The 57069-nt window shown below is 70.2% G+C and carries 50 protein-coding genes (2 of these 50 cut by a window edge); 24 read left to right on the forward strand and 26 right to left on the reverse strand.

The window, feature by feature from the left end:
• From V2J18_RS19895 to gstA, 6 genes are all read right to left on the reverse strand, one after another.
• Positions 1-864, reverse strand: the 5' portion of a protein-coding gene (locus V2J18_RS19895) for an XVIPCD domain-containing protein (protein WP_336132677.1). The gene continues 240 nt to the left of window position 1, outside the view; 864 of the gene's 1104 nt are visible here — the first part of the coding sequence; it begins with the start codon at positions 862-864; the stop codon falls past the left edge of the window.
• A 50-nt stretch (positions 865-914) separates the two neighbouring features.
• Entirely contained in the window at positions 915-1277 is a 363-nt protein-coding gene (locus tag V2J18_RS19900) for a hypothetical protein (RefSeq protein ID WP_336132678.1), read from the reverse strand.
• Between the two features lie 127 nt (positions 1278-1404).
• The gene (gene aceE, locus V2J18_RS19905) at positions 1405-4110 is read right to left on the reverse strand and encodes a pyruvate dehydrogenase (acetyl-transferring), homodimeric type (RefSeq protein WP_336132679.1); all 2706 of its coding nucleotides are present in this window, start codon (positions 4108-4110) and stop codon (positions 1405-1407) included.
• Between the two features lie 1210 nt (positions 4111-5320).
• Positions 5321-5863, reverse strand: a complete 543-nt coding sequence (locus V2J18_RS19910; protein WP_336132680.1) for an REP-associated tyrosine transposase — start codon at positions 5861-5863, stop codon at positions 5321-5323.
• Between the two features lie 263 nt (positions 5864-6126).
• Positions 6127-6465, reverse strand: coding sequence for a DMT family transporter (locus V2J18_RS19915; RefSeq protein ID WP_064746637.1), 339 nt, complete (start codon positions 6463-6465; stop codon positions 6127-6129).
• Positions 6462-7076 (reverse strand): glutathione transferase GstA, encoded by a 615-nt coding sequence (gstA, locus tag V2J18_RS19920; protein ID WP_064746638.1) that lies wholly within the window; start codon positions 7074-7076, stop codon positions 6462-6464. The genes V2J18_RS19915 and gstA overlap by 4 nt, the downstream gene beginning before the upstream one ends.
• 83 nt (positions 7077-7159) lie before the next feature.
• On the opposite strand from gstA, the gene V2J18_RS19925 reads away from it, so the two are divergent.
• Positions 7160-8053: a LysR family transcriptional regulator gene (locus tag V2J18_RS19925; RefSeq protein ID WP_064746639.1), complete on the forward strand. Its 894-nt coding sequence runs from the start codon at positions 7160-7162 to the stop codon at positions 8051-8053.
• Positions 8054-8416: 363 nt separating this feature from the next.
• Here the strand turns inward: V2J18_RS19925 and V2J18_RS19930 are convergent, their stop codons facing one another.
• Complete coding sequence (locus V2J18_RS19930; protein ID WP_336132681.1) at positions 8417-9307, reverse strand: LysR substrate-binding domain-containing protein; 891 nt, start codon at positions 9305-9307, stop codon at positions 8417-8419.
• A 125-nt stretch (positions 9308-9432) separates the two neighbouring features.
• On the opposite strand from V2J18_RS19930, the gene V2J18_RS19935 reads away from it, so the two are divergent.
• Positions 9433-10059: a flavodoxin family protein gene (locus V2J18_RS19935; RefSeq protein WP_336132682.1), complete on the forward strand. Its 627-nt coding sequence runs from the start codon at positions 9433-9435 to the stop codon at positions 10057-10059.
• Positions 10060-10272: 213 nt separating this feature from the next.
• On the opposite strand, the gene V2J18_RS19940 is transcribed toward V2J18_RS19935, so the two are convergent.
• The 4 genes from V2J18_RS19940 to V2J18_RS19955 form a co-directional block, all read right to left on the reverse strand.
• The gene (locus V2J18_RS19940) at positions 10273-12564 is read right to left on the reverse strand and encodes an NADP-dependent malic enzyme (protein ID WP_336132683.1); all 2292 of its coding nucleotides are present in this window, start codon (positions 12562-12564) and stop codon (positions 10273-10275) included.
• Between the two features lie 195 nt (positions 12565-12759).
• Positions 12760-13839: an ABC transporter substrate-binding protein gene (locus V2J18_RS19945; protein WP_425606123.1), complete on the reverse strand. Its 1080-nt coding sequence runs from the start codon at positions 13837-13839 to the stop codon at positions 12760-12762.
• A 146-nt stretch (positions 13840-13985) separates the two neighbouring features.
• On the reverse strand, positions 13986-15395 hold the full coding sequence (locus V2J18_RS19950; protein ID WP_336132685.1) for a sensor histidine kinase N-terminal domain-containing protein: 1410 nt from the start codon (positions 15393-15395) through the stop codon (positions 13986-13988).
• Positions 15388-16077: a response regulator gene (locus tag V2J18_RS19955; protein WP_336132686.1), complete on the reverse strand. Its 690-nt coding sequence runs from the start codon at positions 16075-16077 to the stop codon at positions 15388-15390. Before V2J18_RS19955 ends, V2J18_RS19950 begins: the two co-directional genes overlap by 8 nt.
• 236 nt (positions 16078-16313) lie before the next feature.
• Here V2J18_RS19955 and V2J18_RS19960 point away from each other — a divergent pair, with 236 nt between their 5' ends.
• From V2J18_RS19960 to phbB, 3 genes are all read left to right on the forward strand, one after another.
• A complete protein-coding gene (locus V2J18_RS19960) occupies positions 16314-17498 on the forward strand; it encodes an OprO/OprP family phosphate-selective porin (RefSeq protein WP_336132687.1) in 1185 nt (394 codons plus the stop codon).
• A 165-nt stretch (positions 17499-17663) separates the two neighbouring features.
• Positions 17664-18992 carry a CitMHS family transporter gene (locus tag V2J18_RS19965; RefSeq protein ID WP_064746647.1) on the forward strand — a complete coding sequence of 443 codons (1329 nt, stop codon included), beginning with the start codon at positions 17664-17666 and terminating at the stop codon, positions 18990-18992.
• 210 nt (positions 18993-19202) lie between these two features.
• Positions 19203-19943 (forward strand): acetoacetyl-CoA reductase, encoded by a 741-nt coding sequence (gene phbB, locus V2J18_RS19970; RefSeq protein WP_064746648.1) that lies wholly within the window; start codon positions 19203-19205, stop codon positions 19941-19943.
• Positions 19944-20117: 174 nt separating this feature from the next.
• Here the strand turns inward: phbB and V2J18_RS19975 are convergent, their stop codons facing one another.
• Together V2J18_RS19975 and rsgA are read right to left on the reverse strand one after the other, a co-directional pair.
• On the reverse strand, positions 20118-21392 hold the full coding sequence (locus tag V2J18_RS19975; RefSeq protein WP_064746649.1) for a flavohemoglobin expression-modulating QEGLA motif protein: 1275 nt from the start codon (positions 21390-21392) through the stop codon (positions 20118-20120).
• A 105-nt stretch (positions 21393-21497) separates the two neighbouring features.
• Positions 21498-22613, reverse strand: a complete 1116-nt coding sequence (rsgA, locus tag V2J18_RS19980) for a ribosome small subunit-dependent GTPase A (RefSeq protein WP_064746650.1) — start codon at positions 22611-22613, stop codon at positions 21498-21500.
• A gap of 244 nt (positions 22614-22857) precedes the next feature.
• Between rsgA and V2J18_RS19985 the strand changes: the two genes are divergently transcribed.
• From V2J18_RS19985 to V2J18_RS19995, 3 genes are all read left to right on the forward strand, one after another.
• On the forward strand, positions 22858-24111 hold the full coding sequence (locus V2J18_RS19985; RefSeq protein ID WP_064746651.1) for an aminotransferase class I/II-fold pyridoxal phosphate-dependent enzyme: 1254 nt from the start codon (positions 22858-22860) through the stop codon (positions 24109-24111).
• A 21-nt stretch (positions 24112-24132) separates the two neighbouring features.
• A complete protein-coding gene (locus V2J18_RS19990; protein ID WP_336132688.1) occupies positions 24133-24750 on the forward strand; it encodes an SGNH/GDSL hydrolase family protein in 618 nt (205 codons plus the stop codon).
• A 102-nt stretch (positions 24751-24852) separates the two neighbouring features.
• Positions 24853-25527, forward strand: coding sequence for a methyltransferase domain-containing protein (locus tag V2J18_RS19995; protein ID WP_336133147.1), 675 nt, complete (start codon positions 24853-24855; stop codon positions 25525-25527).
• A gap of 35 nt (positions 25528-25562) precedes the next feature.
• On the opposite strand, the gene V2J18_RS20000 is transcribed toward V2J18_RS19995, so the two are convergent.
• Positions 25563-26360 (reverse strand): polysaccharide deacetylase family protein, encoded by a 798-nt coding sequence (locus tag V2J18_RS20000; RefSeq protein WP_336132689.1) that lies wholly within the window; start codon positions 26358-26360, stop codon positions 25563-25565.
• 119 nt (positions 26361-26479) lie between these two features.
• Between V2J18_RS20000 and grxD the strand changes: the two genes are divergently transcribed.
• Both grxD and V2J18_RS20010 read left to right on the forward strand, forming a co-directional pair.
• The gene (gene grxD, locus V2J18_RS20005; RefSeq protein ID WP_336132690.1) at positions 26480-27406 is read left to right on the forward strand and encodes a Grx4 family monothiol glutaredoxin; all 927 of its coding nucleotides are present in this window, start codon (positions 26480-26482) and stop codon (positions 27404-27406) included.
• Positions 27407-27684: 278 nt separating this feature from the next.
• Complete coding sequence (locus V2J18_RS20010; protein WP_261370007.1) at positions 27685-28122, forward strand: NIPSNAP family protein; 438 nt, start codon at positions 27685-27687, stop codon at positions 28120-28122.
• Positions 28123-28335: 213 nt separating this feature from the next.
• On the opposite strand, the gene V2J18_RS20015 is transcribed toward V2J18_RS20010, so the two are convergent.
• The 3 genes from V2J18_RS20015 to V2J18_RS20025 all read right to left on the reverse strand — a co-directional run bounded on the left by V2J18_RS20015 (position 28336) and on the right by V2J18_RS20025 (position 30768).
• Entirely contained in the window at positions 28336-28893 is a 558-nt protein-coding gene (locus V2J18_RS20015; protein ID WP_064746654.1) for a DUF924 family protein, read from the reverse strand.
• 304 nt (positions 28894-29197) lie between these two features.
• Positions 29198-29785 carry a lysozyme inhibitor LprI family protein gene (locus tag V2J18_RS20020; RefSeq protein ID WP_336132691.1) on the reverse strand — a complete coding sequence of 196 codons (588 nt, stop codon included), beginning with the start codon at positions 29783-29785 and terminating at the stop codon, positions 29198-29200.
• 206 nt (positions 29786-29991) lie between these two features.
• Positions 29992-30768 carry an AMP nucleosidase gene (locus V2J18_RS20025; RefSeq protein WP_064746684.1) on the reverse strand — a complete coding sequence of 259 codons (777 nt, stop codon included), beginning with the start codon at positions 30766-30768 and terminating at the stop codon, positions 29992-29994.
• Positions 30769-30908: 140 nt separating this feature from the next.
• On the opposite strand from V2J18_RS20025, the gene V2J18_RS20030 reads away from it, so the two are divergent.
• The 5 genes from V2J18_RS20030 to V2J18_RS20050 all read left to right on the forward strand — a co-directional run bounded on the left by V2J18_RS20030 (position 30909) and on the right by V2J18_RS20050 (position 35863).
• Positions 30909-32372, forward strand: a complete 1464-nt coding sequence (locus V2J18_RS20030) for an amidohydrolase (RefSeq protein WP_336132692.1) — start codon at positions 30909-30911, stop codon at positions 32370-32372.
• Positions 32369-33664: an amidohydrolase family protein gene (locus V2J18_RS20035; protein ID WP_336132693.1), complete on the forward strand. Its 1296-nt coding sequence runs from the start codon at positions 32369-32371 to the stop codon at positions 33662-33664. Before V2J18_RS20030 ends, V2J18_RS20035 begins: the two co-directional genes overlap by 4 nt.
• A gap of 114 nt (positions 33665-33778) precedes the next feature.
• Positions 33779-34183 carry a DUF1761 domain-containing protein gene (locus V2J18_RS20040; RefSeq protein ID WP_064746658.1) on the forward strand — a complete coding sequence of 135 codons (405 nt, stop codon included), beginning with the start codon at positions 33779-33781 and terminating at the stop codon, positions 34181-34183.
• Entirely contained in the window at positions 34180-34818 is a 639-nt protein-coding gene (locus V2J18_RS20045; protein WP_064746659.1) for a 2-hydroxychromene-2-carboxylate isomerase, read from the forward strand. The genes V2J18_RS20040 and V2J18_RS20045 overlap by 4 nt, the downstream gene beginning before the upstream one ends.
• Positions 34819-34918: 100 nt before the next feature.
• Positions 34919-35863: a DegV family protein gene (locus tag V2J18_RS20050; protein ID WP_336132694.1), complete on the forward strand. Its 945-nt coding sequence runs from the start codon at positions 34919-34921 to the stop codon at positions 35861-35863.
• 200 nt (positions 35864-36063) lie between these two features.
• On the opposite strand, the gene V2J18_RS20055 is transcribed toward V2J18_RS20050, so the two are convergent.
• Positions 36064-36582 carry a MepB family protein gene (locus V2J18_RS20055; protein ID WP_336132695.1) on the reverse strand — a complete coding sequence of 173 codons (519 nt, stop codon included), beginning with the start codon at positions 36580-36582 and terminating at the stop codon, positions 36064-36066.
• A gap of 386 nt (positions 36583-36968) precedes the next feature.
• Between V2J18_RS20055 and V2J18_RS20060 the strand changes: the two genes are divergently transcribed.
• A complete protein-coding gene (locus V2J18_RS20060) occupies positions 36969-40427 on the forward strand; it encodes an amidohydrolase family protein (RefSeq protein WP_336132696.1) in 3459 nt (1152 codons plus the stop codon).
• A gap of 159 nt (positions 40428-40586) precedes the next feature.
• On the forward strand, positions 40587-40931 hold the full coding sequence (locus V2J18_RS20065) for a hypothetical protein (RefSeq protein WP_336132697.1): 345 nt from the start codon (positions 40587-40589) through the stop codon (positions 40929-40931).
• A 108-nt stretch (positions 40932-41039) separates the two neighbouring features.
• Here the strand turns inward: V2J18_RS20065 and fghA are convergent, their stop codons facing one another.
• The 6 genes from fghA to V2J18_RS20095 all read right to left on the reverse strand — a co-directional run bounded on the left by fghA (position 41040) and on the right by V2J18_RS20095 (position 48052).
• The gene (fghA, locus tag V2J18_RS20070; protein ID WP_336132698.1) at positions 41040-41870 is read right to left on the reverse strand and encodes an S-formylglutathione hydrolase; all 831 of its coding nucleotides are present in this window, start codon (positions 41868-41870) and stop codon (positions 41040-41042) included.
• Between the two features lie 10 nt (positions 41871-41880).
• The gene (locus tag V2J18_RS20075) at positions 41881-42189 is read right to left on the reverse strand and encodes a hypothetical protein (protein WP_064746664.1); all 309 of its coding nucleotides are present in this window, start codon (positions 42187-42189) and stop codon (positions 41881-41883) included.
• Between the two features lie 7 nt (positions 42190-42196).
• Positions 42197-43306, reverse strand: coding sequence for an S-(hydroxymethyl)glutathione dehydrogenase/class III alcohol dehydrogenase (locus V2J18_RS20080; RefSeq protein WP_064746685.1), 1110 nt, complete (start codon positions 43304-43306; stop codon positions 42197-42199).
• 122 nt (positions 43307-43428) lie between these two features.
• Positions 43429-43701 carry a formaldehyde-responsive transcriptional repressor FrmR gene (gene frmR, locus V2J18_RS20085; RefSeq protein ID WP_064746665.1) on the reverse strand — a complete coding sequence of 91 codons (273 nt, stop codon included), beginning with the start codon at positions 43699-43701 and terminating at the stop codon, positions 43429-43431.
• A 380-nt stretch (positions 43702-44081) separates the two neighbouring features.
• A complete protein-coding gene (gene ppc, locus V2J18_RS20090) occupies positions 44082-46829 on the reverse strand; it encodes a phosphoenolpyruvate carboxylase (protein WP_336132699.1) in 2748 nt (915 codons plus the stop codon).
• Between the two features lie 293 nt (positions 46830-47122).
• Positions 47123-48052, reverse strand: coding sequence for a LysR family transcriptional regulator (locus V2J18_RS20095; RefSeq protein WP_064746667.1), 930 nt, complete (start codon positions 48050-48052; stop codon positions 47123-47125).
• Positions 48053-48118: 66 nt separating this feature from the next.
• On the opposite strand from V2J18_RS20095, the gene V2J18_RS20100 reads away from it, so the two are divergent.
• From V2J18_RS20100 to V2J18_RS20110, 3 genes are all read left to right on the forward strand, one after another.
• On the forward strand, positions 48119-49072 hold the full coding sequence (locus V2J18_RS20100) for a DMT family transporter (RefSeq protein ID WP_064746668.1): 954 nt from the start codon (positions 48119-48121) through the stop codon (positions 49070-49072).
• A 108-nt stretch (positions 49073-49180) separates the two neighbouring features.
• On the forward strand, positions 49181-49936 hold the full coding sequence (locus tag V2J18_RS20105; RefSeq protein ID WP_075574986.1) for a tetratricopeptide repeat protein: 756 nt from the start codon (positions 49181-49183) through the stop codon (positions 49934-49936).
• Positions 49937-50031: 95 nt separating this feature from the next.
• Positions 50032-50607 carry a cysteine hydrolase family protein gene (locus V2J18_RS20110; protein WP_064746670.1) on the forward strand — a complete coding sequence of 192 codons (576 nt, stop codon included), beginning with the start codon at positions 50032-50034 and terminating at the stop codon, positions 50605-50607.
• A gap of 38 nt (positions 50608-50645) precedes the next feature.
• On the opposite strand, the gene V2J18_RS20115 is transcribed toward V2J18_RS20110, so the two are convergent.
• The gene (locus V2J18_RS20115) at positions 50646-52025 is read right to left on the reverse strand and encodes a glutamate--cysteine ligase (RefSeq protein ID WP_064746686.1); all 1380 of its coding nucleotides are present in this window, start codon (positions 52023-52025) and stop codon (positions 50646-50648) included.
• 278 nt (positions 52026-52303) lie between these two features.
• Between V2J18_RS20115 and V2J18_RS20120 the strand changes: the two genes are divergently transcribed.
• The 4 genes from V2J18_RS20120 to V2J18_RS20135 all read left to right on the forward strand — a co-directional run bounded on the left by V2J18_RS20120 (position 52304) and on the right by V2J18_RS20135 (position 56662).
• Positions 52304-53887, forward strand: coding sequence for a peptide ABC transporter substrate-binding protein (locus tag V2J18_RS20120; RefSeq protein ID WP_336132700.1), 1584 nt, complete (start codon positions 52304-52306; stop codon positions 53885-53887).
• The gene (locus V2J18_RS20125; RefSeq protein ID WP_336132701.1) at positions 53884-54606 is read left to right on the forward strand and encodes a VIT1/CCC1 transporter family protein; all 723 of its coding nucleotides are present in this window, start codon (positions 53884-53886) and stop codon (positions 54604-54606) included. Before V2J18_RS20120 ends, V2J18_RS20125 begins: the two co-directional genes overlap by 4 nt.
• Complete coding sequence (locus V2J18_RS20130) at positions 54606-55520, forward strand: ABC transporter permease subunit (RefSeq protein WP_064746673.1); 915 nt, start codon at positions 54606-54608, stop codon at positions 55518-55520. The genes V2J18_RS20125 and V2J18_RS20130 overlap by 1 nt, the downstream gene beginning before the upstream one ends.
• Before the next feature lie 110 nt (positions 55521-55630).
• Positions 55631-56662, forward strand: a complete 1032-nt coding sequence (locus V2J18_RS20135) for a LacI family DNA-binding transcriptional regulator (RefSeq protein WP_064746674.1) — start codon at positions 55631-55633, stop codon at positions 56660-56662.
• A gap of 238 nt (positions 56663-56900) precedes the next feature.
• Here V2J18_RS20135 and V2J18_RS20140 read toward each other — a convergent pair whose 3' ends face one another.
• Positions 56901-57069, reverse strand: the end of a protein-coding gene (locus tag V2J18_RS20140; RefSeq protein WP_336132702.1) for an alpha-amylase family glycosyl hydrolase. The gene runs 1520 nt beyond the window's last position; only the last 169 of its 1689 coding nucleotides appear in the window; its start codon lies beyond the right edge, outside the window; the stop codon is at positions 56901-56903.

The raw sequence follows: 57069 nt of genomic DNA on the forward strand, positions 1-57069 counted from the left end.
GATACGGCTCAGGCCGTTCTGGCGGGCCAGGCAGGCCAGGCTGGCGCTCATGCATTCGCTGGCCTGGTCCGGGGTGCGGCCCAGGCTGGCGTCGAGGCGGTGCACGGCGACGCGGGCCTGGGCCAGCATCGGGTGGTCGGGCGCAGCCGGCTGGGCCGGGGAATGCGTTTCGGCGCCGGGGGATCGCGCGGCCAAGGCGGCGTGCTCGGCCTGGGTGTGCAAGCGGCCGTAGCGTTCGTCGAGCACGCTCTCGACGTTTTCGCGCAGGCGATCGAGAAAGTCCTTTTCGGGCTGGCGCGGCGGCACCATGCGGTCCATCGGTTTAACCGGGAGCTCTTCGTCCGTGTACGGCTCGCCGGCGTCGCGGCCGCCGGGGTTGGGGAACGGGCCCTCCGGCCATTGCGGCGGCCAGTTGAGCCGCGGATCGCCGGTAGGCAGGCGTTTGTCGTTCGGGCCCATGGGGTTCATCTGCCAGCGGTCCTCGCCCAGCCATTGCACGCCGCCGGCCTGGCGGGGCGCGGCATCGATCAGCTCGCGCGCGCCGGCGACGACGTCGTGCCAACTGCTCGAGGGTTGCGCGGCCAGGCGCTTGCCCAGGGCGATGCCGAGCTCGTTGTTGTGCTCGTCCATGCGATTGGTATCGGCGGCCTGGCCGGTGCGGTTGCCGTCCCACTCGTGGAAGTCGAGCGCGGCGCGGGCGTAGGACTCGCCGAACTGGCGTGTCAGCTCGGCGGACAGCAGCAGGTGGCGGTAGGCATCGGCCGGGCCGTTGTTGCGCCCGGGCAACTGAGAGTGCACGGATTCCTTGATCGCCTGGGTGGCCACGCCGGAGGTGGCCAGATCACTCATCGAAAAGTCTGCCATGACCTTGCTTCTCCTTGCGTTGCGTGTCGCGCCCACCGGCGCCGATACGACTAGTTTTCCTTGCTCTTGACCCAGCGGCCCTGCTCGAAGCGCCAGGTCGAGTCGAGTTCGCCGCAGTTCGAGTACAGCTTGAACTCGCCGCTGGGCAGGCCGTCGCGGAAACGGCCTTCCCATTCGGCGCATTCGCGCGGGTGCTTGTCGCCGAAGAAGGTGTCGTAGGCGGCGCCGGTGTAGGGACGGCCGTCGCGGGTGCGGGCGGCGCTGGGCAGGATGTCCTGGCCCTTGATGTCGAGCTGCAGTTCGCCGGCGTGCACGAGCGCGGGGTCGGCCGCATTGGTGCAGCCGCTGGCGGCAAGGCCTAGGGCAAGAACGAGGGCGAGACGAAAGCGGATGGCGAGACGAGGTCCGTTCATCGTGTTCACATCCCTGACGGCAGCGGCCGGTGCGCCGCCCAGACGGTTCAAAACTAAAAGTGCCTCCGGCAAAAAACAAGGGCGGCCTTGCGGCCGCCCTTGCTTGTCACATTAACCGGCGACTCGATCAGACGCCGAGCGGATTCGGCTTCTCCACATCGATCTTGTACTGCTTGATCGCCCGAGCCACATCCTTCCCGGTCATCTTGCCTTCCGCCGCCAGCGCCGCGATGGCGGCGTGGGCGATGTAGTACCGATCGACTTCGAAGTGCCTACGCAGGTTCGCGCGCGTATCCGAGCGGCCGAAGCCGTCGGTGCCGAGCACGGTGTAGCGCATCGGCACATAGGCGCGGACCTGTTCCGGGTACATGCGGATGTAGTCGGTCGCGGCGATGGCCGGGCCCTGGCGGCCTTCCAGCAGTTCGGTGATGTAGGGCTTGCGCGGGGTCTTGGCTTCGGGGTTGACGCGGTTCCAGCGCTCGGCGTCGATGGCTTCGCGGGCCAGTTCGTTGAAGCTGGGGCAGGACCAGATGTCGGCGGTGACGCCGAAGTCCTTGTCGAGCAGCTCGGCGGCGGCGATGGCTTCGCGCAGGATGGTGCCGCTGCCCATCAGCTGGACGCGCAGTTCGCCCTTCTTGGGCTTGCCGGCGTCCTTGAGCAGGTACATGCCCTTGATGATCCCGTCCGCGCTGCCTTCCGGCATGTCGGGGTGCGGGTAGTTCTCGTTCATCAGGGTGAGGTACCAGTACTCGTCGCGCTGCTCGGTCAGCATGCGCTGCATGCCGTGCTGGAGCAGGGTCACCACTTCGTAGCTGAAGGTCGGGTCGTAGCTGCGGCAGTTCGGGATCAGGCCGGCCTGGACCATGCTGTGGCCGTCTTCGTGCTGCAGGCCCTCGCCGTTAAGCGTGGTGCGGCCGGCGGTGGCGCCGAGCAGGAAGCCGCGCGCGCGCATGTCCGCCGCCTGCCAGGCGCTGTCGCCGATGCGCTGGAAGCCGAACATCGAGTAGTAGATGTACAGCGGCAGCATCTGCAGGTCGTTGGTGCTGTAGCTGGTGGCGGCCGCCAGCCAGGACGCGAACGCGCCGGCTTCGGTGATGCCTTCTTCCAGCACCTGGCCGGTGACGTCTTCGCGGTAGTACATCAGCTGGTCGCGGTCGACCGGCTTGTACTTCTGGCCGTGCGGGGCGTAGATGCCGAGCTGGCGGAACAGGCCTTCCATGCCGAAGGTGCGGGCTTCGTCGGCCACGATCGGCACCAGGCGCGGGCCGACCTGCTTGTCGCGCAACGCAATGTTCAGCGCCTGCACGAACGACATGGTGGTGCTGATTTCGCGCTCGCCGGTGCTCTTGAGCAGGCGGTCGAAGGCTTCCAGCTTGGGCACTTCCAGCGAGGTGCTGGCCTTGCGCCGGCGCTGCGGCAGGTAGCCGCCGAGAGCCTTGCGGCGCTCGTGCATGTATTCGACTTCCGGCGACTTCTCGCCGGGGTGGTAGAACGGCACCGCGCCGTCCTTGAGCTGGTCGTCGGTGACCGGGATGTTGAAGCGGTCGCGGAACAGGCGGACGGCTTCGTCGTCCATCTTCTTGGTGCCGTGGGTCGGGTTGAGCGACTCGCCCGAGGCGCCCATGCCGTAGCCCTTGACCGTCTTGGCCAGGATCACGGTCGGCATGCCCTTGGTGTTCACCGCATCAAAGTAGGCGGCGTAGACCTTGTGCGGGTCGTGGCCGCCGCGGTTGAGGCGCCAGATGTCGTCGTCGGACAGGTTGGCGACCAGCGCGGCGGTCTCCGGGTACTTGCCGAAGAAATTGTCGCGGGTGTACTTGCCGCCGAAGGCCTTGCAGTTCTGGTATTCGCCGTCGACGGTTTCCATCATCAGCTGGCGCAGCTTGCCGGTGGTGTCGCGGGCCAGCAGCGGGTCCCAGTAGCTGCCCCAGATGGTCTTGATGACGTTCCAGCCGGCGCCGCGGAACTGGCCTTCCAGCTCCTGGATGATCTTGCCGTTGCCGCGCACCGGGCCGTCCAGGCGCTGCAGGTTGCAGTTGATGACGAAGATCAGGTTGTCCAGGCCTTCGCGGCCGGCGACCGAGATCGCGCCGAGGGATTCGGGCTCGTCGGTTTCGCCGTCGCCGAGGAAGGCCCAGACCTTGCGGTCGGACTTGGGCAGCAGGCCGCGGCCTTCCAGGTACTTCCAGTTGCGGGCCTGGTAGATCGCGCTGATCGGGCCCAGGCCCATCGACACGGTCGGGATCTGCCAGTAGTCGGGCATCAGCCAGGGGTGCGGGTAGGAGCTGACGCCGCGGCCGTCGACTTCCATGCGGAAGTTGTCGATCTGCGATTCGCTGATGCGGCCTTCGAGGAAGGAGCGGGCGTAGATGCCGGGCGAGCTGTGGCCCTGGATGCCGATCAGGTCGCCGGGGTGGTCGGCCGAGGGCGCGCGCCAGAAGTGGTTGAAGCCGACGTCGTACAGGGTGGCCGCGGAGGCGAAGCTGGCGATGTGGCCGCCGAGGTCGCCGGGCTTGCGGTTGGCGCGCACGACCATGGCCATGGCGTTCCAGCGGATCAGCGAGCGGATCCGCCATTCCATCGCGGCGTCGCCGGGGCTCTTGGCCTCCAGGTGCGGCGGGATGGTGTTGATGTATTCGGTGGTGGGCTGGAACGGCAGGTGGGCGCCGGCGCGGCGGGTCACCTCGACCATGCCCTCGAGCAGCTGGTGGGCGCGCTCGGCGCCGTCGCGGGCGATGACGGCCTGGACGGATTCGACCCATTCCTGGGTTTCGATCGGATCGGGATCGTTCTGGAGCAGGTCGTGCAAAGAGCTGGCAAGCGGCTGATTCATCGATCTCGCGGCCCCGTGGCCGCGCCTCGGAGGTGGGGGGCGGATTAGAGCCCCGAGTCTAACAAACGGCGACCGGGTTACGGCTTGCGGGGGGTGGCCGGTGGGGTGGACTAGTTCGTTTTGGCTAGGGGCGTAGGTGTGGATACGGGGGCGTGCGGTGAGTGTGCGGCAGTGGCCTTTGCCGCTGCGGGTCGGGTGGTTTTTGTAGGAGCGGCGTGAGCCGCGACAGCCGCAGCGGTGGTCGACAGCGTTTTGGCCGAAGTCGGTCGAATCGGGGTGTTGGAGAGGTTCGTTCCGCTTAGTCGGGCTTCGGATGGGGCGCTTGCGTGCACCGCTGCGGATGTCGCGGCTTATGACCGGAGGAAATCCCCGTGGGACGCCGCTCCTACAGGGGGCGGTACGTCGTGTTAGAGGGGAGCGGCTGCGGTTTGCAGGAGGCGGTGCGGTGGGGCGGCGCGGGTGTAGGGCGGGACGCCGTCGATCGGGACGGTTTTTTGTAGGAGCGGCGTGAGCCGCGACAGCCGCAGCGGTGGTCGACAGCGTTTTGGCCGAAGCCCGTCGAATCTGGGTGTTGGGGATGCTCTCTCGGTTGGACGGGCTTCGGATGGGGCGCTTGCGTGCACCGCTGCGGTTGTCGCGGCTTACGCCGCTCCTACAGGGGGCGGTACGTCGTGTTAGAGGGGAGCGGCTGCGGTTTGCAGGAGGCGGTGCGGTGGGGCGGCGCAGGTGTGGGGCGGGACGCCGTCGATCGGGACGGTTTTTTGTAGGAGCGGCGTGAGCCGCGACGACCGCAGCGGTGTTTGACAGCGTGTTGGCCGAAGCCGGTCCAGTCGGAGTGTTGGGAGGTTCGTTCCGGTTGGCCGGGCTTCGGATGGGACGCTTGCGTGCACCGCTGCGGATGTCGCGGCTTACGCCGCTCCTACAGGGGGCGGTACGTCGTGTTAGACGGGAGCGGCTGCGGTTTGCAGGAGGCGGTGCGGTGGGGCGGCGCGAGTGTGGGGCGGGACGCCGTCGATCGGGACGGTTTTTTGTAGGAGCGGCGTAAGCCGCGACAACCGCAGCGGTGGTCGACAGCGTTTTGGCCGAAGCCGGTCGAATCGGCGCGTTGGGGAGGTTCGTTCCGGTTGGCCGGGCTTCGGATGGGACGCTTGCGTGCACCGCTGCGGTCGTCGCGGCTTACGCCGCTCCTACAGGGGGGCGGTACGTCGTGCTAGAGGGGAGCGGCTGCGGTTTGCAGGAGGCGGTGCGGTGGGGCGGCGCGGGTGTGGGGCGGGACGCCGTCGATCCAGACGGCGCCCCAGTAGGGGTAGTCGCCGATGTTTTGGACCAGGCCGGCGCGTAGTGGATTGGCGACGAGGTAACGGGCTGCGCTCAGCAAGCAATCGTCCTGGCGCAGCGCGCGGTCGTGGTAGGCGGCGGCCCATACCTGGCAGGCCAGCGGCAATGCGAAGCGGATGTGGCGGGCGGTGTTGGATTTCAGCCGGCACATCAGGTCCGGCAAGGTTTCCCAGGCGCCGAGTTCGATCAGTCCGTGCCAGTGGTCGGGCATCAGCACCCAGGCGAGCAGGCGCGAGCGCGGCCAGAGGCGGCGGTCGAGCAAGGCCTCGGCCATGGTGTGGGCGAGGATGGGATCTGCGAACAGCGCGCGGCGGTCGCGGGTGACGCAGGTGACGAAATAGACACGGCCGGATTCGGATGCGCGGCCGCGACGCAACGCGACATGTCCGGGTGGGCGTGGCGGGATCGAGGCCATGCGGGCAGCGTGGTCGCTGCGGCGTTGAAGCGGGATCGGAATAGGCGACGTCGCGCGGTGGGGTTTCGCCGCAGCCGGTGGTCGCGACAATGCCGCTTTCTGTAGGAGCGGCGTGAGCCGCGACAACCGGAGCGGTGGTCGAAAGCGCTGTAGCCGAAGCGGCGATGCGCCGGTTGCGGCGAGTTTCGGATGATGCGCTTGCGTGCGTCGCTTCGGTTGTCGCGGCTTACGCCGCTCCTACAGGGGGCGGCACGCGGGACAGCTCACGCGCTGCGCAGCACCACGATGCCGGCGACGACCAGGCCGACGCCGGCCAGGCGCATCGGGGTCAGGGCTTCGCCGAACAGGACCGAGCCGATCAGCACGGTGCCGGCGGCGCCGATGCCGGTCCACACGGCGTAGGCGCTGCCGACCGGCAGCGCGGTCAACGCGCGGCCGAGCAGCCAGACGAAGGCGATCAGCGAGATCACCGACAGCACGCTCCAGCCCAGGCGGGTGTAGCCCTGGGACAGTTTCATGGTCAGCGCCCAGACCACGTCGATCAGGCCGGCGGCGATCAGCAGGATCCAGGCTGTGCCGGGGCGCAACACGTCGGCGTTCATGGGGTCTTCTCCCGGCGCAGCGCCTCGGCGACGGCCGGGCGGGCGCGCACGCGTTCGAGGTAGGCGGCGATATGGGGGTAGTCGTCGAGCGCGATCTTCAGCGGCCGCACCCAGTCGACGACGGTGAACAGATAGGCGTCGGCGATGCCGAAGCGATCGCCGAGCAAGTACGGGCGGCCGTCGAGTTGGCGTTCGACCACCGCCAGGCGCTTGAACAGCCGCTCGCGCGCGACCTGCGCGGCCTGTTCGCCGTATTCGGGATGGAACAGCCACGGGCTGAAGGTCTTGTGCAGTTCGGTGCCGATGAAGACCAGCCAGCGGTGCAGTTCGTCGCGCTCGGCGCTGCCGGCGGGCGGGGCCAGGCCGCCGTCCGGATGGGCGTCGGCCAGATGCAGCAGCATCGCCGAGCCCTCGGTGAGGATGCGTCCGTCGTCGAGTTCCAGCACCGGCACGTAGCCGAGCGGGTTGATCTGGCGGAAGTCGCGGCCGTCGGCGACCACGACCGGGTCGGCGCCGAGGCGCACCCGGCGCAGTTCGACGTCGAGACCGAGTTCGCGGATCGCCAGGTGCGGGGCGAACGAGCAGGTGCCGGGGGTGAAGTACAGTTTCATGAGGGCGCTCCGTTGGGATGGCGCTACTTTCGGCGTCCGCCGCGGCGGCGCCAACACGGCGAATCGACAAGGATTGCTTGCAGATGCGACACGAACGCTTGGGCCTGGACGACCTGGAACTGGTGCGCGCGATCGGCGCGCACGGCAGCCTGACCGGCGCGGTCAAGGCGCTGGGGCTGGACCATTCCAGCGCGTTCCGGCGCCTGGCGGCGATCGAGGCGCGGGTCGGCGCAGCGCTGTTCCGGCGCAGCCGGCGCGGTTACACGCCCACCGACGCCGGTGAGCTGACCATCGCCGGGGCGCAGCGCATGCTGGCCGAGAGCGAGCGCCTGCAGCGCGAGCTGTCGGGGCGCGATGCGCGCACCGAGGGCCGGATCCGGATCACCCTGCCCGACACGTTGGCGCCGGTGGCGGCGCGGATGTGCGCGGCGTTCCGCGCCGAGCAGCCGGGGCTGCGTTGCGAGCTGGTGATCGCCAATGCGTTCCTGAGCCTGCAGCAGCAGGACGCCGACGTGGCCTTGCGCGCCAGCGCGCTGGCGCCGGAGGGTTTGTCGTCGCGCAAGGTGGCGGCGATTTCGATCGCGGCGTATGCGGCCAAGGCCGCGCTGCCGGCGCGGGCGAAGCTGTTGGACGAGGCGGCGTTGGTGCAGGGCGATTGGGTGGCGCTGGACGAGAGCCTGGCGCACCTGTCCTCGGCGCAGTGGTTGCAGGGACGGGTGGCGGAGGAGCGGATCGCGATGCGGGTCAATACCCTGCCGGCGGCGCTGGCGGCGTGCGAGGCGGGCTTGGGGCGGGCGTTGTTGCCGTGCTATCTGGCCGATGCCTCGCCGTGGGTGCGGCGGATCTCGGCGCCGCTGGCGCCGGTGCAGACGGATCTGTGGTTCGCCACCCATCCGGACCTGCGGCGTTCGGCGAAGGTGAAGTTGTTGCGCGAATTCGCGCTGCGTTGGCTGCCGGGCGAAGTGGCACTGGCGTGACGCGGTTGTAGGAGCGGCGTGAGCCACGACAAGGGACGCGGAGAAAATGCGGGCGACATCGTCGTTGGTCGGGGTTGCGAATGCGACTGCGGCATGGCGCCAAGAGCAAATCCTCCGCCCCCTTTTTCAAAGGGGGGAATCCTTCGGGCAGGGGTGCGGGTGCGGTTAGTACGTGGCTTCTTGTAGGAGCGGCGTGAGCCGCGACAGCCGAAGCGGCGTTCGGAAGCGGGGGTTCCGAAGCGCAGTGTGTAGGTGCGAGGTTTTGGATAAGACGCTGACGTCAACCGCTTCGGTTGTCGCGGCTCACGCCGCTCCTACAGGGGCGATACGCCGCTCCTACAGGGGGCGGTACGCCGCTCGGCATCAAAGCGCGCGCATCTCGGCGTCGAGCCAGCGCAGGAAGGCGCGCACGGGCGGGTGGCGTTCGCGGCCGGGGACGGTCAGGACGTGGTAGGTCTCGCCGGGGACGGTGATGTCGGGGCGCACGGGCGCGAGCAGGCCGCGGGCGACGCTGCCGGCGACGACGATCGAGCTCGCCAGCACCAGGCCCTGGCCGGCGCCGGCGGCGTGCATGGCGTAGTGCTCTTCGTCGTAGTCGCGCACCACCGTGTCCGGCCCCAGCCAGGCGACGCCGGCCCGTTCGCACCAGGCCGCCCAACTGCAGGGGTACAGGGTCGAATCGCCCCAGGCGACGCCGATCAAGGTCGGGGCCGGGTCGGCGGCGAGTCGTTCGATGCGGTCTGACGCGCCGTAGACGCCGAAGCGTTCGCGCAGGCCGCCGTGGCGGACCAGGCCGGACGGCGGCGTACCGCCGTAGCGGATCGCGACATCGACGCCGGCGTCGAGGTTGAGGTCGACCACCTGCGCGCCGGTGTCGATGCGCACGCTCAGTTCGGGATGCTGCTGGTAGAAGCGGCCGATGCGCGGGATCAGCCACAGCGCGGCGAACGAGGCGGTGGTGGTCACGGTCAGGCTGCCGACGCTGCGTTGCGGACGCAGGCTGTCGACGCGGTGGACGATGTCGAGCAAGGCACCGTGCACGGCGTCGAACAGACGCCGGCCTTCGCCGGTCAGGGCGACGCCGCGCGCGCGGCGTTCGAACAAGGGGGTGCCGAGCCAGGCTTCGAGTTGGCGGACCTGGTGCGAGATCGCGGTCGGGGTGACGTGCAGTTCTTCGGCGGCGGCCTTGAAGCTGAGCCGGCGGGCGGCGGACTCGAAGCTGCGCAGGGCGGTCAGGGGCAGGTCGGCGAACACGCGGCGGCTCCGGCTTTGGCTGAACTGATTTCAGCCATAACGAATTTTCGTCCTTTGTGGACGGATTCGGTGGCGATCTAGATTCACCCCTCCGGCCAGCCTAGCGCCGCTACCCGAGTCCCTCAATGTCCACCGCCCCGCCCCGTTTACTGATCCTCGCCGCCAGCCCCCGCCGCGACGGCAACAGCGCCGCCCTGGCCGCCGCCGTGCGCGAGGGCGCGCAAGCCGCCGGCACGCCGGCGGTGGTGCGCTTCCTCGACGATCATCTCGGCGGGTTCCTGCGCGATTGCCGGCAGTGCCGCGACGCGGACGGGCGCTGCCGGATCGACGACGGCTATCGCGAGCTGTTCTTCGACGAGTTCCTGCCGGCGCAAGGCGTGGCGCTGTGCACGCCGGTGTATTGGTACGGAATGTCGGCGCAGGCCAAGGCGTTCTTCGACCGGATGTTCTGCTATTTCGCCCGCAGCTATCCGGATTACGCGCAAACGCGCGCGGGGGTGGCCGGCAAGAAGGTCGCGCTGCTGACGGCGTCGGAGGAGATCTATCCGGGCGTGGCGCTGGGCATCGTCCAGCAGTTGCAGGAGTACGCGCGCTATACGCGTTCGCAGTTGGTCGGCACGGTGCACGCCTACGGCAATCAGCGTGGCGAGATCGTCGATGCGCCGGAGGCGCCGTTGGAGGCGGCGCGGGCTTTGGGCCGCGAGTTCTTTACCCGGCGCTATTGGGATTTGCAGTTCGATAGCGTGCGCTGAAGCGGCCGCGTTCACCTGTAGGAGCGGCGTGAGCCGCGACAAGGGACGCGCAGAAAACGCAGGCGCGGCGTTGTCGATCGGGGCCGCAAACTGCGCCGGAGCATGGCGCCAAGAGCAAAGCCCCCTGCTCCCTTTTTCAAGGAGGAAACAGCTTGGACGCGAGATTCCGCTGCTTCTGCGGCGGCGCGGGCTGGCCGCGCCGCCGGAACCCGATCAGGCCTTGCGCTCGGCTTCGCGGGCGGCGCGGATCTGGGCGTCGACCGCGGCGATCGCGGTCATGTTGACCACCCGGCGCGGGGTCGAGGCCGGGGTCAGGATGTGCGCCGGCTTGTCCAGGCCCATCAGGATCGGGCCGATCGCCACGCCGTCGGTCATCACCCGGACCATGTTGTAGGTGATGTTGGCCGCGTCGAGGTTGGGCAGCACGAACAGGTTGGCGCGGCCGTGCAGGGTCGCGTTGGGGAAGATGCGCTTGCGCAGCAGATCGTCCCAAGCCGTGTCGGCCTGCATCTCGCCGTCGATTTCGAGCTTGGGCTGGCGCTGCTTCACGATCTGCCGGACCTTGCGCATCTTCGCCGCCGACGGGTTGTCGTGGCTGCCGTAGTTGGAGTGCGACAGCAGCGCGACCTTGGGCTCGATGCCGAACAGCTTGAGGCGGTAGGTCGCCTGCAAGGTCGCCTCGGCGATCTGCTCGGCGGTCGGGTCGACCTGCACGTGGGTATCGAGGAAGAACCACGCGCCCTGGTCGTTGATCACGCCGGTCATCGCCGCGGTGCCGGACACGCCCGGGTCGAAGTCGAAGATGCTGCGCATGTAGCCCAGCTTCTTGTGGAAGCGGCCGACCAAGCCGGAGATCATCGCATCGGCCTCTCCTCGTTCGACCATGAGGGCCGCGATGAGGGTCGGGCGCGAACGCAGCAGGTTCTTGGCCGCGGCCGGGGTGACCCCGCGGCGCTCGGTCAGGGCGTGGTACTGCTGCCAGTATTCGTTGAAGCGCGGGTCGTCGTTGATGTTGGTCAACTCGAAGTCGACGCCTTCGCGCATGCGCAGGCCCAGGCGCTGGATGCGGGTTTCGATGACGTCGGGACGGCCGATCAGGATCGGATAGGCCAGCTCTTCGTCGATCACCGTCTGCACCGCGCGCAGCACGGTCTCTTCCTCGCCCTCGGCATAGACCACGCGCTTGCGGTCGGCGCGGGCCTTGTCGTACACCGGCTTCATCAGCAGGCTGGTGCGGTAGATGTACTGGCTGAGCTTTTCCTCGTACGCGTCCATGTCGGCGATCGGACGCGCGGCGACGCCGGAGTCCATCGCCGCCTTGGCCACGGCCGGGGCCAGCATCACCAGCAGGCGCGGGTCGAACGGGCGCGGGATCAGGTACTCGGCGCCGAAGGTCGGCACTTCGCCGCCGTAAGCGCCGCCGAGGTCGGAGGATTCCATCCGCGCCAGCTGAGCGATCGCGCGCACGCAGGCCAGCTTCATCTCCTCGTTGATCACCGTCGCGCCGACGTCGAGCGCGCCGCGGAAGATGTAGGGGAAGCACAGTGCGTTGTTGACCTGGTTCGGGTAGTCCGAACGGCCGGTGGCGATGATGCAGTCCGGACGCACGGCCTTGGCGTCTTCCGGCAGGATTTCCGGGTAGGGATTGGCCAGCGCCAGGATGATCGGCTTGTCGGCCATGGTCGCGACCATCTCGGCCTTGAGCACGCCGCCGGCCGACAGGCCCAGGAACACGTCGGCGCCGGCGACGATGTCGGCCAGGGTGCGCTTGTCGGTGTCGCGTGCGTAGCGCTCCTTGTCCGGGTCCATCTTGCCGCGGCCGGTGTAGAGCACGCCGTCGCGGTCGACCGCGAGGATGTTCTCCGGCTTCATGCCCAGGGCGACCAGCATGTCCAGGCAGGCGATGCCGGCCGCGCCGGCGCCGCTGGTGGCCAGCTTGACGTCCTCGATCTTCTTGCCGACCACTTCCAGCGCATTGAACACCGCGGCGCCGACGATGATCGCGGTGCCGTGCTGGTCGTCGTGGAACACCGGGATCTTCATCCGCTCGCGCAACTTGCGCTCGACGATGAAGCACTCCGGCGCCTTGATGTCTTCCAGGTTGATGCCGCCGAAGGTCGGCTCCAGCGAGGCGATGATGTCGACCAGCTTGTCCGGGTCGCGCTCGTCGATCTCGATGTCGAACACGTCGATGCCGGCGAACTTCTGGAACAGCACGCCCTTGCCTTCCATCACCGGCTTGCCGGCCAGCGGGCCGATGTCGCCCAGGCCGAGCACGGCGGTGCCGTTGCTGATCACCGCGACCAGGTTGCCGCGGGCGGTGAGCTCGCTGGCGGTGTTCGGGTCTTCGACGATCGCCTCGCAGGCGTAGGCCACGCCCGGCGAGTAGGCCAGGGCCAGGTCGCGCTGGGTCACCATCGGCTTGGTCGCGGTGACCTTGATCTTGCCCGGCGGGTTGAGGCGGTGGTAGTCGAGCGCGGCGGTTTTCAGATCGTTGTCGGACATCAGATAAAAGTGCCGTGGCGAGGGCGCGAGGTGGTCGGGCTAGCAGTCTAAAGGATCGCCGAGGCGGATTCGCGCGACCGCGTCGGAGGAGTCCTTAGTACTTTGGCGTTGTACCCGGCAGGCGCCGCGGGCGCTTTGCCGAAGCCGGCGCGGGCGGCGCGAACGCTGCCCGACGCCTGCGTATGGGCGGCCCGGTCAGGGCGCGTCGGCGGCCTCCTTGCGCCCGGGCTGGACCGTGCTGCGCCAGGCTTCGAGGAACTGGCGGCGCTTGAGCGCATCCAGGTAGACCAGCAGGCCGGGGCCGAGCGGGATCGGCCGCAGCGCGCGCACGCGGGCGCCGTCGCGCGCGTGCGGGGCCAGCGGCGCGCCGTCGGCGGCGCGGATCGGCTGCAGCCCGACCTGGCGGGCCAGCAAGGCCTGGCCGCGCGGCGACAGCAGGTAATCGAGAAAGCGCCCGGCCTCGCCCGCGTTGGGCGCGCCGCGCGGGATCAGCGCGGTGCGCAGCAGGACCAGGGTGTAGTCCTCGGGCAGGACGATGCCGAGCGGGGCGCCGGCGTCGACCCGGGCCTGGGCGTAGGAGCCGAGCACGTTGTAGGCCAGGGCCAACTCGCCGCGCGCGACCCGGTCCAGCAGCGGGCCGGTGCGCTCCTCCAGCCGCACCCGGTTGGCGCCGAGCGCGGCCTGCAGGGCGCCGGCCATGCTGCCGAGCTGGTGATCCTGGGTCGCCAGCAGATAACCGACGCTGCTGCGCGAAACGTCGTAGGTACCGACCTTGCCGGCCAGCCCCGCGGCCGGGTCGCGCAGCAGGGCCAGCAGTTCGCGCCGGGTGCGCGGCACCTTGCCCGGCGGCAGCAAACGCTTGTTGTAGACGATCACCACGGGCTCGTAGCTGATGCCGAAGGCCTCATGGCGCCATTGCGACCAGGCCGGCAGACCGGCGGTGGCGGCCGAGCGGTGGGCCAGGGCGTGGCCGTCGTTGGCCAGCTTGGTCTGCAGGTCCATGCCGCTGCTGATCAACAGGTCGGCGCCGGCGCGGCCGCCGGCGCGCGCCTGCAGGTGGCGGCGGTAGATATCCTGCGCGACCAGATCGGCGTACTCGATCTCGGTGCCGGGACGCAGCCGCTGGTAGTCGGCGATCACCGCGGCGAAGTTCTCGATGTCGGTCGAGCCGTGGATGCGCAGGCGGGCGGTGACGGCGTGCGGCGCCTTGAACGTGCGGACATCGCCGGGAGCGGCCTGGACGAGGGCGGCGAGAAGCGACCACAGCACCAGCAACACGCCGCGCACGGGAAGCCGGGCCGGGCGGCGACGCCGGCAACGGACGTGAACGCGCGCGACGGCGGCATCGCGCGATGCCGATGCCGCGCGTGCGTCGGTTGGCGCCGTCGTTCGCTGCTTGCCTTGCATCGGCTTCTCCCGCATCACGTCGTCACCCGCGGCAGCCGCAAGGTCACCACCAGACCGCCGCCGACCCGATTGCTCAGATCGATCCGGCCGCCGTGGCTGTCGACGATGCGCTTGACGATCGCCAGTCCCAGGCCGGCGCCGCCGGCGGCGGCGTCGCGGCCGCGGGCGAAGCGTTCGAACACGCTGCCGGCATCGCCCGGGGCGATGCCGGGGCCGTGGTCGGCGACGGTCAGCACCGCCCAGGCCGGGTCTTCGGCCACGGTCAGGGCGATCTGCAGCGGCCCGGCGTCGCGGCCCGGCGGCGAACGGCCGTGCTTGAGCGCGTTGTCGATCAGGTTCTTCAGCGCCTCGCGCAGCAGCAGGGCGTCGCCGCGCACCCGCATCGGCTCGCCGGTCGCGGCCAAGCGCACGTCCGGCCGCGGCCCGGCCTGCGGGATCGATTCGTACAGCGCCTGGTGCAGCACTTCGGCCAGGTCGACGGTTTCGAACTGCTGCAAGTGGCTGCGGTGGATCGCGCTGGCATCGCTGAGCAACTGGTTCAACAGGCGGCTCATGTGGCTGGCGTTGCGCTCGATGGTGACCAGGCTGCGGCGCTGCTCGACCGGATCGTCCTCGTCCAGCGCCAGCTGCGCCTGCGCGCGCAGCGCCGCCAGCGGCGTGCGCATCTGGTGCGCGGCGTCGCCCATGAACGCGCGCAGGGTTTCGTTGCTGGCCGACAAGCGGGCCATGAAGCGGTTGAGCGCGCCGACCAGCTGATCGAGCTCCAGCGGCACTTCGCCGGCGACCGGCTTCAGGTCGGAGGGCTCGCGCAGCGACAAGTCGCGTTCGAGTTTCTGCAACGGCCGCAGCGCGCGATGCACGCCGATCCAGACCAGCGCCAAGGCCGCCAGCGACAAGGCCACGATCGCGACCAGCGCGCGCAGCACCACGTCGTCGGCCAAGGCCTCGCGCGCCAGGCGGGTCTGGCCGACCTGGACGATGGCCTGGCCCTGGGTCGCCGGCCCGGCGACCCAACGCGAGACCGCGACGAACCGGGTGGCCTCGCCGCGATACACCGCATCGAACAGCCGCGGCCGGCCGTCGCGCGGCAACGCCGGCGGCGCAGGCAGGTCGGCATAGCCGGTGATGGTCGCGCCTTCGGCGCCGGCCACGCGGTAGAACACGCGGTCTTCCGGCGCCATCGCCAGCAGATCGAGCGCGGCGTACGGCAGATCGACCTGCCATTGGCCGTCGACCAGCGCCACGCTGTCGGCGATCGACAGCGCCGAGGCCACCAGCAAGTGATCGTAGGAGCGGTCGGCGGCGCTGCGGCCGTAACTGCGCGCCGCCAGGAACAGCAGCACCGCGCCGATCAACGACAAGGCGCCGAGATAGATCAGCAAGGTGCGGCGGATCGAATCGCGGCGCGGCGCGGACTCAGCCATCGGCGTTGCCGCCGGCGTCGGCCGCTTCGAGCAGGTAGCCGACCCCGCGCACGGTGACGATGCGCAGCGGCGCGGCCGCCAGGCGCTTGCGCAGGCGACCGACGTAGAGCTCGATCGCGTTCGGCCCGGCCTCGTCGTCGAAGCCGAACAGGCCGTTGCCGATCTCGTCCTTGCCGACCGCCTGGCCGAGCCGGCCGATCAGGATTTCCAGCAGGCGGAATTCGCGGTTGGGCAGGTCGATCGCCTCGCCGTCGAGGGTCACCCGGTGTGCGCCGGCGTCGAACACCAGGCCGCCGATCTGCACCGCATCGGCGGCGCGGCCGTGGTGGCGGCGCAGCAAGGCGCGGCAGCGCGCTTCGAACTCGCGGAAGTCGAACGGCTTGCTGAGGTAGTCGTCGGCGCCGGCGTCGAGCGCCTTGACCCGGTCCTCGATGCCGTCGCGCGCGGTCAGCATCAGCACCGGCGTAGCGTCGCCGCGCTCGCGCAGGCCGGCGAGCAGGCCCAGGCCGTTGAGCCGCGGCAGGCCGATGTCGAGCACGATCAGATCGAAGGCCTGATAGCGCAGCACGCTGGCCGCGGCGATGCCGTCGGACTGCCAGTCCACCGCATGGCCGTCGCGGCGCATGCGCCTGACGATGGCGTCGGCCAGGTCTGCGTTGTCCTCGACCAACAGGATGCGCACGGATTGCTCTCGTCGCGGCTCGCGCCGCGGTCAGGTGAAGCCGGATCGGACTCATCGCCCCGATCGCGCGGCCGGGACCGGCATGACAGGTCAATGACAGCTTCGCCCGCCTAGCCTGGGTTCGAGGGGTTGCGGCTGGCCGTCCCGGCTGAAGCAACTATAAGCGCAGACATGCGCGCCTGTCGCCGGAAATCCCATGAAAAAAGGGCCGGCGACGGGGCAACGGGAGAACATCGATGTCGTGTATCCGCCACGCCGCCGCGTGCGTCGCACTGTGCCTGACCGCCGCGCCCGCGGTGGCCGCCGAGGTCGCCGACGGGCCGGTCACCGCCGAATTCGGCGGCCGCCTCCACTGGGACTTCGCCAGTTTCGACAACGATGCGCGCGGCCCGCGCAACCCCGACGACACCGAAGTGCGCCGGCTGTGGCTGGACCTGTCGGGCAAGTTCTACGGCTGGGGCTACAAGATCGAAGGCGACTTCGCCGGGCTGCAGGACGAGTTCTCCGGCGACAACGTCGAAGCCAAGGACGTCTACGTCACCCGCGATTTCAAGGCCGGCAAGCTGACCGTCGGCCAGTTCAAGCAGTACTTCACGCTCGACGACCGGATCAGTTCGAACTACGGCGTGTTCATGGAGCGCTCGATGTTCGCCAGCTCGGTCGCGCCGCTGTACCGGCTCGGCGCCGCCTGGATCACCGCGCGCCCGGACTACACCATAGGCGGCAGCGTCTACAGCCTGGAAAGCATCGACGCCTGGAAGGTCAAGGGCCGTGCCGTCGGCGCGCGCGGCACCTGGACGCCGTTGCGCGACGACGAACGCACCCTGCACCTGGGCTTGTCGCTGGCGCGCGAGTATTACGACCATCCCGGCCGCGACGGCGCCAACGGCCTACGCATCGCACCGCGCCCGGCCGGGCATCTGTCCGACAACAGCCGCGCGACCCTGGTCAGTTTCAATCGCGGACTGGACACCGACGTCGACAAGTACTCGCTGGAGTTCGGCCTGTCGCAGGGGCCGCTGTATGTGCAGTCCGAACTCGGCGGCGCCGATTTCGACGATGGCTCGCAACGCGGCGAAGTGCGCTCGGCCTACGGCCTGGTCGGCTGGTTCCTGACCGGCGAGTCGATGCCTTACGACAGCAAGAGCGGCCGCTTCGCCCGGGTCAAGCCGTTGCGCGACAGCGGCGCCTGGCAGGTGGCGCTGCGCTACGACACCATCCGCGGCAAGCAGCACCTCGACGGCAGCGCGAACTTCCGCGACGTGTCGATGGAACAGGCCAGCGTCGGGGTGAACTGGCACCTGCGCTCGAACCTGCGCTTCATGCTCGACTGGATCGAGAGCCGCAATCGCGATCGGCTGGCGGGCGTCACGCTGGACCGGACCCGCGCGTTGACCGGACGCTTTCAGTACGACTTCTGACTCCGGCGCTCGAACCGCCCTGGATTCGCGCGTTCGCGTGGATCACAGGCCGGGTTTCGCCGCCGCCGGGCCGACCGCATCCGCGGACGCCGGACGCGAGCGTTCTGTCGCCATCCGCAACGCTGCGCCCCGCACGCAGCTCCGTTTTCGAAAAGGAACCGCCTCATGTTGACCGCGCTCGGCTTCGGCATGGTCCTGACCTTCATGTACCTGATCATGAGCAAGCGGCTGTCGCCGCTGGTCGCGCTGATCGTGATCCCGATCGCCTTCGCCCTGCTCGGCGGCTACGGCGCCGGGATCGGCGAGATGATGATCGAGGGCATCAAGAAAATCGCTCCGACCGGCGTGATGCTGATGTTCGCGATCCTGTACTTCGGGGTCATGATCGATGCCGGCCTGTTCGATCCGATCGTCAAGCGCATCCTCAAGCTGGTCAAGGGCGATCCGCTCAAGATCGTGGTCGGCACCGCGGTGCTGGCGATGCTGATCTCGCTCGACGGCGACGGCTCGACCACCTACATGATCACCGTCTCGGCGATGCTGCCGCTGTTCCAGCGCCTGCGCATGAACGCGCTCAACCTGACCTGCGTGACCATTCTCGCCGGCGGGGTGATGAACCTGACCCCGTGGGGCGGGCCGACTGCGCGCGCGGCGACCGCGCTGCACGTCGACCCCAGCGACGTGTTCGTGCCGCTGGTGCCGGCGATGGGCGTGTCGCTGCTGTCGGTGCTGGCCCTGGCGTGGTACCTGGGCCTGCGCGAGCGCAAGCGGCTGGGCATCGTCACCCTGCATGGCCACGCCGCCGACTGGAACCCGGAGCTGGACACCGCCAGCGACAATCTGCCGACCCTGGCCGACAGCGAGGACACCAAGCGGCCCAAGCTGCTGTGGGTCAACGCCGGCCTGACCGTGGCGCTGATGACCGCGCTGGTGCTGGGCGTGCTGCCGCTGCCGGTGTTGTTCATGATCGGCTTCGCGATCGCGCTGGTGATCAATTACCCGGACCTGGCCGAGCAGCGCCGGCGCATCGGCAACCACGCCGGCAACGTGCTGGCGGTGGTGTCGCTGATCTTCGCCGCCGGCATCTTCACCGGCATCCTGTCCAACACCGGCATGGTCGAAGCGATGTCGCGCAGCTTCCTGGCGGTGATTCCGGATGCCTGGGGCCCGTACCTGGCGGTGATCACCGCGATCGCGAGCATGCCGTTCACCTTCTTCATGTCCAACGACGCGTTCTATTTCGGCGTGCTGCCGATCCTGTCGGAGGCCGCCGGCCACTACGGCATCACTCCGGTGGAAATGGCGCGCGCCTCGCTGGCCGGGCAGCCGGTGCACTTGCTGAGCCCGCTGGTGCCCTCGACCTATCTGCTGGTCGGCATGGCCAACGTCGACTTCGGCGACCACCAGCGCTTCACCCTGAAGTGGGCGGTGCTGGTGTCGCTGGTGCTGATGTTCGCCTCGCTGGCCCTGGCCTTGTATCCGCTGGCCACCTGAGTCTTGCAGGAGCGGCGTAAGCCGCGACAGCCGGAGCGGCGATCGAAAGCGCCCCTTCCCCAAAACCGGAGAGCGCCAAGACCGATCCCGGCCGTATCCGCGTCGCCCTCGGCCGCAACGCTCACGTACACCGCTTCGGTGGTCGCGACTCACGCCGCTCCTACAGACACCCACCTCGCCGTCGTTCGTCCAACACAGGAACCGTTCGCCATGACACTCCGCATCGCCTACGTCACCAGCGGCATGGGCAGCCTCGGCACTGCGATCTGCCAGAAACTCGCCGACCACGGGCACACCGTGGTCGCCGGCTGCGGTCCGGGTTCGCCGCGCAAGGCCGCCTGGCTGCGCGAACAACGCGAGCTGGGCTACGACTTCATCGCCTCGGAGGGCAACGCCGCCGACTGGACCTCCAGCGTGGAGGCTTTCGCCCAGGTCAAGGCCGAGGTCGGCGAAATCGACGTGCTGGTCAACAACGCCGGCGGCACCCGCGACGTGCTGTTCCGGCAGATGACCCGCGACGACTGGAACGCGGTCATGGCCAGCAATCTGCACAGCCTGTTCAACATCACCAAGCAGGTCATCGACGGCATGTCGGCGCGCGGCTGGGGGCGGATCATCAACATCGCCTCGGTCAGCGCGCAGAAGGGCCAGATCGGCCAGGTCAACTACGCCACCGCCAAGTCGGCGATGCACGGCTTCACCCGCGCCCTGGCGCAGGAGTTCGCCGCGCGCGGGGTCACGGTCAACACGGTCTCGCCGGGCTACGTGGCCAGCGCCGCGATCAGCGCCTTCCCGCCCGACGTGCTCGACCGCCTGGCCGCGTCGGTGCCGGTGCGCCGGCTGGGCAAGCCGGAGGAGGTCGCCAGCCTGTGCGCCTGGCTGGCCTCGGACGATGCCGCATTCGTCACCGGCGCGGATTACGCGGTCAACGGCGGCTTGCACATGGCTTGAAGCGCCGCCCCTGTCGGCGTGGCGCGAGCCGCGACCACCGCAGCGGCGATCGGCAGCGGACTGTCCGAAGACCGGTCGCCCAGGAAGGCGAGCGTGTGCAGCGTACCGCCTTCGGCCGCGGCGCTTGCATGCGTCGCTGCGACTGTCGCGGCTCACGCCGCTCCTACAGAAGCCTCAGCCGATTTCGCTGAAGTCGCCTTCGGCCATCTGGTCCAGGCGGATGCGGTTGGCGAACAACGAGAACGCCAGCATGCCGGCCAGGCCGTTGGCGCGGGTGATCCACGGCGGCATCCAGCGCGGCGGCGCCAGCACGCCGTCCTGGAACAAGGGCTCGAAGCGCTGCACGTCGCCCAGGGTCATCTTGCCGGCGAACAGCCAGCGGCACAGGTGCAGCTTCTGTTGGCGCAAGGCCCAGCGGAAGAAGGTGTGCACGCCGACCAGACCGCGCAGGTAGACGGTGTCCTTGGTGAAGGCCGCCCCGCCCGAGGTCGGTACCCCGCGGTAGACGCGCTGAGCCGAGGCGAAGCTGTCCTCCGGCGACTGGCCGGCGTCGATGAAGTAGCGGAACACTTCGATGAAGTCGGCGCCGTCCAGCGCCATCGCCACTGCGTCGATGCGCAGGCTCAGGCGCTTCATGCGGCCGATGTCGATGCTGCCGGTGATCTGTTCGGCGAAGGTCGCCAGGCCTTCCTGGGTGGCGGTGCTGCGCGGCGACGACAAGGCCAGGCTGGGCAGCACCGGCTGTTCGCGGCCGTTGAGCGCGGTCAGCGAATGCACGAAGGCCTCGTGCTGCAGCAGCTGGTGACGGTCGTAGTCGCTGAACGCCGCGCCGCTGCGCAGGCGAATGCGGGTCGCGCCGGCGGCGGCCTTGGCGATCAGCTCGGGGTCGAGCACGACCTCGATCACCCGGCCGTCGAAGTAGTCGTCTAGGTCGCGCTGCAGTTGCAGGCTCAGCGCGGTGGCGGAGATCTGCACCGTCTCGGCCGGCGACATCAGCTCGCGGTCGAGTTCGTCGGCGATGGAGATGAAGTGGTTGGCCGCTTCGCGCGTGCTCGGTCCCTGCCCCGGCAGGGCCACGTCGGGCTGGCCGAACAGTTGGATCGAGTAACCCGTCACCTCCGGCGAGCCCAGCGATTCCACCAGCTGCGCGGCGATGCCCCAGCTGCGCGAGGAATCGATCAGGTACTCGCCGAGCGGATGGTCGGGGTCGGCCTCGGCGGCGATCGCGTCCAGTTCGGCGCGGACGTCGGCGAAGTCGTATTGCGGGTAGATCACCGTCGGCGGCCGCGCGGTGCCGCGGGCGTAGTCGGCGAGGAACTGCACCTCCATGCCGGCCGGCCAGCTGGCCATGGTCAACAGCTTGATCCCGCGCGCGGCACGGACCATGCGCGCATCGAGCGCGGCATGGTGCTGGATCTCGGCGTGCAGGCTGGGCGAGAGCAGGCTCATGCGGCGGCTCGGGGGGCGGGGTGTGGGGTGGCTTGTGTTTGCAGCAAAGGCGGAGGCAACGGCAAGCTTCGGCCGCCGGCCGGCACGCACATCCCCGAGCCGGCCTCAGCGCCGGCCATACTTGTCTTCCAGGCGCTTGTTCAGCGCCTTGCCCAGCACTTTCTCGTCGGCCTTCTGCGCGCGCCGGTTGGCGAGCTTGTTGGCGGCGCCGGCGACTTCCTCGCGCAGCTTGAGGTAATTGGCGAAGCGCTGCGGGTCCAGGCGCCCGCCCTCGATCGCGGCGCGCACCGCGCAGCCGGGTTCGCGGTGGTGCGAACAGTCGCGGAATTTGCATTGCTCGGCCAGGGACTCGACGTCGGCGAAGTTCTCGGCGACGTCTTCCTCGCCGGTGGGCTTCAGCTCGCGCATGCCGGGGGTGTCGATCAGGCAGGCGCCGGTCGGCAGCGGGATCAGCGCGCGGTGGGTGGTGGTATGGCGGCCGCGGGCATCGCTTTCGCGCACCGCGCCGGTCTTCATCCGCTCGATGCCGAGCAGGCTGTTGGTCAGGGTCGACTTGCCGGCGCCGGAGGAACCGACCAACACCGCGGTGCGGCCCGGGCCCAGCCACGCCGCCAAGGCCTCGCGCACGCCGTCGCGGTCGCGGGCGTTGACCGCGCGCACCGCCACGCCCTGGGCCAGTTCGATCAGCGCCCCGGTCGCGGCGGCGATCGCGTTCTCGTCGGCGGCCAGGGCCTCGTCGGCCTTGGTCAGCACGATCACCGGCTCGGCGCCGCCGCGCACCAGCAGCAGGTAGCGCTCGATCCGGCGCGGGTTGAAGTCGGCGTCGAGGCCGCAGACCACGAATACGGTATCGACGTTGGCGGCGATCAGCTGCTGCTTGTAGTGCTCGCCGGCGGCGCCGCGCTTGATCGCGGTATGGCGCGGCAGCAGCGCCACCACCCGGCGCCGGCCCTCGCCCTCGATCAGCAGCCAGTCGCCGACCCCGGGGCGTTGCTCGGGCGGGAAGCGCGGGCGCTGCCATTCGGGCAGGGAGTCGACCGGGAAGCTGCTGTCGGGGCCGTCGGCAACCACATAGCCGCTGCGGTGCTGCTCGACCACCCGCGCCGGGCGCGCGTGGGGGTGCTCGGCCAGGGCCTGCTGCCAGACCGGGTCGGCCGGGAGCGGGTCGGCGGCCGTGATCGGCCAGCCGATCGCCTGCAAGGCGGACAGTTCAGGGGTCAAAGGCGCGCACGACGGGGGACATGGCGCGATTCTACATAGGCGGCCGGTCGCGCGGCCCTCGGCGCCCGTCGCGGCGGGCCGCGCGACGCCTCGCCCGCCCCCTCCCCGCCCGCGTCGCCGCCCGGCCCGGTGAACTGTGCGCCCCGCCCCCGCCTGCCGGCCCCGCCGGGCCGGGCGATCAGCTGATTAGTGATTGCGATTCAGCTAGTCTGGACGGCACCTTTCCCATTCCGATCCTGCCGCGATGTCCCTTCCGCCCCTGAAAACCCGCGAACGCCTGTCCGAAGTCCGCTACGAAATCCGCGGTGAACTGGCCCGGCGAGCTCGCGAGTTGGAGGCCCAGGGACGCAAGCAGATCAAGCTCAACATCGGCAATCCGGGCGCGTTCGGGTTCCGCGCGCCGGAGCACCTGCAGCGCGCGATCGCCGAGCGCATCGCCGACACCGATCCCTACACCCACCAGCAAGGCCTGCCGATCGCGCGCGAAGCGATCGCCGCGTTCCACAAGCAGCGCGGCACGCCCAACGCCTCGCCCGAGCGCGTGTTCGTCGGCAACGGCGTCAGCGAGCTGATCGACCTGTCGCTGCGCGCCCTGCTCAATCCCGGCGACGAAGTGCTGCTGCCTTCGCCCGACTACCCGCTGTGGTCGGCGGCGACCATCCTCAACGACGGCCGCCCGGTGTACTACCGCTGCCAGCCGGAGAACGGCTTCCTGCCCGACCCGGACGAGATCGAGCAACTGATCTCCAGCCGCACCCGCGCGATCGTCCTGATCAACCCCAACAACCCGACCGGCGCGGCCTACCCGCGCGAGCTGATCGAGCGCATCGTCGCCATCGCCGCGCGCCACAAGCTGCTGCTGATGTGCGACGAGATTTACGACTCGATCCTGTACGACGGCGCGCAGTTCACCCCGATCGCGCCGATCGCCGGCGACCTGCCCTGCCTGAGCTTCGGCGGCCTGTCCAAGGTCCACCGCGCTTGCGGCTGGCGCGTGGGCTGGGCGGTGCTGTCCGGCGACCCGGTCGCCAGCGGCGATTTCCATCACGCCATGGATCTGCTCGGCGCGCTGCGCCTGTGCGCCAACGTGCCGGGCCAGTTCGCGATCGAAGCCGCGCTGCACGGCGAGGACACCATCGCCCCGCTGTGCGCGCCGGGCGGCCGCCTGTACGAAGCGCGCCGCGCGGTGATCGAGTCGGTGCAGGCCAGCAAGCACCTGGAGCTGGTCGCCCCGGCCGGCGCGCTGTACGCCTTCCCGGCGGTGACCGGCGCCGCGGCGCAGGGCTTCGACGACCACAAGTTCGCGCTCGAACTGCTGGAAACCGAAGACGTGCTGGTGGTGCCGGGCTCGAGCTTCAACGTACCCTACCGCAATCATTTCCGCGTCACCCTGCTGCCGCTGCCGGAGCAGGTGCGCGAGGTGTTCCTGCGCATCGAACGTGTGCTCGACCGCTACGCCGAGCGCGCCGACGACAAGGCCCGCGCTGCGGTGGCCTGAGCCGCCATGGCGCAGCCTGACATGAGCATGTCCTATCTGGCGCTCGGCGACAGCTACACCATCGGCGAAGCGGTGGCCGAGAACGGCCGCTGGCCGGTGCAGCTGGCCGCGGCGCTGCGCGCGCGCGGCATCGGCCTGGCCGACCCGCGCATCATCGCCACCACCGGCTGGACCACCGACGAACTGGCGACCGCGCTGGACCTGTCCGAACCGCTGGGCGAATGGGACTTCGTCAGCCTGCTGATCGGGGTCAACAACCAGTACCGCGGCCGCAGCGCGGCCGAGTACGCCGGCGAGTTCCGCGCCCTGCTCAAGCGCGCGCTCGGCTATGCGCGCGGCCGCCGCGAGCGGGTGCTGGTGCTGTCGATCCCGGACTGGGGCGCGACTCCGTTCGGGGCCAAGGACGCGCGCGGCGGTGCGGTCATCGGCGCCGAACTCGATGCGTTCAACGCCGCCGCCGAACGCCTGTGCGCGGAGTACGGCGTGGCCTACGTCGACATCGCGCCGGTCTCGCGCCGGCTCAGCGCCGATAGCGCGATGCTGGCCGAGGACGGCCTGCATCCGTCGGCGGCGATGTACGCCGAATGGACCGCGCTGGCCCTGCCGGTCGCGCAGCGCCTGCTGACCGAAGCGGCCTGAGCCCCGCGCCGCGCTGCGGTTCCCGCGCGCGGCCGACGGATGCGACACTGGACGGCCCGCGTCTCCACGCCCGACCAGACGATGAACGAAGCGGTACAGGCCATGGCCCACGGACAGGCGGACAGCATCGCGCGCGCCTATCTGCCCGAGCATCCGCTCGGCAACCGTTGGGACTACTACTACAGCCGCGCCAAGCTCGGCAGCGATCCGCTGTACCCGGGCGTCAGCGCGGCCCTGCGCGGCACCCGCGCGCCGCTGCTCGACCTGGGCTGCGGCCTGGGCCTGCTCGCCCACACCCTGCACGCCGACGGCATCCGCCTGCCCTACCGCGGCGTCGACAGCGATGCGGCCAAGATCCGCCGCGCCCGACGCGCCGCCGCGCGGGTCGGGCTGGACCAGGCCGGTTTCGACGTGGTCGACCTGGCGCGCGAAGTGCCCGAACACCGCGGCAGCGTGGCGATCCTCGACGTGCTGCAGTTCATTCCCTACCCGGCGCAGGAACGGGCGCTGGACGCGATGATCGCGATGCTGACGCCCGGCGCGCGGCTGGTGATCCGCACCGGCCTGGACGACGGCACCGGCCGCGCCCGCATCACCCGTGCGGTCGACCTGTTCTCGCGCGTGCTGGGCTGGATGAACGCGACCCCGCGGTACTACCCCGATGGCGCGGCGCTGCGCGCGCGCCTGATCGCGGCGGGGCTGGCGGTGGAGTTCACCCCGCTGTTCGGCCGCACCCCGTTCAACAACTGGCGCATCGTCGCCGCGCGGCCCGAGTAAAGCGCCCCGGCCGGAACGGCGAACCGGGAACGCGCTCAGGCGTCGCCGGGACGCGCTTCCGGCAAAGCGCAGCGGTAGCCCAGCTCGTCCAGCCGCGCCAACAGGCGGCGCATCGCTTCGACGTTGCGGCCGTGGCCCGAGCCCTCGTGCATCAGCACGATCGCGCCCGGGGCCAGATCGCGTTCGATCCGCGCCACCACCTTGTCCGGGTCGGCCTCGACCGCGTCGAAACCGCGCGCGCTCCAGGCCACCCGGCTCAGGCCGTGGCGGCGCAGCGGCGCGGCGGTGAAGGGATTGGCCATGCCGACCACGGCGCGGAACCAGCGCGGCGGCTGCGGCAGCAACGCGGCCAGGCGCCGCTGGGCCTCGCCGATTTCGCGCGCCATCGCCCGCGGCCCCAGCGCCCAGAACCGCGCCGAGGGGTGACTGTGGCTGTGGTTGCCGACCTCGTGGCCACGGCGGACGATCTCGCGCAGCAGGCCGGCATGGCGCTCGGCGCGCTCGGCGACGACGAAGAAGGTGGCCTTGGCGCGGTGCGCATCGAGCAGGTCGAGCATGGCCTGGGTATCCCGCGACGGGCCGTCATCGATGGTCAGCCAGACCGCGCGCTCCGCGGTCGCCAACCGCGACAGCACCGGCCCGAACAGACGCGAGCGCGGCCACAGGGTGCCCCAGAACATCGCCGCATGACTCGGCAGCAGGGCCGCCAGGCCGATCGCCCAGCCGTAGCGCCACCACAACGCCGCCACCAGCAACTGCGAGGCGGCGAACCAGCCGGCCCAGGCCCAAGGCCGGCGCGGCGGTCGGTGAGCGGCGGCGAAGGGGCGGTCCATGCGCGGGGCGCGGTCTCGGGGGCTGATCGGGCGGGAGGGGGCGAACAGAGCCTGCATCCTACCTTGCGCCGCCGGCGCCCCGCCCCCATGTGAGCCCCATCTCCGCCCGCCAGACCGTCATGTCCCTCGATCCCGCCCTGCGTTCGCGCATCGAAACCCTGCTCCAGTCCAATCGCGTCGTGCTGTTCATGAAGGGCGCGCCGAACGCGCCGCAATGCGGTTTCTCGGCCAAGGCCGCCGGCGCGCTCAACGCGCTGCTGCCGCAGGGCTACGCCCACGTCGACGTGCTGGCCGATGCGGACCTCCGCGAGGGCATCAAGGTCTACGGCGAGTGGCCGACCATTCCGCAGTTGTACGTCGACGGCCAGTTGGTCGGCGGCAGCGACATCGTCGAGCAGATGGCCGCCAGCGGCGAACTGCACGGCCTGCTCGGCCTGCCGGCGCCGGATCGCAGCCCGCCCAGGCTCAGCATCACCCCGGCGGCGGCCAAGATGCTGCGCGATGCCGTCGCCAACGCCGGCGAAGGCTATGCGGTGCAATTGGAAGTCGACCCGCGCTACAACGTGCGCCTGCAGCTGGCGCCGGTCGACGCTGCGGCGATCGCGGTCGAAGTCGACGGTGTGCGGGTGCAGACCGACTGGATGCACGCGCGCCGCGCCGACGGTGTGTCGATCGACTGGGCCGACGACGAACGCGGCCGCGGCCTGGTGATCGTCAACCCGAACGCGCCGCCGGCGGTGCAGCCGCTGACCCCGGCCCAGGCGCGCGAACGCGTCGCCGCCGGCAGCCTGCGCCTGGTCGACGTACGCCCGGCCGAGGAGCGCGCGCTGGCCCAGGCCGGTGTCGCCTTCGATACCTTCGACGCCGGCACCGCCACGCTCGAGGCGCTGCCCAAGGACACCGCGCTGGCCTTTCTGTGCCACCACGGCGGCCGCAGCGCCCAGGCCGCCGAGCACTTCCGCCAGCTCGGCTTCGGCGAGGTCTATAACGTGGTCGGCGGCATCGACGCCTGGGCCGACATCGAGCCGGGCATCGCCAAATACTGAGCCGCCGGCGCCAGCCGCCGCCGCGACGGCCGCGACGCCCTGCGTCGCGGCCGTTTTCGTTTGCGCACGCCGGATCGCGCTGGGGTGGACACCTGGCGCGGGGGGCTTCCGCGCGATCCGCTTCCGCCCGGCATCCGAGGCGGTCGCTTCAACCTGACTGGTCACCAACGCCCATCTCGTCTCCGCCTTGTGGCCGATGCCGGCCTGCGGCGACGCCCCCTAACCTCGCGCCTCGTTGCCCACCTCGCCACGGATCGGCGCCTGCTGCGGAGTAGCCCGTGACCTTCGCCTTCCCGATCCGCGCCCTCGGCGCGCTCGCCGCGCTGTGCCTGCTCGCCACCCTCGCCCGCGCCGCCGATCCGCCCAAGCCGGTCCCCGCGCCGATCCAGCAGCTGCGCATCTACGAAATCTTCGAAGACACCAAGCCGCATTTCCACGCCCGCTTCCGCGATCATGCGCTGCGGATCATGCAGCGCTACGACTTCCGCATCGTCGCCATGTGGGAGACCCGGCAGGAGCAGCGGACCGAATTCGCCTATCTGCTGGAATGGCCGGACGAAGCGACGATGAAGGACCGCTGGGCCCGGTTCATGGCCGACGAGGAATGGTCGCGGATCAAGCGCGAAACCCGCAGCCGCGGCCGCATGGTCGGACAGATCCAGGACCGCACCCTGCACATGGTCGAGTATTCGCCGCAACGCCATTTGCTCGATTGAACGCCGCGACGGCTCTTGTAAGAGCGGCGTGAGCCGCGACAGCCGCAGCGGTGGACGCGAGCGAAGCATCCGGAGCCCAGACCGCCGGCGCGGGCATGGCCCATGCCGCATGACCGACTTCGGCCGGCGCGCGTTCTGTCATCGCTTCGGTGGTCGCGGCTCACGCCGCTCCTACAAGAGGCGTTCGCCGCGACAGGGGGTAACCGAAGCGGCTCAGCCCTTGAAGCCGCCGCCGTCGAGGTAGGCCTGTTCGTCGGCGGTCGATTCGCGGCCGAGGGCGGCGTTGCGGTGCGGGAAGCGGCCGAAACGTTCGATCAGGTCCAGGTGCTGCTGCGCCCACCGCGCCGGATCGCTGCCGTCGGCGTTAGCCGGCAGGCGCCGATGCAGTTCCAGCGACAGGCGCTGGTCGGCCAGGTCCTCGGAGTGCTCGAACGGCAGATAGAAGAACGCGCGCAACGCCGGCTCGATGCGCTGGTCGTGACCGAGCGCCAGCGCGCGCCGGGCGTAGTGGCGCGCGAGCGGATCGGTCGCATAGGAGTGCGCGCTGCCGCGGAACACGTTGCGCGGGATCTGGTCGAGCAGGATCAGCAGCGCCAGCGCCGACTCGGCGTCGCGTTCGACCCAGTCGTCGTGCTCGCGGCGCGCGGCGGCGAAGTGGGCTTCGAGGAAACCGCTGCGGCATTGATGGTCGAACTGCTCGTCGCGGTCGAACCAGCGGCTCGGCCCGGCGTTGCGCCAGAAGGCGACGACGTCTTGTGCGGTGACGGACATGATTAACCTGAGATCGCGAAGACAGGGCCGCACCCTAGCACCGCCGCAACACCGTGTCGAAGCCAGCCGCTCTTGTAGGAGCGGCGTGAACCGCATCGCTGTTGTAGGAGCGGCGCAAGCCGGATTGCTCTTGTAGGAGCGGCGTGAGCCGCGACCACCGCAGCGGTGATCGAAAGCGCTACGGCCGAAGCCCGGTTGCCTGCGTCGTCTGTTGTCGCTACTGGTTGTCCGGGCTTCGGATGTTTCGCTCGCGTACACCACTGCGGTAGTCGCGGCTCACGCCGCTCCTACAGACAACCAGGGTTTACGCCGCCGCAGGCGGGCCCGCGTCGGGCGCTTCGCCGAGCTGGGTTTCCAGTTCGTTGATCCAGGCCGCGGTCAGGTTTTCCATGGTGACCGCGTGAATCAGCGGCTGCACGGCGCGCGAGGAGTACGACTGGGCGACGAAGCGCGCATGGCGCTCGCGGAATGCCAGCCAGGCCTGGTGGGTCTGCTCGAACGCCTCCCGGCTCTTGCCGTCGAGCTGGCCGCGCAAGCGTGCGACCACGCGTTCCAGCCGTGCCTGCTCGCGTTCCAGTTCGGCCAATGCGTGCCGGCTCATGTCGGCCTGACTGACGTTGGCATCGTCGCTGTCGCGCGCCAATGCCTCGGCCTTGCCGACGTAACGGTCGGCGATGCGCGCGGTGGTCTCGGCCTTGCCGATCAGGCGGCTTTCGAAGCGGCGCAGTTCCTCGACGCTGGTGTGGGCGCCGTCGAGTTCCTGCTTGAGCGCCAGCAGCTGCTTGCCGCGCTCGATCGCGTCGACCGTGCCGCGACGTTCGGCGATGCGCTGGATGAAGTAGAACGCCCAGGTCAGCAGGGCGCCGATGACGGTGAAGATGAGCTGTTCCATGACCTGTCCTCCGGCCGTGGAGCACAGTGTCGGCCGGGCAGGTCTCAGGCCGTGCGAGGCGGCGTGCGGGGCGTCCCAGAACCCTTAAAAACAAGGGATTTGAGATTGGCGGCAGGGGTGAACCGTTCAGCCGCGCCAGAACCGGGGAGCCCTCGCCCAACCCCTCTCCCGCGCGCGGGAGAGGGGGCTCGATGCGCGGCGGCGGCTTACTCGTCGAAGCGCAAATGCCGCACCGACTTGCCGTGGCGGCGGATCAGCTTCAGCGCTTCGATGCCCACGCTGATGTGGTTGTCGACGAAGCTGGCGCTGACCTTGGCGTCGGAGGCTTCGGTCTTGACCCCTTCCGGGATCATCGGCTGATCGGACACCAGCAACAGCGCGCCGCAGGGAATGCGGTTGGCGAAGCCGGCGGCGAACACGGTCGCGGTCTCCATGTCGATGGCCATGCAGCGCATCGCCCGCAGCCGTTCCTTGAAGGCTTCGTCGTGCTCCCAGACGCGGCGATTAGTGGTGTAGACCGTGCCCGTCCAGTAGTCGTGGCCGAGGTCGCGGATCGTGGTCGAGACCGCGCGCTGCAGGGCGAAGGCCGGCAGCGCCGGCACCTCCGGCAGCAGGTAGTCGTTGGAGGTGCCCTCGCCGCGGATCGCGGCGATCGGCAGCACCAGGTCGCCGAGCTGGTTCTTGCGCTTGAGGCCGCCGCACTTGCCCAGGAACAGGACCGCCTTGGGCATGATCGCCGACAGCAGGTCCATCATAGTCGCCGCGTTGGGACTGCCCATGCCGAAGTTGATCATGGTGATGCCGTCGGCGGTCGCGCTCGGCATCGGCCGGTCCAGGCCCACGACTTCGGCGCCCGTGAGACGGGCAAAGGTGTGCAGGTAGCCGCCGAAATTGGTCAGCAGGATGTGCTCGCCGAACTGGTCCAGCGGGACGCCGGTGTAGCGCGGCAGCCAGTTTTCGACGATCTGTTCTTTGTCTTTCACGTTCTTGGCCTTTTCTAGTTGTTGTCCGGCCATTGTGGCATGCCTATGACCTTCGTCAGGGTTGGCAGCGCCGATCGCCGCCGCTACGGTTCAAGGTCGCCCGCAATCCGTTTGAATTGCTCGCTTTTCCGGGGAAAATCATGCTTCGACCGCTCTTCGCCGGCTGCGCCCTGGCGCTGCTGGGCAGCGTCGCGCAGGCCGCGACGCCGGCGCCGGCCGCCTCGCGCTACACCCAGGACCCCTACCCCAGCACCTACCGCCCGCTCGCCTCCGGCCCGGTGCTGCTGCAGGGCGCTACGGTGCTGACCGGCACCGGCCAGCGCCTGGACCGCGCCGACGTGCTGCTGCGCGACGGCAAGATCGTCGCCGTCGGCAGCCACCTGGAGGCCCCGGCCGACGCGACCCGGGTCGCGGCCGAGGGCAAGTGGATCACCCCCGGTCTCATCGACGTGCACTCGCACCTGGGCGTCTACCCCAGCCCCGGCGTCGGCGCGCATTCCGACGGCAACGAGATGACCGGCCCGGTGACCCCGAACGTGTGGGCCGAGCATTCGATCTGGCCGCAGGACCCCGGCTTCGCCACCGCCCTGGCCGGCGGCGTCACCTCGCTGCAGATCCTGCCCGGCTCGGCCAACCTGATCGGCGGCCGCGGCGTGACCCTGAAGAACGTGCCGGCGGTGAGCTACCAGGCGATGAAATTCCCGGGCGCGCCCTGGGGCCTGAAGATGGCCTGCGGCGAAAACCCCAAGCGCGTCTACGGCGGCCGCAACACCTCGCCGGGCACGCGCATGGGCAACGTCGCCGGCTACCGCGCCGCCTTCATCGACGCCAGCGAATACCTGCGCAAGACCACGCCGAAGAACGCCGCGCCGCAGAAGAAGCGCTGGTGGCAGAGCAGCGCCAAGCCCAACGGCAACGGCGCCGACAGCGAGAAGGACACCGGCGGCAAGCGCGACCTCAAGCTCGACACCCTGGCCGGCGCGATCAAGGGCGACATCCGGGTCCACATCCACTGCTACCGCGCCGACGAGATGACCACCATGCTCGACCTGGCCAAGGAGTTCGGCTTCAAGGTCAGCGCCTTCCACCACGGCGTGGAGGCCTACAAGATCGCCGACCGGCTTGCCGCCGAAGGCGTGTGCGGCGCGCTGTGGGCCGACTGGTGGGGCTTCAAGATGGAGGCCTTCGACGGCATCCAGGAGAACATCGCCATCGTCGACCGCCCGGCCAACAGCTGCGCGATCGTGCATTCGGATTCGGAGGAAGGCATCCAGCGGCTCAACCAGGAAGCAGCCAAGGTGATCGCGCATGCGCGCCTGGCCGGGATCGAGATCGCGCCGGAACGCGCGATCCGCTGGCTGACCCAGAACCCGGCCAAGGCGCTGGGCATCGGCGAGCGCACCGGCACCCTGGAGCCGGGCAAGATGGCCGACGTGGTGGTCTGGAACGGGAACCCTTTCAGCGTCTACGCCAAGGCCGAACAGGTCTACGTCGACGGCGCGCGGATCTACGACCGCGCCGACCCGGCGCGCCAGCCCAAGTCCGACTTCATGCTCGGCCAACCCGCGACCCAGGGCGCGGCGACGACCGGAGGCCTGCGATGAACCGCGCCGCCGTCCGCCGCCGCGTTCTCGCCGCCGCCCTGCTGGCCGCCGCCAGCTTCGCCGCGCCGGCGCAGAACCTGCTGATCCGCAACGCCACAGTGCACACCGCCACCGCGCAGGGTTCGCTCGAACACGCCGACGTGCTGGTGTCGGGCGGGGTGGTCCGCGCGATCGGCAAGCGCCTGAGCGCGCCGGCCGGCGCCCAGGTGGTCGAGGCCGAAGGCCGGCCGCTGACCCCGACCCTGTTCGGCGGCATCACCGAACTGGGCCTGGAAGAGGTCTCCGGCGAGAAGTCGACCGTCGACCAGACCGTCGCGCTCGGCGCCGACACCAAGGAAATGACGGTGCGGCCGGAGTTCGACGTGACCCTGGCCTACAACCCCGACTCGGTGCTGATCCCGGTCGCGCGCATCGAAGGCATCGGCTGGACCCTGCTCGGCGCCGGCACCGCCGCCGGCGGCTCGATCGTCGCCGGCCAGGGCGGGGTCGAGCGCCTCGACGGCGGCCCCGACCCGATCGGGCCGCGCGCGCTGTTCGTGCGTCTGGGCAAGGACAGCCTCGGCCTCAGCGGCAGTTCGCGCGCGGCGCAATGGATGATTCTCGATCAGCTGATCGACGAGGCGCGCGGGCGCCTTCCGTCCGGCCACCACGCGGCCCTGCTGACCCCGGCCGGGCGCCAGGCCCTGCTCAAGTACCTCGACGGCGGCGGCCGCATCGTGTTCGGCGTCGACCGCGCCGCCGACATCCGCCAGCTGCTGCGCTGGTCGTCGCGGCACAAGCTGCGGATCGCCATCGCCGGCGGCGCCGAGGCCTGGCGCCTGGCGCCCCAGCTGGCCGCGGCGCAGGTGCCGGTGTTCGTCAATCCGCTGTCCAACCTGCCCAGCGACTTCGATCAGGTCGGCGCCAGCCTGGAGAACGCCGCGCGGCTGCGCGCGGCCGGGGTCGCGGTCGGTTTCAGCGAGGGCGGCGCCGCGCACAACGCGCGCAAGGTGCGCCAGTTGGCCGGCAATGCGGTCGCCGCCGGCCTGCCCTGGGCCGACGGCCTGGCCGGGCTGACCCGGGTACCGGCGGACACCTTCGGCGTCGCCGGCGACGTCGGCAGCATCGCCCCGGGCAAGCGCGCCGACCTGGTGCTGTGGAGCGGCGATCCGCTCGACGTCGCCCACGTCGCCCTGCAGGTGTGGATGGACGGCCGCGCGATCCCGATGCGCAGCCGTCAGACCGAACTGCGCGACCGCTACCTGCGCGCCGACAACGGCCTGCCGCGCGCCTATCCGGCGCCCGCGCGCTGACGGCTCCGCCGGCGCGTCCGCCTGCGGCGGGCGCGCGGCGCGGCGTATGCTGTCGACGGCCGTCGCCGCCTGACGCGCGACGGCCGACTCGACCCGCAACCCGGAGACGCCGCGATGACCCTGCCCACCCTGGAACTCAACTGGCTGGCGATCCTCGCCGCGACCGCATCTTCGTTCCTGCTCGGCGGGCTGTGGTACGGGCCCTTGTTCAAGAAGCAGTGGTGCCGCGCCGCCGGGATCGACCCGGACGCGCAGCCGCGCCACCCGGCGCTGATCTTCGCCACCGCGATCGTGTGCAGCTTCCTGGCCGCGCTGGTGTTCGCGGTGTTCCTGCCGCCGGCGGCCAACGCCGCCGACGGCTTCGGGGTCGGCTTCGTGGTCGGCCTGTTCTTCGTCTCGATGAGCTTCGGCATCAACTACGCCTTCGCCCAGCGCGGGCCGGTGCTGTGGATGATCGACAGCGGCTACCACATCCTCCAGTTCGCCCTGTACGGCCTGATCCTCGGGGCCTGGAAGTGAGCGCGGCGGCCGGCGAGCGGCGCTGGTTCTTCGATTTCATCTCGCCGTTCGCCTACCTTCACTGGCAGAAGCTGCGCCCGCGCCTGGCCGAGCTGGCGGTGGAGCCGGTGCCGATCGTGTTCGCCGCGGTGCTGCAGGCGCGCGGGCAGAAGGGGCCGGCGGAAATCCCGGGCAAGCGCGAATTCACCTACCGCCACACCCTGTGGCAGGCGCGCCGCGACGGGATCGAGCTGCGCTACCCGCCGGCGCATCCGTTCAATCCGATCGCGGCATTGCGCTTGTGCATCGCGGCAGGCGGCACGCCCGAGGCGGTCGATGCGATCTTCGACTGGATCTGGCGCCGCGGCCAGGCCGGCGACGGCGTCGAGGCGCTGCAGCCGGTGATCGACGCGCTCGGCATCGACCCGGCCGCGCTCGGCGCGGAGGCGACCAAGGCCGCGCTGCGCGCCAACACCGACGCGGCGATCGCGGCCGGTGTGTACGGCGTTCCTACGTTGAAGTTCGGAAGCGAGCTGTTCTGGGGCTGCGACGCGCACGAGTTCGCGCTTGACGCATTGCAGCATCCCGAGCTGCTTCACGATCCGGAGATGCAGCGTCTGACAAGGTTGCCCCTGGGCCAGCAGCGGCGCAGCTGAACCTCGCCCGCCAAGCGGCGCAAAGTCGATGCGTGATCGGCGCCACAAAAAGGTATGCTCGTAACATTCGATTGATGCCAGCCACGACCCGGGGGGGAACATGCGCATTGGAATCGTCGTCGACTCCGCTTGCGACCTGCCGCTGGAGTACCTGGAACGACACCACATCCATCTGTTGCCGATCACCGTGCGCATCGGCCAGGCCGTACTCGCCGACCACCGCAACGAGCAGGCGACCCTGCAGTTCCTGCACACCCACCTGGCCGAACGCGGCTTCGAGGCCGAGACCACACCGTACACGGTGCAGCAAGTGCGCGATCTGTTCGTCAGCCAACTGGCGATCGACTACGACTACGTGTTCTGCCTGACCATCACCAAGACCCGCAGTCCGATCTACGAGAACGCCAACCAGGCCAGCTTCGCGATCCTCAACGACTACAAGCCGGTGCGCAGCGCCGCCGGCATCCACACCCCGTTCGCCCTGCGCGTCATCGATACCCTGAACCTGTTCGCCGCCCAGGGCGTGACCGCGGTCGAGGCGGCGCGGCTGCGCGACGCGGGCGAGGGCGCGCCGAAGATCCGTGCCCGGCTCGAATACCTGGCCCTGCACACCCACGGCTATCTGATTCCGCGCGACCTCAACTACCTGCGCGCGCGCACCCGGGTGCGCGGCGACCGCAGCGTCAGTTTCCTCAGCGCCGCGCTCGGCAGCGCCCTGGACATCAAGCCGGTGCTGCATTGCAACCGCGGCGAGACCGGCCCGGTGGCCAAGATCAAGGGCTACGACCAGGCGGCGCAGAAACTGTTCGAATTCGCCGCGCGCAAGGCCGCCGGCGGCCTGGCCACGCCGACGATGTGCGTGAGCTACGGCGGCGAACTGGCCGAGCTGCACGCCTTGCCCGGTTACGACCGCCTGCGCGCGGCCTGCGCCGAGAACAACGTCGAGTTGTTCGAAAGCGTGATGAGCCTGACCGGCATGGTCAACGTCGGCAAGGGCGCGCTGGCGCTGGGCTTCGCCGCGGAGCAGGCGCAGTTCGAGGGCTGACGGCCGGGATTCGGGATTCGGGATTCGGGATTCGGGATTCGGGATTCGGGATTCGGGATTCGGGATTCGGGATTCGGGAAAAGGCTAAAACGGGCGTCTCGCTTTGGTGCTCGTCTTCTGCTCGTCATCCCCGCGAAGACGGGAATCCAAGTTCCATCGCGGCAAGCATTCGGCCACAGCGAACTGTCGCCGGCCGCCGTTCAAGCGCCGAACAACCCGAGTACCCGCCGGACATCGACGCCACCGTCCGCGCCGACGCCCAGGAAGCGATCGGCCTGCCAACGTTGCGTGGCCAACGCCTGTTTCGCCACGGGACGGCTCCACGGCGGATACACCCGGATCGCCCGCTTTCCGCCGAGCCCCTGTTCGGACATGACGTCGCGATCGATCAGGGTGGCGCGGTCGAAGACGAACTGCCCGCGCCGGCCGGCCTCCGCCACCCAGACCACCACGAAATCCACCGCGTCGCCGGCGTCCAACGGCGCGATCGGCCCATCGGGCGACGAACGTTTCCACATCGTCACGAACTGTCCGATCTTCTTCGGTGTGACCCGGGCTTCGCGAAACACCACGGAACGGCCCTCCAGACCGAGCCTGCAGGCGCCGTATTCGCTTCCCTCGAGTTCGCGCACCGGCGCAGCGCTCGTCTGCATGCCTGCCGCAGCGTAGACATGCCGCAGCGAGAAGATCAGGCCTTCCGGCAGATTGCTATCGCACATCCTTACGCTCGAATCCCCGCTCGATTGCATCGCGGCGTCCAGGGTAACAACCGATGTTCGGCCCGGCCAGGCACAGTTTCGGCAAGCCGCCGCGACGCCCGTCCTCGACAACCGGGCCAACGCAAGCGTTGGCCATTTCCATGCAACCGCGCTCGAACGCCACCGCCCCGACATCGCCGCGGGAATCAGGCGAGCGCCATGCCGCGCCGCAGTGGCGACGGCCCCGGACCACCGCGGCAGCGCAATAGCCGGTATCCACGCACGACAGGCATCGCAAGCCGTCGCCCGATGGCATTGCTATGCCTCGGCCACGACTTCCAGCCCAGGCCCCGGCACCGAGGCAGCGGTTAGGCTCGACCCCTAGCCCGTTCCCAGGTAGCCGCTCGATGCCCCGTCTCCATCTGCTCGCCCTCGCCCTGGCCAGCGCGTTCGCCGCGCCGGCGCTCGCCCAGACCCCGCCCCAACCCGCGCCGCAGGACAAGCAGCAAGGCGACACACCCGCCGCCCAGCTCGAGCAGGATGCGCTCAAACCGGCCGGCACCGATCCGGCGCGCGCGCCGGCGCAGACCGCCAAGGGCGCGAGCAAGCCCGGCGCTGCGGCCGACGACAAGAAATGGGACGTCACCGCCGCCCACGGCCCGACCAAGGCGGTGCGCTTCGACACCGACGAAGGCACCTGGATCGACCTCGACGTCTCGCCCGACGGCCGCGAAATCGCCTTCTCCCTGCTCGGCGACATCTACCTGCTGCCGATCGGCGGCGGCCAGGCGCGACGCATCAGCGGCGGCCCGGCCTGGGACGTGCAGCCGCGCTTCTCGCCGGACGGCCGCGAGATCGCCTTCACGTCCGACCGCGGCGGCGGCAATAACCTGTGGCGCATGCGCGCCGACGGCAGCCAGCCGACCCAGGTGACCAAGGAAGACTTCCGCCTGCTCAACAACCCGGCCTGGACGCCCGACGGCCAGTTCCTGATCGGCCGCAAGCACTTCACCGGCGAGCGCTCGCTCGGCGCCGGCGAGCTGTGGATCTATCACGCCGCCGGCGGCGGCGGCGGCCTGCAACTGACCAAACAGAAGAACGACCAGCAGGACCTGGGCGAGCCGGCGGTGTCGCCGGACGGCCGCTACGTCTATTACTCCGAAGACGTCACCCCGGGCCCGAGCTTCCAGTACAACAAGAACCCGCACGACACCATCTACGCAATCAAGCGCCTGGACCGCCAGACCGGCAAGAGCGACACCCTGATCGACACCGCCGGCGGCGCGGTGCGGCCGCAGCCCTCGCCGGACGGCAAGTCGCTGGCTTTCGTCAAACGCGTGCGCGATAAATCGGTGCTGCACGTGTTCGACCTCGCCAGCGGCGAAGCGCGCCCGGTCTGGGACGGCCTGTCGCACGACATGCAGGAAGCCTGGGCGATCTTCGGCCCCTACGCCAACTTCGACTGGACTCCGGATTCCAAGGCGGTGGTGATCTGGGCCCAGGGCAAGCTGTGGCGGGTCGCGATCGGCGACGGCAAACCGCAGCCGATCCCGTTCACCGCCGCGGTCGAGCAGACCGTGACCGCGCCGCTGCGCTTCGAGCAGACCCTCGAAGAAGGCCGTTTCGCGCCGAAGATGATCCGCGACGTCGCCACCAGCGCCGACGGCAAGACCTTGGTGTTCCACGCGGTCGGTCAGTTGTGGCGCAAGCGCCTGCCCGACGGAAAGCCCGAGCGCCTGACCGGCAACGACAACCTCTACGAATACCAGCCCAGCTTCAGCGCCGACGGCAGCAAGCTGCTGTACACGACCTGGTCGGACGATGCGCTGAGCGCGATCTACGTCGCCTCGGCCGGCGGTGGCGGCGGCAAGCGCCTGACCCAGGAGAAGGGCTTCTACTACGGCCCGCGCTTCTCGCCGGACGGCAAGCGCATCGTCTACGCCAAGAGCGGCGGCGGCGGGCTCACCGGCAGCCTGTGGTCGGTCGACCGCGGCATCTACGTGATGAACGCCGACGGCGGCAAGCCGGTGCGCGTCGCCGACAGCGGCGAGGCGCCGCAGTTCAGCGCCGACGGCACGCGCGTGTTCTACCTGACCGGCGGCGGACTGAAGAAGAAGCTGATGTCGGTCGGCCTGCACGGCGAAGAGCCGCGCGAAGTCTACAGCCTGAAGTACGTCGACTCGGTCAGCCTGAGCCCAGACGGCAAGTGGGTGGCTTTCACCGAGCTGTTCAATGCCTACGTCGCGCCGCTGATGACCGGCGGCACCGGTCCGGTCGAGCTCAGCCGCGACAGCAAGGCGATGCCGGTGACCCAGGTCAGCGCCGATGTCGGCAGCTATCTGCACTGGGCCGCCGATTCCAAGTCGCTGCACTGGATGGTCGGCGACCGCTACCACTCGCGCCCGCTCAACCAGGCCTTCGGCTTCCTGCCGGGCGCGCCGGCGACCCTGCCCAAGCCGTCGGCCGACGAGGCCGGGGTCCGGGTCGGGCTGGAGCTGCCGGTGTACGCGGCGCAGGACACGGTCGCCTTCACCCATGCCCGGGTGGTGACCATGCGCAACTCCGAGACCGAGCAGGAAGTGATCGAGGACGGCACCGTGGTGGTGCGCGGCGATCGCATCGTCGCGGTCGGGCCCAGCGGCTCGGTCGCGGTGCCGGCCGGCGCGCGCAGCATCGACGCCCGCGGCAAGACCATTCTGCCGGGCTATGTCGACGTGCACGCGCATGCCGCGCATTTCGGCCAGGGCGTGGTGCCGCAGCAGAACTGGGCCTACTACACCAACCTCGCGTTCGGCATCACCACCATGCACGACCCCTCGGCCACCACCGAGTTCGTGTTCTCCGAAGCCGAGCTGCTCAAGGCCGGCAAGATGGTCGGCCCGCGCGTGTTCTCGACCGGTACGATCCTGTACGGCGCCGACGGCGACTTCAAGGCGGTGGTCAACTCGATCGACGACGCCCGCAGCCACCTGCGCCGGATGAAGGCCAACGGCGCGTTCTCGGTCAAGAGCTACAACCAGCCGCGACGCGAACAGCACCAGCAGATCAACCAGGCCGCGCGCGAGCTGGGCATGCTGGTGGTCGAGGAAGGCGGCTCGACCCTCAACCACAATCTGCCGATGATCCTCGACGGCGTCACCGGCATCGAGCACAACCTCCCGGTCGCGCCGCTGTACAAGGACGTGCTGGAACTGTGGCGGCAGACCGACGTGCGCAACACCCCGACCCTGGTGGTCAGCTACGGCGGCCTGTCCGGCGAGTACTGGTGGTATGCGCGCGACAACGTATGGGAGGACAAGAAGCTCAACCGCTTCTTCCCGCGCGAAACCCTGGACGCCCGCTCGATCCGGCGCGAGACCGCGCCGGACTGGGACTACTGGCACGTCCAGGTCGCCAAGTCGGTGAAGAAGCTGCGCGACGCCGGGGTCAAGATCCAGATCGGCGGCCACGGCCAGTTGCAGGGCCTGTCGGCCAACTGGGAGATCTGGATGCTGCCGCAGGGCGGTTTCAGCAATTTCGAAGCGCTGCGCGCAGCGACCATCGACGGCGCCGACTACCTCGGCCTGTCCAAGCAGCTGGGCTCGCTGGAAGCCGGCAAGAAGGCCGACCTGGTGGTGCTCAACAGCAATCCGCTGGAGAACATCCGCTCGACCATCGACACCCGCTACGTGATGGTCGACGGCCGATTGTTCGACGTCGACGCCGACATGGCCGAACTCGGCAACCGCGGCGAAAAGGCGCCGAACTTCTATTGGCAGCGCCACCGCGACGGCCAGACCTTCGGCCTGGAGTACGGCCCGACTTCGGTCTGCCATTGCCCCAAGGGTCACGGCGTGCATTCGGCGCACGACCACGACGACGAGTGACGCGGCGTGCGGCCCGTCGCCGTTGCGACGGGCCGCACAGCGCGAGCGGGCGGCGAGCATGAACGCCGCCCCTCGCCCGGCCCCGGAGCGCGGGCGCGTTCACGGCGGACAGAGGCCGGCGCGCTTACCCTGAGCGCCTCGTTCAAGCAGAGAGCGCGCATGGCCACCCGCTACTACCTCACCCTGCCCGACGGCGAACGCGCCCGCGGCAGCGACGCCGCGCTGTCGTTCCGCGCGGTCAGCGCCGAAGGCTTCGCCGAAGAGCTGCAGGCCGCGCTGCGCGGCGACGGCTTGTTCGAACGCTGGCGCGCCAAGCAGCCCGATCCGGACGAGGTCGACCCCAGCCTCGGCGCCACCGATCCGGCGGCGACCGTGCACGGCGAGCAACGCGATCTGCGCATCGATCTGATCGCCACCACCGCGCTGTCGGGCACGATCATCAAGCACCGGCTGCGCCTGCTGGCAGGCAGCGGGTGGGAGTTGCGGGACGTTACCGCGGCCTGAGCGCCGCGGGCAGCGGGTCGAGCGCAGCCAGCGAGAGCGGCTCGCCGCTCTCGCGATTCGTCCCGACGCCGTCGCGCGCCGCACGGGTGCGACGCGGGCGGCCCGCTCTCAGCCGCGCAGCGCCGCGGCGTGGTGCGCGATGTGCTCGCCGATGAAGCTGGCGATGAAGTAGTAGCTGTGATCGTAACCGGAGCGGATCCGCAGCTGCAGCGGGTGGCCGGCGACTTCGCAGGCGATGCGCAGCAGCTCGGGCTTGAGCTGCGGCACCAGGAACTCGTCGGCGTCGCCCTGGTCGATCAACAAGGGCAGGCGTTCGCGCGCGCCTGCGACCAGCGCGGTCGCGTCCCAGGCTTTCCAGGCTTCGCGGTCGTCGCCGAGATAGGCGCTGAAAGCCTTCTCGCCCCACGGGCTTTGCGACGGCGCGGCGATCGGCGAGAACGCCGATACGCTGCGGTAGCGGCCCGGGTTCTTCAACGCGATGGTCAGCGCGCCGTGGCCGCCCATCGAATGGCCGCTGATGCCGCGTGCGCTGCCGGTCGGGAAATGCGCGTCGACCAGCGCCGGCAACTCCTCGACCACATAGTCGTACATGCGGAAGTGGCCGGCCCACTTCGGCCGGGTCGCGTTGAGGTAGAACCCGGCGCCCTGGCCGAGGTCGTAGCCCTCCGCATCCGGCACGCCGTCGCCGCGCGGACTGGTGTCCGGCGCGACCAGAATCAACCCGTGCTCGGCGGCGTAGCGCTGCGCGCCGGCCTTGGTGATGAAGTTCTGCTCGGTGCAGGTCAGCCCGGACAGCCAGTACAGCACCGGACAGTCTTCGCGCTCGGCCTGCGGCGGCAAGTAGACGCCGAAGCGCATCGTGCAGCCGAGCGTGGTCGCGGTATGCGACCAGACTTCCTGGCGTCCGCCGTGGCAGGCGTGGGATTCGATTCGTTCCATGTCGGGGCTCTCAGCGCAGCGTGGATCCGTTCGGGTTGATCGCCAGTTCGTCCACACGCTGCGGGTAGAACGGCTTCTTGTGTTCCATGTCGTAAAACAGCAGGCCGTGCAGGCCCATCGCTTCGCGCTTGGGCACGCGGTTGCGCCACAGGCGCTCGAACACCGGCTCGAGCGCGCGCGGCGGATGCCGCGCCAGAACCTCGTCGATGAAGGCCACGTTCTGGCCCGGCGGATACAACAGATCGAAGTCCGCGTCCTCGACGGCGAACACGTCGTAGGTGCAGTTGATCGCACTGTCGACGACCTGGACGTACTTCATCGCCGTCTCAGTAGTGGATCACGGTCCGGATCGACTTGCCCTCGTGCATCAGATCGAAGGCCTCGTTGATGCGTTCCAGCGGCAGCGTGTGGGTGATGAAGGGGTCCAGGTCGATCTCGCCCTTCATCGCCTGCTCGACCATGCCCGGCAGCTGGGTGCGGCCCTTGACCCCGCCGAAGGCCGAGCCGCGCCAGACCCGGCCGGTGACCAACTGGAACGGGCGAGTGCGGATTTCCTGGCCGGCGCCGGCGACGCCGATGATGACCGACTCGCCCCAGCCCTTGTGGCAGCACTCCAGCGCCGAGCGCATGACCTCGACGTTGCCGATGCATTCGAAGCTGAAATCGACGCCGCCGTCGGTCATCTCGACCAGCACGTCCTGGATCGGACGCGCGTGGTCCTTGGGATTGACGCAGTCGGTCGCGCCCATCGCCTTGGCCAGTTCGAACTTGCCCGGGTTGGTATCGACGCCGATGATGCGCCCGGCCCTGGCCTGCACCGCGCCCTGGATCACCGCCAGGCCGATGCCGCCGAGGCCGAACACCGCGACCGTGTCGCCCGGCTGCACCTTGGCGGTGTTGTGCACCGCGCCGATGCCGGTGGTGACGCCGCAGCCGAGCAGGCAGACCTTCTCCAGCGGCGCGGCGGGGTTGACCACCGCCAGCGAGACTTCGGCCACCACCGTGTACTCGCTGAAGGTGCTGCAGCCCATATAGTGGTGGATCGGCTGGCCGTTGTAGCTGAAGCGGCTGGTGCCGTCCGGCATCAGGCCGCGGCCCTGGGTCGCGCGCACCGCCTGGCACAGATTGGTCTTGCCCGACAGGCAGAACTTGCACTGGCGGCATTCGGCCGTGTACAGCGGGATCACGTGATCGCCCGGCTTGACGCTGGTCACGCCCTCACCGACCTCGACCACCACGCCGCCGCCTTCGTGGCCGAGCACGGCGGGGAACAAACCTTCCGGGTCGTCGCCGCTGAGGGTGAACGCATCGGTGTGGCACACGCCGGTGGCGGCGATGCGCACCAGCACTTCGCCGGCCTGCGGCGGCTGGACGTCGATCTCGACGATCTGCAGGGGCTGGCCGGCGGCGAAAGCGACGGCGGCGCGGCTCTTGATGACCCGGCTCATGGGCGATGTCTCCTGGTGGTGGCGTCCCGGGAAGGGAAACAAGGACGAACGTGGAACGGATCTGATCCGACGCGGTGCGCGGCCGCGACGAGGCTATTTCGAATACGGTTTCATTTCAGGTACGAGCGCACCAGCGCGGCGATCTCGTCGATGCTGGCGTTGCGGCCGCGGTCGGCCACGGCTTGGCCGAGTTCCTCGCGGATATGGCTTTCCAGCACCTCCGACATCAGCCCATTGATCGCGCCGCGGATCGCCGCGATCTGCTGCAGCACCGCCGCGCAGTCGCTGCCGGCCTCGAGCGCGCGCTCCAGGGCCTCGGTCTGGCCCTTGATCCGGCGCACCCGGGTCAGGACGCGTTTTTTCTCTTCCGGCGAATGCGGCATGGCGGCGGGCTCCGGGATGCGATCGTATCCTATACCCCCCTATAGTATCAGAAAGACGGGGTCGGGGATTGGAGATTGGGGATTCGCGGGCAAGAACCGCTTTGAAGGTCAGAGCGGCGCGAACCGGCAAGGACGATGCGCTCGTCCGGACGCGCGCGTCTGTAGCAGCGGCGTAAGCCGCGACCACCGAAGCGGTGTTCGCAAGCACGGCGGCCGAAGCGCGCGCGCAGCGGTCGATCGTCGCCAGCGCTGGCGGAAGACGGGTTTGGGAAGGGGGCGAGGGATTTAACCGCTTCGGCGGTCGCGGCTCGCGCCGCTCCTACCCCAATGCCGAGCGACCCGCTTTGCGAATCTCCAATCCCAAATCCCCAATCCCGGCTTCACCCCGTGTTCTGCACGCCCGCCGCGATGCCGTTGACCGTCGCCACCAAGGCCTGCTGCAGGATGTCGTCGGGACGACCGGCGGCGCGCCAGCGCGCCAACAGGTCGACTTGCAGCAGGCTGATCGGGTCGACGTAGGGGTTGCGCAGGCGGATCGACTGGCGCAGGCGATGATCGCCGGCCAGCAGTTCGTCGCTGCCCTTGATCGCCAGCACCGCGCGACGGGTGCGTTCGAACTCCTCGGCAATGCCCGGATGGAAACGCGCGTGCAGATCGCCTTCGGGCAGGTCGCGGGCGAGCATCGAGTAGCGTTCGAAGATCGCCGGGTCGGATTTGGCCAGGACCATTTCCAGATCGTCGATCAGGGTGCCGAAGAACATCCAGTCGCGCGCCATTTCCGCCAACGCGTCGCGGCCATGATCGCGCAGGGCACGCTCGAGCGCGGTGCCGACGCCGTACCAGGCGGTCAGCCCGGCGCGGTTCTGCGACCAGGCGAACACCCACGGAATCGCGCGCAGCGAACCGATGTCGCCGGCGCCGGCGCGCTTGGCCGGGCGCGAGCCGATGCGCAGGCGCTCGATCACGTCGATCGGGGTGGCGGCGCGGAAATACGCCGGGAACAGCTCGTCGTCGTGCACCAGCGCACGGTAATGCGCGCGCGCGGCGGCGGCCAGCTCCGCGGCCAGCGCGCGCCAGCCGTCGCCGCGCGGTTCCGGCGGACGCGGGCGCAGGGTCGCGCGCAGCACCGCGCCGGTGGTCTGCTCCAGGTTGCGCAGCGCCAGCGCGCGGATGCCGTACTTGCGATGGATCACTTCGCCCTGCTCGGTCAGGCGCAGATAGCCGTCGACCGAGCCGCGCGGCGCGGCGATCACCGCGCGCTCGGTCTTGCCGCCGCCGCGGCTGATCGAGCCGCCGCGGCCGTGGAAGAAGGCGATGCGCACGCCGCTTTCGGTGGCCAGCGCGGTCAGCGCGCTCTGGGTGCGGTGCAGCGCCCAGCGCGAGGCCAGCATGCCGCCGTCCTTGGCGCTGTCGGAATAGCCCAGCATCACCACCTGGCGATTGCCGCGCAGGCGCAGGTGGTCGCGATACACCGGGTCGGCGAACAAGGCGCGCAAGGTGTCGGCGGCGGCGTCGAGGTCGTCGACGGTTTCGAACAGCGGCGCGACGTCGAGCGGCACCCGGCCGTCGCGCTCGGCGCAGCCGGCGGTCTTGGCCAGGGCCAGCACCGCCAGCGCATCGGCCGCGCTGCGGCTCATGCTGACGATGTAGGGACCGAAGGCGCGCTCGCCGTAGCGCGGGCGCAGGCGGGCCACGGCGCGGAACACGTCCAGGGTCGGTTGCGCGGCGGCGGCGGCGCTGCGCGGAGCCGGCGCCTCGCCGTCGAGCACGCCGTGCAGGCGCGCGGCACGCGCGGCGACGTCGAGCGCGGCCCAGTCCGGTTCGTCGAGCAGCGCGGCCAGTGCGGCGTCGTGGGTGGCCGAATCCTGGCGCAGGTCCAGGCTGGCGAGATGGAAGCCGAAGCATTCGGCGCGGCGACGCAGGCGGCGCACGGCGAAGCCGCCGGCGTGCGCGCCCTGGTGCGCGGCCAGGCTGCGCTCGATCAGGGCGATGTCGGCCAGGAATGCGGCGGCATCGGGATAGCCGTGCACGCTCTCGTCGAGCGTGGCCTGCAGCCGCGCCGACATCAGGTTGAGCAGGTTGCGGTAGGGCATGTCGGCATGGCGCGGCCTGAGCAGCGCGGCGGCCTTGGGCAGCTGATAGCGATAGTCCTCGACCCGCGCCAGCACCGCGTCGTCGACCCGCACCCGGCTGACCGACTGGCTGAGCAATTCGGCCAGCGCCCCCAGCTCGCGCCGGTAAGCGTTGAGCACCAGCGCGCGCTGCCCGGCCAGGGTGGCGGCGATGGTGTCCGCGCCGACGTTGGGGTTGCCGTCCATGTCGCCGCCGACCCAGGTGCCGAAGCCGAGCACGTCGGGCAAGGACGCGCCGGCGCCGTAGGTTTCGCGCAGGGCCTCCTCGAACATCTCGTAGAACACCGGCAGCACCCGGTACAGCACCTCAGACAGATAGAAACCGACGTGCTCGAACTCGTCGGCGACGCTGGGCTTGACCGCCGGCGCCTCGGCGGTCTGCCAGCTCGCGGTCAGGGCCAGGCGGATGCGCTCGCGGTCGGCGCGGCGCTCGGCCGGAGTGCGGCCGCGGTCGATGTCATCGACCAGACAGGAGACGATGGTGCGCTCTTTCTCCAGCAGCGCGCGCCGCACCGCTTCGGTCGGGTGGGCGGTGAACACCGGCTCGATCCGCAGCCGCGCCAGCAGCGCGACCACTTCTTCGGCGCTGACGCCCTGGCGCGCCAGGGCGCCGAGCGCATCGCGCAGGCCGCCGGGCTGGGCGCCGGCGCCGCTGCGTTCGTAGTCGCGGCGGCGGCGAATGCGGTGCACACGTTCGGCCAGGTTGACCGCCTGGAAATAGGTCGCAAACGCCCGCACCAGATCGCCGGCCTGTTCCGGATCGGTGTCGGCCAAGGCATCGGCCAACGCGCCGATCGGCGCCTGCGCTTCGCGGCGACGGATCGCGGCGCGGCGCAGGCGCTCGACGGCGTCGAGGAAGTCCTGCCCGCGCTGTTCGGCGAGAATCTCACCGACCAATGCGCCCAGCGTTTTGACGTCGTCGCGCAGCAAGGCGTCGGTGGAAGCGAAGTCTACGGCGCGCAACGGTTCGTCGCTGGTATCGAGAAGGGCATTCATCCTTCAAGGCTACAACACCTGTGCGAGACGAATCCAAGTCACGGGCGCGGCATTGCGCGCCGCAGGCGATCGTTTCCGTTGCAACTTTTTCACCGTCGCGCGTCGGCGACGCGCGAGACCTGTCGCGTCCGTCACTTAGCGTTGCGACGGCGGCTACCTGCGCGGCTTAGGACGTTTGCTACTGAGCATATGCGGCGACCCGCGTCGCACACCGGCCGCGCCACGGCGCACGCGGCCACGCCGCGATGCGGTCGCGATCGGCGGTGTGCCGTACGCCGCCCGCATCGCGCGACTCACGGCGACGGCGGCGCCTCGTCGTCGCGCAACAAGACCGTGACCCATTCGCGCAGACGCTCCAGCCGGGCGCTGCCGTGCGCCTCCGGCAACCAGGCCAGATACACCCGCCGCACCGGCGGCGGCTGCGGACACGGCAGCGGCACCAGTGCGCCGCGCGCCAGCGGCTCGGCGATCAGCCGCGGATACAACAGCGCGACGCCCTGCCCGGCCAGCGCCGCGCTCAGCGCCGGCAACGGCGAGGACAGGCCCAGATGCGGCAGCGGCCAGTGCGCCGGGTCGTCGCCGAACCACTGCGGCCAATCCTCGCGCCAGCCTTCGCTGGTCACGTGCAGCAGGCGCGCGCCGGGCGCGCGATCCAGCCACCAGCGCTCCCGGTCCAGCCGCGCGGCCAGCGCCGGCGCCGCCACCGGCTGCAGCGCCTGTTCGAACAGCAACTCGCCGCGCAGTCCCAGCGCGAGCGGATCGCGATGCATCAACAAGGCATGCACGCGTCCCTGGGCCAGATCGTCGGCATTGGCCGGGCAGAACAGTTGCACCTCGGCGCCGGCGCGGGCGGCGAACTCGTCCAGGCGCGGCAACAGCAGGCTGACGCTGAGGCTGGTCGGCGCGCCCAGCAACCAGCGCCGGCTCTCGTCGCCACGCGCGCGCAGGCGTGCGGTGGCCGCTTCGATGCGCTCGAAGCCGTCGATCAAGGCTTCGCCGTACTCGCGCCCGAGCGGCGTCGGCCGCGCCCGACCGCCGCTGCGGTCGAGCAAGCGCAGGCCGAAGGCCTCTTCCAGGTGCTGGACGTGCTGGCTCAACGCGGCATGGCTCAGGTGCAGGCGCTCGGCGGCGCGGCGCATGCCGCCGTAGCGCACCACCGCGGCGAAGGCCTGCAGGGCACGCAGCGCCGGCAGGCGTCGCGGGGGCGGATCGCTGATGGTCATGAAAACTTACCGCCTGGCTCGGATTTCGAGATTTTTACACGGACAGGAGCGACCTAGATTTACCACATGCCCGCCCACCCTTCCGTTGCCGCCCGCCCCCTGCTCCTGCGCGCCGGCCTGATGGCCGCCGCCTCGGTCTGCCTGGCCGTGCTCGGCCTGCTGACCCGCTACACCGTCGGCTTGCCGCCCGAACTGGTGATCTGGGCGCGCTTCTTCCTGCCCGGCCTGGCCCTGGTCGCGCTGGCCGGACGCGACGACTGGCGTGCGGTGGTCTCTTTCGCCGACCGACCGGCCTGGGTGCGCGCGGTCTGCGTGGTGATCTCGCAGGGCTGCTTCGTCTACGCCGCGATCCACGGCGATCTGCTGCAGGCGGTGCTGCTGTACAACACCGGCCCCTTGTTCATTCCGCTGATCGCCTGGGCCTGGCTCGGCGAGCGCCTGCGCGGGCCGGCGCTGGGCGGCCTGGCGATCGGCTTCTGCGGCGTGGCGGCGGTGCTCGATCCCGGCGCCCGCGGACTGGACCGGCTGGCCGCGTTGTCGCTGTGCGGCGGTTTCGCCATGGCCGCCTCGCAGGTGCTGTTCTACCGCAGCGCGCAGCATCAGCCGCCGTTCCGCAACCAGTTCAAGCTGTACCTGCAGGCCTCGCTGGTAGCGCTGCCGCTGGCGGCCTGGGGTGCGACGCGGATCGACCCGGCCGCGCTGGCGGCGCAGCCGGCCTGGATGCTGGTCGCAGCGCTGCTCGGCATGTCGCTGTGCAGCCTCGGCAGCCAGTCGCTGCGCGACCTCGCTTATCGCGGCCTCGGCAACGCCTCCACCCTGGCGCCGCTGATGTATGTGGCGGTGCCGGTCGGGGCGGCGCTGGACGGATGGCTGTTCGGTCGCATCGCCGGCGCGTCGACCTGGTTCGGCGCGGCGCTGATCGTCGTTGGAGCGGCGATCGCGCTGCGCCGTGCCGCCGCGCCGTCGGACATGGAAACCAGGGCATCGCAGAGCGGCGCTCGTGGCCTGTCGCATTTCTAGGCGCATTCGTGCCGTTGCTGCGGCGACGGACGGCGGGGCGCGACGCTGGCGCCGGACGCAGAGAATGCCGACACTGAGGCCAGGAACTCACTCGGCCAGGGAATACCAATGCCGTACTTGGGAATGGGCGTGCACGTCGTCGTCGCCCTGTACTTCGCCGTCCACGCGGTGCGCAGCGGCCAGGACCGCTACTGGCTGATGGTGCTTTTCATGTTCCCGCTGCTCGGCAGCGTGGTCTACGCGTTCGCGGTGTGGTTGCCGGAACAACGCCACAGTCGCCACGGCCGCGCCCTGGCCGGCAACGTGCGCCGCCTGCTCGACCCCGATCGCGCCCTGCGCGAAGCGCAGGACGCCTTCGATACCGCCGCGACCACCGAACACCGCCTGCGGCTGGCCGATGCCCTGCTCGACGCCGGACGCGCCGGCGACGCGCTGGCGCACTACCGCGGCGCGCTCAGCGGCATCCATCGCGACGATCCGGACATTCAGGTGCGCCTGGCGCGCGCCCTGCTCGAAAGCGGCGAGGCGGCGCAGGCGCGGCAATTGCTCGACGTGCTGATCGCCAGGCGTCCCGATTACCGCTCCGCCGACGGGCATCTGATCTACGCGCGCGCGGTCGCGGCGACCGGCGACCGGGCCAAGGCGCGCGAAGAGTTCGACGCACTGACCGGCTACAGCAGCGGCTTCCAGGCCCATGCGCATTACGCGCAATGCCTGGCCGACTGGGGCGAAAACGGCCGCGCGCGCGAGTTGTGCGCGCAGACGCTGGCGCGCGCGCAACGCTTGCCGGCCCATGTGCGCCGTCTGCACAAGCCCGAACTCGACCGATTGCGCGCGCTCGACAAGCGGCTGACCGCCTGCTGAGTGCCGCGCCTGGACGCGGCGTCCACGCCGGACCGGCTATCACGGTCGCGTCAAGCGAACGCCGGCGCTGGCCGCGCGCCTCCGGAGCCCTGCCCATGAATACCGCCCTGATCGTGATCGATCTGATCAACGACATCGTCCACCCCGACGGCGAGCTCGCCCGCGCCGCCGAGGCGGTGCGCGAAAGCGGACTGATCGCGCGCTGCAATCGCCTGAGCGCGCGCGCCCGCGCCGCCGGCGCGACGGTGGCGATGGTGCGGGTGGCGTTCGCGCCGGATTACTCCGACCTGCCGCGGCATTCGCCGCTGTTCGGCCGCGCGGCCGAACTCGGCGCCCTGCGCGACGGCGACTGGGGCACCCGCTTGCATGACGGCCTGCTGGTCGGCCCGCGCGACTGGATCGTGACCAAGCCGCGGGTCAGCGCGCTGTTCGACACCGACCTGGAAGCGCGTCTGCATGCGGCGGCGATCCGCCGCGTGACGATCTGCGGGGTCAGTACCGAGACCGGCGTGCAGACCACCGCGCGCGATGCGCACGATCGCGACTTCGAGGTGACCGTGGTCGGCGACCTGTGCGCCAGCGCCGATCCGCAGCGGCGCCGCGCGGCGCTGGAGATGCTGACGACGGTGGCGACGATCGCCGACGCCGAACAGGTCGATTTCGGCGCCTGAACCAGCGGCGCGGGCCGCGGCGAAGCGGCCGCCTGCGCTCAGTAGGCGAAATCCTTGAACACCGGATCGACGCTGCCGCCCCAGGCGCCGTGGAACAGTTCCAGCTTGCGCTCGGCCGGGCTCTTGCCCATGGCCACGAACTCGGCCAGCGGCTCCAGATAGATCGATTCATCGGCGCCGTGCTGGTTCAGGCGCGCGCGCCGCTTGAGGCCGTGGGCGGAGATCTCCAGCGCGCGCCGCGCCAGATCCAGCACCTTGCCGTCGCGGAACGGCAGGTGGAACCCGTGCCGGGGCACGCCGTCGCGCAGCGCGTGGCGTTCGGCCGGGGTGAAGTCCAGCACCAGGTCCCAGGCCGCGTCGAGCGCCTCGGCGTCGTACAACAGGCCGACCCAGAACGCCGACAGCGCGCAGATCCGGTTCCACGGACCGGAATCGGCGCCGCGCATCTCCAGGTACTTCTTCAAACGCACTTCCGGGAACGCGGTGGTGGTGTGGTCGGCCCAATCCTTCAGGGTCGGACGCCGGTCCGGATAGGCCGGCAGCTTGCCCTCGAGGTAGTCGCGGAACGACTGGCCGCTGGCGTCGATGTAGCGGCCGTCGCGGTAGACGAAGTACATCGGCACGTCGAGCAGGTAATCGACGTAGCGCTCGTAGCCGAAGCCGTCCTCGAACACGAAATCGAGCAGGCCGGTGCGGTCCGGGTCGGTATCGGTCCAGATGTGCGATCGATAGGACAGATAGCCGTTGGGCTTGCCTTCGGTGAACGGCGAATCGGCGAACAGCGCGGTCGCGATCGGCTGCAACGCCAGCGAGACGCGGAATTTCTTGACCATGTCCGCCTCGTCGCGCACGTCGAGGTTGACCTGCACGGTGCTGGTGCGGGTCATCATGTCCAGGCCGAGGTTGCCGACCTTGGGCATGTACTCGCGCATGATCTTGTAGCGGCCCTTGGGCATCCACGGCATCTCGTCGCGGCGCCACTTGGGCTGGAAACCCATGCCGAGGAAGCCCAGGCCCATCGGCTCGGCGACGGTGCGCACTTCGCGCAGGTGGGTCGCCGCTTCGACGCAGGTGTCGTGCAGGGTGTCCAGCGGCGCGCCGGACAGCTCCAGCTGGCCGGCCGGCTCCAGCGAGACCGAGGCCTGGCCGCGGCTGAGCGCGATCACCCGGCCGTTCTCCTCCACCGGGGTCCAGCCGAACTGCACCAGTCCCTTGAGCAACGCCTCGATGCCGCGCTCGCCGTCGAAGGTCGGCGGGCGCAAGTCGTCGGTGCGGAAACCGAATTTCTCGTGTTCGGTGCCGATCTTCCAGTCCGACTCCGGGCGCGCGCCCGAGGCCAGGTACTCGATCAGCATGTCGCGGCCGCCGGCCTTGACGTCGGGAATCTCGATTTCCTTGACCTGGCTGGGACCGGACACATCCACCTCGCTTGATTCTGTTCGGCAAGGCGGGATGCCCTGCTCGCGCGTCGCTGCGCGGAAACCGGCGACCGTCGGTACGGGGCCGGCTGCGGCCGGCCCCCGGCGTACGACGGCCGGCCGGTTGCGTGCCACCTTGCACGCTTTCCGGGTCTGGATATGCGGCGGCTCGCCTACAATCGCAAGACCCCGGCAGTGTAGACCCCGCTTTGCGCCGAACAACGTCCGTCCTGCAACGCTATGGTTCGGCCCTGCTACTGGCGCTGGCGGCACCGGCCGTGCCTGCCCAACCGTCGCCGGCGCAAAGCGCGCAGACGCAGCTGGAGCGCGGCAACGGCCCGGAACCGAGCACCCTGGACGCGCACCGTTGCCAGGAAGTCGCCTGCGGCAACGTATTGCGCGACCTGTACGAAGGCCTGGTCACCGAAGACGCGCAGGGCCGGCTGGTGCCGGGCATGGCGCAACGCTGGACGGTCTCGGCCGACGGCCGCACCTGGCGCTTCGTGCTGCGCCCGGGGCTGCGCTGGAGCAACGGCGAGGCGCTCGACGCCGGCCAGATCGTCGCCAGTTTCCGCCGCGCGTTCGCGCCGGCCACCGCAGCGCCGTTCGGCGAACTGTTCGACGCCCTCGATCAGGCCCAGGCGGTGCAGGCCGGCCGGGTCGCGCCGGAACGGCTCGGGGTGTCGGCGCCGGACCCGCGCACGGTCGAATTCCGGCTCAATCGCAGCGCCTCGTTGCCGGCCCTGCTGACCCTGCCGATCGCGTTCCCGGTGTACCTGCCGGCCGTGCGGCGCCACGGCGCCCAGCACACCCGGCCCGGGCAGCTGGTCTCCAACGGCGCCTACACCCTGGCCGCGTGGACCCCGCAGGCCAATCTGCAACTGCGGCGCAACCCGCGCTTCCACGACGCCGCCGCGGTGGCGATCGAGCGCGTGCGCTTCCACGTCACCGAGGACGCCGCCGCCGAACTGCAACGCTTCGCCGCCGGCGACCTGCACATCACCGAGGTGGTGCCGCCGCAGCCGCTGGTCTCGCTGCGCCGGCGCTTCGGCGCGCAACTGCGCCTGTCGCCCTATCTGGGCGCGTTCTGGCTCGGCCTCAACACCACCCGCGCGCCGTTCCGCGATGCGCCCTGCGCCGCCGGCGCGACGCGCTGCGACGACCGCGCCCTGGCGCTGCGCCGGGCCCTGGCGATGGCGGTCGACCGCGACAAGCTGACCCGCTACGTGACCGGCCTGGGCGAAACCCCGGCCTACGGCACCGTGCCGCCGGGCATCGCCGGCTACACCCCGGCCCAGGCCGCCTGGTCGGACCTGCCGCAGGCGCAGCGCGAGGCGCATGCGCGCGCTTTGTACCGCTACGCCGGCTATTCCGCGCGCAATCCGCTGACCCTGGAGCTGCGCTACAACACTTCGACCCCGCACCGGCGCCTGGCGCTGGCGGTCGCGGCGATGTGGCGGCAGACCCTGGGCGTGCAGGTGCGGCTGCGCAACGAGGAATGGAAGGTGTTCGTGCAGAACCGCAAGCAGCGCGCGATCACCCAGGCTTTCCGCGGCGGCTGGATCGGCGACCTCGCCGACGCGCGCAACTTCCTCGCCGCGTTCGGCAACGACGGGCCGCTCAACTGGACCGGCTACGACGACGCCGGCTACCGCGAGCGGCTGGCGCGCGCCGATGCCGCCGCCACCGACGCCGCGCGCAACGCCTGGCTGCGCGCCGCCGAGCAGCGCCTGCTGAACGATCACGCCGCGATCCCGCTGTACTTCTATACCTCCAAACATCTGGTTTCCGAGCGCGTGCGCGGCTTCCAGCCCAACGCCCTGGACCGTCACGCCAGCCGCTGGTTGAGCCTGAGCCCATGAACGCATCCGCCTCTCGCCCGCAATCGCTGGGCCGCCATTCCGAGACCCACCGTTCCGAGCGCGTGGGCTGGCTGCGCGCAGCGGTGCTCGGCGCCAACGACGGCATCGTCTCGGTCGCCGGTCTCGTGGTCGGCGTCGCCGCCAGCGGCGCCGACGCCGCCGCGATCCTCACCAGCGGCATCGCCGGCGCGGTCGCCGGGGCGATGTCGATGGCCGCCGGCGAATACGTGTCGGTGCGTTCGCAGGCCGACACCGAGCGCGCCGATATCGCGGTGGAACGGCGCGAACTGGCCGAGGACCCGGCCAGCGAACTGGAGGAGTTGGCGCGGATCTACGTGCGTCGCGGCCTGACCCCGGAACTGGCGCACGAAGTCGCGCGCCAGCTGACCGCGCACGATGCGCTCGGCAGCCACGCCCGCGACGAACTGGGCATCACTGAAACCTTGCGCGCGCGGCCGCTGCAGGCCGCGGCGGCATCGGCGCTGGCCTTCGTCTGTGGCGCCGCGCTGCCGATCGGCGCGGTGTTGCTGGCGCCGTCGGGCGAAGTCGAGGCGGTGGCGATCCCGACCACCCTGGCCGCGTTGTTCCTGTCCGGCGCGCTGGCCGCCTGGGCCGGCGGCGCGCCGGTGCTGCGCGGCGCGTTGCGGGTCGCGTTCTGGGGCGCGCTGGCGATGGCCGCGGCGACCCTGGTCGGGCGCCTGTTCGGCGTGCAGGTCTGATGCGGCCGGCGCTGGCCCGGTTCGGTTCGCGCCTGCTGGAGGCGGCGATCACTCTGTGGCTGCTGGCGACATTGTGCTTCGTGCTGCTGCGCGCCGCGCCGGGCGGCCCGTTCGACAGCGAAAAAGCCGCGCCGCCGGAGGTACAGGCCGCGCTCGAGGCCCAGTACCGGCTCGACCAGCCCTTGCCGATGCAATACCTGGCCTGGCTCGGCGACGCGGTGCGCGGCGACCTCGGGCCCTCGTTCCAATATCCCGATTACACCGTCAACCAGCTGATCGCCAACGCCTTGCCGGTGTCGATGCTCAACGGCGGCCTGGCCCTGCTGCTGGCCTTGCTGCTCGGCATCGGCTTGGGCGTGTGGGCGGCGCTGCGCGCCGGCCGCTGGACCGACCGGCTGCTGATGGGCCTGGCCGGGCTCGGCCTGGCGGTGCCCAAGTTCGTCGTCGCCCCCTTGCTGGTGCTGGTGTTCGCGGTCGGCCTGCACTGGCTGCCGGCCGGCGGCTGGGGCGAATGGGACAACATCGTCTTGCCGGTGATCGCCCTGGCCCTGCCCAACATCGCCTACTGCGCGCGCCTGACCCGCGCCTCGCTGCTGGAGACGCTGTCGGCCGACTACCTGACCGCTGCGCGCGCCCGCGGCCTGTCGGAAACCCGGCTGCTGTTCGCGCATGCGCTCAAGCCGGCGCTGCTGCCGGTCGCGGCCTGGCTGTCGCCGGCGCTGATCAACGTGGTCACCGGTTCGGCGGTGGTCGAGCAGGTGTTCGGCATCCCCGGCATGGGCCGCTATTTCGTCCAGGGCGCGCTCAACCGCGACTACACCCTGGTGCTGGGCGTGGTGCTGGCGATCGGCGCCCTGATCGTGGCGATCAACGTGGCCGTCGACGCTTTGCGCGCCTGGATGGATCCGCGGTGAGGCCGGGATTCGGGATTGGGGATCAGGGAGAGAGCGGAACCTGGCCGCCCGCTTTTGCGAATCCCTAGTCCCGAATCCCCAATCCCCGCCCCAGAGCTACACTGCGGCCCATGCGCAAGAAGAGCAAAGCCACCTCGGTCGACATCGCCCATCTGGCCGGCGTGTCCCAGGCCACCGTCTCGCGCGTGCTCAGCGGCAGCCCGCTGGTCAACGCCGAGACCCGGCGCCGGGTCGAAGCGGTGGTGCGCGAGCTCAACTACAAGGTCGACCGCCACGCCTCCAGCCTGCGCCGGCAGCGCTCGGGCACGCTGGCGATGCTGCTGTTCGAGGACCCGACCCCGGACGAGTCGCATATCAACCCGTTCTTCCTGTCCATGCTCGGCTCGATCACCCGCGCCTGCGCCCGCCACGGCCAGGACCTGCTGATCTCGTTCCAGCAGCTGTCCGACGATTGGGCCGGCGACTACGAGGACAGCATGAAGGCCGACGGCCTGATCCTGCTCGGCTACGGCGACTACCTGGCCTACCAGGGCAAGCTGCAGAAACTGGTCGAACAGGGCACCCGCTTCGTGCGCTGGGGCGCGGTGCTGCCGGACCAGCCGGGGCTGTCGATCGGCTGCGAGAACCTCGGCGGCGGCCGCCAAGCCGGCACGCATCTGCTGGCGCTGGGACGGCGGCGGGTGGCCTTCCTCGGCGACGCCTCCAGCCATTATCCCGAGTTCCTCGACCGCTACCTCGGCTGCGAGCAGGCCCTGGCCGCCGCGGGGCTGACGCTGGACCGCGCCCTGCAGGTCGACGCGGAAAGCGCCGAAGACGCCGGCCACGCGGCTGCCTGCGAGCTGCTGGCACGCGGGCTGCCGTTCGATGCGATCTTCGCCGCCAGCGACCTGATCGCGATCGGCGCCATGCGTGCGCTCGCCGAACACGGCCTGCGCGTGCCGGAAGACGTGTCGGTGGTCGGCTTCGACGACATCCCGATGGCGCGCTTCGCCCACCCGCCGCTGACCACGATCTTCCAGGATACCAAGCAGGCCGGCGAGCTGCTGGTCGACACGCTGATGAAGCTGATCCACGGCGAGCAAGCCCACAGCGTGCGGCTGCCGACCTCGCTGGTGGTGCGCAAGTCCTGCGGCGCCGGCTAAGCGGGCGTTGCCGCCCGTTGCGGGAGCCCGCGTCCCGCGAAACGTCCTGCGGTCATAAGCCGCAACAGTCGCGGCGATGCAATACCGCACCGCTGCCCGTACTAAGCGAGCGATTTACCGCGCTCGCGTCCAAGGCGACGGGTAGGCGTTGAAGCAAAAGCAAATCGCCCTAGCCCCTTTTTCGAAAGAGGGGAAGCCGTTCCGGCCGGTTTCGCAGACTGGGGCCCCGCAGGCGCGATCAGCGCCGGCGGGCGTGGGCCATGGCCCGATCCAACGCCGCGGCCAGGCCCGGATCGCGTACCGGTGCGTCGAGCAGATAGACCTGCACCCCGTGCGCGGGCACCTGCGCGCGCAGGCTTTCGCCCTTTCCGATCACCGTCTCGGCGCCGCCGAAGGCCGCGCGCCAG

Source organism: Lysobacter firmicutimachus, assembly GCF_037027445.1.
Classification (GTDB): domain Bacteria; phylum Pseudomonadota; class Gammaproteobacteria; order Xanthomonadales; family Xanthomonadaceae; genus Lysobacter; species Lysobacter firmicutimachus.

Bases quoted from the DNA above. Each gene is read 5' to 3' on its own strand.
- V2J18_RS19900 (WP_336132678.1), bottom strand. From the start codon at position 1,277: ATGAACGGACCTCGTCTCGCCATCCGCTTTCGTCTCGCCCTCGTTCTT.
- aceE (WP_336132679.1), bottom strand. From the start codon at position 4,110: ATGAATCAGCCGCTTGCCAGCTCTTTGCACGACCTGCTCCAGAACGAT.
- V2J18_RS19910 (WP_336132680.1), bottom strand. From the start codon at position 5,863: ATGGCCTCGATCCCGCCACGCCCACCCGGACATGTCGCGTTGCGTCGC.
- V2J18_RS19915 (WP_064746637.1), bottom strand. From the start codon at position 6,465: ATGAACGCCGACGTGTTGCGCCCCGGCACAGCCTGGATCCTGCTGATC.
- gstA (WP_064746638.1), bottom strand. From the start codon at position 7,076: ATGAAACTGTACTTCACCCCCGGCACCTGCTCGTTCGCCCCGCACCTG.
- V2J18_RS19925 (WP_064746639.1), top strand. From the start codon at position 7,160: ATGCGACACGAACGCTTGGGCCTGGACGACCTGGAACTGGTGCGCGCG.
- V2J18_RS19935 (WP_336132682.1), top strand. From the start codon at position 9,433: ATGTCCACCGCCCCGCCCCGTTTACTGATCCTCGCCGCCAGCCCCCGC.
- V2J18_RS19940 (WP_336132683.1), bottom strand. From the start codon at position 12,564: ATGTCCGACAACGATCTGAAAACCGCCGCGCTCGACTACCACCGCCTC.
- V2J18_RS19950 (WP_336132685.1), bottom strand. From the start codon at position 15,395: ATGGCTGAGTCCGCGCCGCGCCGCGATTCGATCCGCCGCACCTTGCTG.
- V2J18_RS19960 (WP_336132687.1), top strand. From the start codon at position 16,314: ATGTCGTGTATCCGCCACGCCGCCGCGTGCGTCGCACTGTGCCTGACC.
- V2J18_RS19965 (WP_064746647.1), top strand. From the start codon at position 17,664: ATGTTGACCGCGCTCGGCTTCGGCATGGTCCTGACCTTCATGTACCTG.
- phbB (WP_064746648.1), top strand. From the start codon at position 19,203: ATGACACTCCGCATCGCCTACGTCACCAGCGGCATGGGCAGCCTCGGC.
- V2J18_RS19975 (WP_064746649.1), bottom strand. From the start codon at position 21,392: ATGAGCCTGCTCTCGCCCAGCCTGCACGCCGAGATCCAGCACCATGCC.
- V2J18_RS19985 (WP_064746651.1), top strand. From the start codon at position 22,858: ATGTCCCTTCCGCCCCTGAAAACCCGCGAACGCCTGTCCGAAGTCCGC.
- V2J18_RS19990 (WP_336132688.1), top strand. From the start codon at position 24,133: ATGAGCATGTCCTATCTGGCGCTCGGCGACAGCTACACCATCGGCGAA.
- V2J18_RS19995 (WP_336133147.1), top strand. From the start codon at position 24,853: ATGGCCCACGGACAGGCGGACAGCATCGCGCGCGCCTATCTGCCCGAG.
- V2J18_RS20000 (WP_336132689.1), bottom strand. From the start codon at position 26,360: ATGGACCGCCCCTTCGCCGCCGCTCACCGACCGCCGCGCCGGCCTTGG.
- grxD (WP_336132690.1), top strand. From the start codon at position 26,480: ATGTCCCTCGATCCCGCCCTGCGTTCGCGCATCGAAACCCTGCTCCAG.
- V2J18_RS20015 (WP_064746654.1), bottom strand. From the start codon at position 28,893: ATGTCCGTCACCGCACAAGACGTCGTCGCCTTCTGGCGCAACGCCGGG.
- V2J18_RS20020 (WP_336132691.1), bottom strand. From the start codon at position 29,785: ATGGAACAGCTCATCTTCACCGTCATCGGCGCCCTGCTGACCTGGGCG.
- V2J18_RS20030 (WP_336132692.1), top strand. From the start codon at position 30,909: ATGCTTCGACCGCTCTTCGCCGGCTGCGCCCTGGCGCTGCTGGGCAGC.
- V2J18_RS20035 (WP_336132693.1), top strand. From the start codon at position 32,369: ATGAACCGCGCCGCCGTCCGCCGCCGCGTTCTCGCCGCCGCCCTGCTG.
- V2J18_RS20040 (WP_064746658.1), top strand. From the start codon at position 33,779: ATGACCCTGCCCACCCTGGAACTCAACTGGCTGGCGATCCTCGCCGCG.
- V2J18_RS20050 (WP_336132694.1), top strand. From the start codon at position 34,919: ATGCGCATTGGAATCGTCGTCGACTCCGCTTGCGACCTGCCGCTGGAG.
- V2J18_RS20055 (WP_336132695.1), bottom strand. From the start codon at position 36,582: ATGTGCGATAGCAATCTGCCGGAAGGCCTGATCTTCTCGCTGCGGCAT.
- V2J18_RS20060 (WP_336132696.1), top strand. From the start codon at position 36,969: ATGCCCCGTCTCCATCTGCTCGCCCTCGCCCTGGCCAGCGCGTTCGCC.
- V2J18_RS20065 (WP_336132697.1), top strand. From the start codon at position 40,587: ATGGCCACCCGCTACTACCTCACCCTGCCCGACGGCGAACGCGCCCGC.
- fghA (WP_336132698.1), bottom strand. From the start codon at position 41,870: ATGGAACGAATCGAATCCCACGCCTGCCACGGCGGACGCCAGGAAGTC.
- V2J18_RS20075 (WP_064746664.1), bottom strand. From the start codon at position 42,189: ATGAAGTACGTCCAGGTCGTCGACAGTGCGATCAACTGCACCTACGAC.
- frmR (WP_064746665.1), bottom strand. From the start codon at position 43,701: ATGCCGCATTCGCCGGAAGAGAAAAAACGCGTCCTGACCCGGGTGCGC.
- ppc (WP_336132699.1), bottom strand. From the start codon at position 46,829: ATGAATGCCCTTCTCGATACCAGCGACGAACCGTTGCGCGCCGTAGAC.
- V2J18_RS20095 (WP_064746667.1), bottom strand. From the start codon at position 48,052: ATGACCATCAGCGATCCGCCCCCGCGACGCCTGCCGGCGCTGCGTGCC.
- V2J18_RS20100 (WP_064746668.1), top strand. From the start codon at position 48,119: ATGCCCGCCCACCCTTCCGTTGCCGCCCGCCCCCTGCTCCTGCGCGCC.
- V2J18_RS20105 (WP_075574986.1), top strand. From the start codon at position 49,181: ATGCCGTACTTGGGAATGGGCGTGCACGTCGTCGTCGCCCTGTACTTC.
- V2J18_RS20110 (WP_064746670.1), top strand. From the start codon at position 50,032: ATGAATACCGCCCTGATCGTGATCGATCTGATCAACGACATCGTCCAC.
- V2J18_RS20125 (WP_336132701.1), top strand. From the start codon at position 53,884: ATGAACGCATCCGCCTCTCGCCCGCAATCGCTGGGCCGCCATTCCGAG.
- V2J18_RS20130 (WP_064746673.1), top strand. From the start codon at position 54,606: ATGCGGCCGGCGCTGGCCCGGTTCGGTTCGCGCCTGCTGGAGGCGGCG.
- V2J18_RS20135 (WP_064746674.1), top strand. From the start codon at position 55,631: ATGCGCAAGAAGAGCAAAGCCACCTCGGTCGACATCGCCCATCTGGCC.